This is a genomic window from Flavobacteriales bacterium TMED191, assembly GCA_002171975.2.
GTDB lineage: Bacteria > Bacteroidota > Bacteroidia > Flavobacteriales > TMED113.
Genome location: NHIO02000040.1, coordinates 1 through 57,282, shown reverse-complemented (window position 1 = coordinate 57,282; position 57,282 = coordinate 1). Strand labels below are relative to the sequence as shown.

Here is a 57,282-nt window from a genome sequence, read left to right as displayed (position 1 = left end):
ATGGACTTCATCTCCTCAACCTCCTTGGGGTGGTTATGGCCCCTCCTTTGTTAACCCTAAAACTGGACAAATTATTGGTGCAGATATTATGTTAGAATGGGTTTATATTACAAATAGGATTAAATATGATATGTTGTATAATGATTCAGACCATTTTGATGAATCTGATAATGATTTATGTTTTGTAGCTAATGAGTTACAGCATCAAAACATGTTTGGTAAAAATTATATTGAATTTAAATCTTTAGGGGATGAAATGGAAAAAGATCTTGTTGAACAATCATTATATCGTTTAGTATTACATGAAGTAGGTCATACTCTTGGATTAAGCCATAATTTTAAAGGAAGTACTTTATTGTCTAACAAGCAGTTGAACAATAAAAAAATTGTAAATGAAAAAGGTATATGCTCCTCTGTCATGGAATATCCAGCAATTAATATTACTAAGGATCCAAATAATCAGGGTCTATTTTATGATACTAAGCCTGGTCCTTATGATTGTTGGGCAATTGAATATGGTTATTCTGAGTTTTCTAAAGATTCAGAACATGCTGGTCTTCATTCAATATTGTCTAGGTCTACCCAAAGTGAATTGGCTTATGCTAATGATGCAGATGATATGAGGCGTCCTGGTAAAGGTATTGATCCAAATGCTATGATTAATGACTTAAGTAGTGACCCAGTATTACACTCTATTGAAAAAATGCAAATGATCAATGAAATGATAAAGGATATTCAACAGAAATATTCACAAGAAGGTAAGTCTTATGAAAGATTAAAAAGAACTTATTTTTCTTTAGTTAGTCAATATTTCACATGTTTAGATATCATTTCTAGACAAATAGGCGGTGTAAATGTGGATCGTTCCTATATTGAACAAAATTCAGATAAAAAGCCATTCACACCAGTCCCTCTTGAACAGCAAGTTAACGCTATGAATGCAATATCGAATTTTGGATTTAGTGATCAAGACTTTTTTAATANGAGTGATTTGTTCCCTTATTTACAATCGCAAAGACGCGGGTTTAATTTTAGATCATATGGTGAAGATCCAAAAATACTCTCGATAATTTTAAATCGTCAAAAATTATTATTAAGTCAATTATTAAACAAAAATGTACTAACCCGTATTAATAATAGTTCATTATATGGTAATCAATATAGTTTAACAAAATATATGATTGATTTAAGAAAATCTATTTTTAAAAATGATCTCTATTCTAATGTTTCTCCCATGAGGAGAAATTTGCAAATCTCATATTTGGAATACTTACTTAGTATTTTGTCGGAGAGTTCTAATTACGATAATTTATCTAAATCATCGGCATATTACAATGTTGAGTGGCTAAATAAGAATTTGGATAATTCCATAGGTAATTTATCAACACGTCAACATCGAGATTATTTATTATATATGATCGAGGAGTTTAAAAATAATTAAGTAATTTAAATTGAAAAATTATATTTTTTTTGTTCTTTAAGATTATTGGCTATTTCTCTTCGAATCTCTTTTATATTGTAGTTTAATGGGCTAGTTAGTTGATTTGTAATTGATAATAAAAATTTTCTCTTTAGTCCGGATGATGTAGTTGTAATTATTTCATGTGCAGATTTGTTAGAATTATTTAACGCATCGTATATATAATTAATTGTCATTTGTATTTGGGTACTACATTGCTTATATCCATTTATACTAATTAACTTTTCAGTTTTTAAAACTACAGATTCAGCTATATAAGACGCAATAATTATATCAGAAATCCTCATTAATAATTCTTGTTCTTTTACTAGTTTAGCCTTAAACGTAGAAAGAGCCAATCCTAACATTAAAAGAGATAGTTCTTTTAATTTCTGAACAGCTTTCTTTTCTTCTTTTAATGTTGATTGAGGAAACTTCTTATTAATTCCTAATAAAATAAGGGGAAGTCTTTTTTGTAATTTTTTTATTTCTTTAAAAATATTTAATTCTTTTTTTATAGCTTTTTTAATTATCATTTCAACAATTAGCATGCGATTTATTTCATTTGTGCCTTCATAAATTCTTGAAATTCTAGCATCTCTATATGCTGGTTCAACAAGTGTATCAGCTGAATAGCCCATTCCTCCATGAATTTGAATTGCTTCATCAGAGACATACATAATAACTTCAGAACCATAAACTTTCATGATAGCACATTCAACAGCATAACTTAATAGTGCTTTTAATTTAGCATCCGTTTTTGTGCAGCCATCTTGTGTGAGTTGATTGATTTTTAATTCTATATCATTTCCAGCTCTATAAAGTGCAGCATTTGAGGCATATATTTTAGTTGCCATGTGAGCCAATTTTTCTTTAATAGCTCCATAATTTATTATTGAATTATTAAATTGTTTTCTTTGATTTGCATAGTCAATACAAATATTTAGTACCTTTTCAGCTGCTGATGTAGTTGCTGCACAAAGTTTTATTCTTCCTACATTTAATGAATTCATAGCAATCTTGAAACCACCGTTTCTTTCTCCTAGAATTTGATTGACAGGCACTTTTGTTTTATCGTAGAAAACTTGTCTAGTTGAGGAGGAATTTAATCCCAATTTCTTTTCTTCTTCTCCTAGAGTTAATCCATTTGCCTGAGATTTTTTAATTACAAAGCCTGTGATGTTTTTATCGTCTTCTATTCTTGCAAAAACAATAAATACTTCTGAGAAGCCAGCATTACTAATCCAAATTTTTTGACCTGTTAACTCATAGTTTTTTTTATCTTCGGATAAAACAGCAACTGTTTTACCTGAATTTGCATCAGATCCAGCATTAGGTTCAGTTAAATTATAACATGCTATCCATTCTCCAGAAGCAATTTTAGGTAGATATTCTTTTTTTAACTCTTCGCTTCCATAATAAAGTATTGGATATGTACCGATTCCTGTATGAGCACCATATGCAGTTGCTACAGAACCAGAATAAGAACTCATCTCTCCACAGATTAGCATAGATAAATTAAATCCCATTCCAAATCCACCATATTCTTCAGGAATATTTAAGCCTAACAAACCAAGTTGACCAGCTTTTTTCATTATTTCTTCAACTAATTCATAATTGTGATTTTCTAGTGCATGAATATTGGGATATATTTCTTTTTGAACAAAATCCTTTGTTGCTTCAAGCATTTGTTTAGCTGTATCATCAAATTCTTCAATTGTAAAAATATCTTGAAAATTTGTTTCTTCGATTAAAAAGGATCCTCCAATTTTTTCTTTCATAAATGATTTATTTTAATAATTCTAAAATTCCAGCAGCACCTTGACCAGTTCCAACACACATTGTTACCATACCATATTTTTGTTTACGTCTTCTCATTTCATTTAATAGTTGAACAGTTAATTTTGCTCCTGTACAACCTAAAGGATGACCTAGTGCAATAGCTCCTCCATTAACATTGATAATACTTTGGTTTAATTTGGCTTCTCTAATTACTGCTAGAGATTGACATGCAAATGCTTCATTTAATTCAATTAATTCGATATTATTTAGTTGCATATTAGCTTGTTTTAAGGCTAGGGGGATTGCGTCCACAGGACCAATGCCCATATGTCTAGGTTCAACACCGCATACTGCATAACTTTTTAGTTTTGCAATGGGCTCGATATTTAATTGGGTAACCATTTTTTCAGACATTAACATAACAAATGCAGCACCATCAGAAGTTTGTGAAGAATTTCCTGCTGTAACTGTACCATCTTGTGCAAACACTGGTTTAAGTTTAGCTAATTTTTCTTTTGTTGTATCTTTTCTAGGACCTTCGTCTGTATCAAAAGAATATGTTCTAGTTATTTTCTTTTCAGAACTATCTAAATAAGTTTCAGTTACATCATATGGAATAATATCATCTTTAAATATTCCATTTTCGATTGCTTTAATTGCTTTCATATGCGAATTATATGCGAATTCATCTTGGTCTTCTCTGCTAATTTTATATTTCTCAACTATAGCTTCTGCTGTAGTTCCCATGCCCCAATACCAGTCGGGATTTGCATTTGCTACTTCTAGATTGGGAACTACTTTCCACCCGCCCATCGGTATTTTAGACATGCTTTCAACACCTCCTGAAACTATACATTCAGCCATTCCAGATTGAATTTTAGCAGCACCTAAAGCAATTGTTTCTAAGCCTGAAGAACAATATCTATTAACCGTCATGCCTGGTACTTTTACAGTATTAAGTCCTATTAATGAAATCATGCGACCAATATTCAATCCTTGTTCTGCTTCAGGTGTGGCATTACCTACAATAATATCATTAATACTTTCTTTATTGAGATTTGGTATTTTTTTTGTTATTTCTTTTATTAATGTAGCTCCAAGATCATCAGGCCTAACAAATCTTAATTTCCCTTTTTTTGCTTTAGCAACAGCTGTTCTGTATGCTTGTACTATATATACTTCCTCCATATATTTAATTTCTTAATGGTTTACCTTTTTCTAACATATGTTTAATTCGATCAAGAGTTTTTGCTTCTCCACAGAGAGATAAGAATGCTTCTCTTTCAATGTCTAATAGATATTGTTCAGACACAGTGGAAGATGAAGATAAATCACCACCACATAAAACATATGCTAATTTCTTACACATTAACTTTTCATGGTCTGTAATATAGTTACCCTCTTTAAATGTGTCTGCACCTACTAAAAACATTCCAAGAGCTTCACTGCCTAGTACTTTTATCTCTTTTCTTTGAATGGGTTTTGTATAACCAAGATTATCTAGGTACAAAACTTTATTTTTTGCGTCTTGAATTAATTTAGTTGAGTTAATAGTTATATTATCTTTTCCTTTTTGAAGATATCCTAATTCAAATGCTTCATAAGCTGATGTTGCAACTTTTGCCTGACCTATATTAATAAAGTATTCTTTTAATCGGGGTAATTCAATATCACCATTATAATATAAATCAGATGCACGTAAGGCCATTTCTTTTGTACCCCCACCACCTGGAATAAGTCCAACCCCTAATTCTACTAGTCCTATATATGTTTCTGCAGCTGCTTGAATTGCATCCGCATGTAAACTAAATTCACATCCTCCTCCTAGTGTTAGTCCATGAGAAGCAACAACGACTGGGACACTAGAGTATCTAATTTTCATTGATGTATTTTGGAATGTGCGTACAGCTTCTTCTAGTAATTTCCATTCTTGTTCTACAATCAAAGTGAAAATCATACTTATATCAGCACCGGCAGAAAAGTGTTCTCCTTGATTACCAATCACAATACCTTTAAACTTTTCTTCTCCTAATTCAATGCCTTTATTTATGCCTTCAATTACCTCTTTACCTATACTATTTAATTTAGTATGAAACTCTATGTTTAAAATTTCATCCCCAAGATCAATTAGAGACACTCCTTGGTTTTGCCAAAGAAGCGAATTTGATTTTAGGTTTTTAAGAATAATGACTTTATTTAGTCTAGGAATCTGGTCATATTTCTGTTGACTTTTTGAGTAAAAGGTTGATGAATTATTTTCTATACTGTAAAATGATTCAATAGTTATGTTTTGAATCCATTTTGGTATATCTAAATTTTCTGCTTTCATTAGATTAATACCTTTATCTATGCCGATAGCATCCCATATTTCAAATGGTCCTAATTGCCATCCAAAACCAGCACACATTGCTGAATCGATCTCATATATTTCGTCGCATATTTCGGATACTCTGTGAGATACATATGAGAACATAAATGCAAACATTTTTTTATAAAAAATAGCAGCTTTATCATTTCCTTCAATTAATACTGGAAAACGTTTAAGTAAAGAATTAATTTTTTTTGCTTTACTGATTGTTTCAAATTTTGACTTTGTTTTTTCTTTATACTCAAGTGTATTTAAATTGAGTGCTAAAATTTTTCTTTTACCATTTTCATCTCTTTCTTTTTTATAAAAACCTTGTTTTGTTTTATCACCTAGCCAGTTCTTATCTAACATTGAATTAATGAAAGTGGGTAGATTAAAAATACTTCTTTGTTCATCATTAGGGCAATTATCATATACCCCCTTAGCAACTCTGAAAAGAGTATCTAATCCTACTAGATCGGAAGTTCTAAAAGTAGCTGACTTTGGACGTCCGATAATCGGTCCTGTCAGCAAATCAATTTCTTCAACACTCATATCAAGTGTTTCACTTATTTGAAATAATGAGGCTATGCCGGCAACTCCAATTCTATTTGCAATAAATGCGGGAGTATCATGGCATAAAACCGTTGTTTTTCCTAGAAATTTTTCTCCATATTTCATTAGAAATGAAATTATGTCTTTGTTTGTTTTTGGAGTCGGTATAATTTCCAAAAGCTTTAAATATCTAGGGGGATTAAAAAAATGTGTTCCACAAAAGTGTTTGGAAAAATCCTCGCTTCTCCCTTCAAGCATACTATTAATAGGTATGCCTGATGTGTTAGAGCTAATAATTGTGCCAGGTGTTCTATAAGTGTCAATTTTTTGAAATAGTTGTTTTTTTATTTCTAAATCTTCAATAATAACTTCAATAATCCAATCTGAAGAAGCTATTTTTTTAATATCATCATCTAAATTACCCGTTTCTATTCTTTTAGAAAATTCTTTTAGATAAATGGGTGATGGTTTTGATTTTAATGTATTCTTAAGATATTCATCAACGATTTTATTTTTATTATTGCTATCATCTTTGTTTGCAATGTCTAACAATAAGACTTCTACCCCAATATTTGCAAAATGACATGCAATTCTAGAACCCATAATTCCAGAACCAATTACACTAACTTTATTTATTTTTCTATTCATGATATTTAAGATTTATAAATTTCCTCATAAAGGTTTTTGTATTTTTCTAAAATATTTTTTCTTCTTAGTTTCATAGTTGCAGTTAGCTCGCCTCCGTCTACAGACCAACTAGTCGCTATTAGTTTGAAAATTTTAATTTTCTCATAATCATTAAAAAAACTATTATAAAACTTAACTTCATGTTCAAACTTATCTATAACTCTATTGTTCTTTATTATGTCTTTTGTGTTTGTAAATGATATATTATGTTTTTTACACCAAAATTTCAAACCTTCTTGAGATGGTACAATTAATGCAGCAGGATGTTTTTCATTTTCACCAACAACAATAATTTGTTCGATTAATCGGGATTCTTTAAATTTATTTTCCATAACTTGTGGGGCAATATACTTTCCTCCTGATGTTTTAAATATTTCCTTTTTTCGGTCTGTTATTTTTAAATACCTTCCTTTTACCAAACGACCAATATCTCCTGTGTAAAACCACCCATCATCGTCAATAACTTTACTAGTTTCTTCTGGTTTATTAAAATAGCCCATCATTACATTTGGGCCTTTAATAGTTATTTCTCCTTCCCCGTCTTTCATTCCATCTTCATGAACTAGTTTTAATTCAACACCAGGGATAACAGTTCCTACAGTTCCGTAATGTGCGTCATGAGTATGCGCTAAGTTAACAGAGATTACAGGGGATGTTTCGGATAAACCATAACCTTCTAAGACAGGCATTTGAGCTGCTGTAAATATTTTTGCAATTCTTTCTTGTAGTGCAGAAGCGCCAGAAACAATATATCTTATTTTTCCACCTACGGCTTCTCTCCATTTATTAAATATGATTTTGTTGGCTATTGATAGTTGGAATTCATACCAAATTCCATTAGCGTTATTATATTCATGCTTTAGTCCTAAATTAACTGCCCAAAAAAATAAAACTTTTTTTAATCCTTTTAATTCAGCACCTTTTGATAAAATCTTATCATAAACTTTTTCTAATAGTCTGGGTACTGTTGGCATTATAGTAGGTTGAATTTTTTTTAAATCGTCACCTAGGGTGTCTAAGCTTTGTGCATAGTAAATAGAAACTCCTTTAAACATATAAAAATATTCAATCATTCTTTCAAAAACATGGCAGAGCGGTAAAAAACTAATTGCTCTGTCTTTAAAACCTATTGGAAGTCGTTCTCTTAGAGTTGTAATTTGGCTTATTACATTTGAATGACTTAGCATTACTCCTTTTGGTTTTCCAGTAGTTCCAGATGTATATATAAGAGTAAATAAATCACTTTTTTTTATTGAATTTTGTATACTTAATAATGTGTCAATTTGAGGTTCTTTAATTCCCATTTGAATTATATCTCGCCAATTTTTAATATTTTCTATTTGATCAAAAGAGTAAATTTCTTGAAGACATTCTATTTCTTCATTTAATCCATTTACTCTGTTATAAATTTCTTTTGATCCTACAAAAATGATTTTTGCACCGCAATCTTCAATAATATATTTATATTCTGATCGAGTTATATTAGGATATATAGGGGTATTAATTGCTCCAATTTTATTGATCCCCATATCTACTAGGCTCCATTCAGGTCTATTTGATGAAATGATACATATTTTATCATTTTTTTTAATACCTAAATTAATAAAACCATATGCAATATTATTTGTAATTTCTACATATTCTGATGAACTATATGTTTTCATTTCGCCATCTTCTTGAATTGCTAGCATGTCCTTTTTAGGAAACAAGTTGTGATATCTTTCTGCTAATTGAAATATTTTAATTTCTTCCATAATTAATAGGGGATTTTTTTACTTATTCAATCTAGTGAAAATATTGGAAATATCCATATTTATTACTGAAGGATTAAATTGTTAAAAAATATTTGATTATTTGTTCGCAAGAAAATACTTTAAATATCTATTTTAGAAGAAATATTTTAAATTAATAAATGTCTACAGAAACACTTACTACCGAAAAAGATGCAATATCTATGGGTCTTTTGACCGAAGAATTTGATAAAATTTGTAAAATCTTAAAAAGAACACCTAATCATACTGAGTTAAGTATATTTTCTGTAATGTGGTCTGAACATTGTTCTTATAAGAATTCTATTTTATGGTTAAAAAAATTACCTAAAACAGGAAAACAAATGTTAGTTGAAGCTGGTGAGGAAAATGCTGGACTAGTCGATATTGGAGACGGTTTAGCCTGTGCTTTTAAAATAGAATCCCATAATCATCCATCAGCACTAGAACCCTATCAAGGAGCTGCAACAGGTGTTGGAGGAATTAATAGAGATATTTTTACTATGGGTGCTCGTCCTATAGCGCAATTAAATTCTCTTCGATTTGGTGATATACACTTAAATCGAACTCAGTGGTTATTGAAAGGAGTGGTTAAAGGAATTGGTGATTATGGTAATTCTTTTGGAATTCCAATAGTTGGTGGCGAAACATTTTTTGATAAAAGTTATAATACAAATCCTTTAGTAAATGCGTTTTCTGCAGGTATAATGAAAAAAGGTGATATGATTTCTGCAATAGCAAAAGGTCCTGGTAATCCAGTTTTTATTGTAGGTTCTTCAACAGGTAAAGACGGAATTAATGGCGCAGCATTTGCTTCTAAAGATTTAACTGAGGATTCAGCCGATGACATCCCATCAGTACAGGTTGGCGACCCTTTTCAAGAAAAACTATTACTTGAAGCAACTATGGAATTATCAAAAACTAATGTTCTTATTGGTATGCAAGACATGGGGGCGGCTGGCATTATCTGCTCCACATCTGAAATGAGTAGTGCAGGTAAATGCGGTATGATTATTGATTTAGATAAAGTTCCTGTAAGGCAGAAAATGGATCCATTTGAAATTCTTTTATCTGAGTCCCAAGAACGCATGTTGTTAGTTGTTAAAAAAGGAAAGGAGTCTATTGCTAAGTCTATTTTTAAGAAATGGGATCTCAATTGTGAACAAATTGGTGTTGTTACAGATACAAAAAGGTTAGAGTTTTACTCAGATAATAAATGTATTGCTAATCTACCAGCTGATGCATTAGTCCTAGGTGGTGGAGCACCTATTTATGAGAGGGATTATTTTGAGCCAAAATATTTTTCAGAATACAAAAATTTTGATATGTCCGCTGTTTTACCTCCAGAAAATATTATTGAGGTAGCTAAAGAGATAATTAAAATGCCAAATATCGCTTCTAAAAAATGGATATTTGAACAATATGATTCCATGGTAGGTACAGTTAATATGAGCACAAATGCTCCTTCTGATGCCTCAGTTGTTAATTTAAAAGGCACAAATAAAGCTTTGGTATTAACTGTGGACTGTAATGCAAGATATGTGAAGGCTGATCCTAAAGTTGGATGTGCTATTGCGGTTAGTGAAGCAGCTAGAAATATTGTTTGCTCTGGAGGAAAACCTCTTGCTATTACAAATTGTTTGAATTTTGGAAATCCTTATGATCCTGAAGTTTATTGGCAATTTGTTAATTCAATTCTTGGTATGAAGTGGGCATGTGAATCATTAAAAACTCCAGTGACTGGAGGTAATGTTAGCTTTTATAATCAAACTGTATTAAAAGATGATGCAGAGCCTTGTTTCCCCACACCAACCATTGGTATGGTCGGTCTGATTCAAGATAAAAAAAATGTTATGACACTTGATTTTAAAAATCCAGGTGATATAATTTATTTAATTGGTGAATGTTATGATGATATTGCTTCTTCTGAGTATCTTGCAAATTATCATAATATTAGCGCAAGTCCTGCACCACATTTTGATATGGATCAAGAATTAATATTACAAAAAACAATTTTATCATTAATTGAGAATAAACACATCAAGTCTGCTCATGATATTTCAGATGGTGGTCTCTATGTTTGTCTTATTGAAAGTGGTATAGTTAGAAATTTAGGTTTTGACATTTTTACTAATCATGATTTCAGACAAGATGCATATTTATTCGGTGAATCTCAAAGCAGGGTGGTTGTTACAGTTAGTCCTAATAAAAAAGATAAGTTTGAGAAATATTTAAAAGATAAAATATCATTTACTTCTTTGGGAGAGGTCACTGAAAGTAAAATCATTATTGATGATCTTGATTTTGGCAGTATTAATTCAGTGAAGGATGATTATTTAAACGCCATAGAAAGTATTTTAAAATCATAAATTTATAGTTTGTCTATCCTAGATACAAAAATTGAATTTCTCAAAGGTGTAGGCCCAAAAAGATCAGTGTTATTAAATCAAGAATTGTCTATTTTTTCTTTTTCAGATTTATTAACTTTTTTTCCTTTTAGATATATTGACCGTACTCATTTTCTTAAAATTAATCAAATAAATAACTTCGATATTGATGTTCAAGTAATTGGTATTGTTAAAAATATAAATACAATAGGTGTAGGAAGAAAAAAGCGACTCATTGTTAAGTTTGCTGACGATACTGGTCAAGTTGATTTAGTATTCTTTAAGGGTGTCAGTTGGCTACTTAAATCATTTTTAGTTAATAAAAAGTATCTTATTTTTGGAAGGCCTTCAAAATATGGTAATATAATTTCTTTTGTGCATCCAGAAATAGATATAATTGATTCTAGAAAAGCAACGAGTTTTCACTCAATTTATCCTGTTTACCATTCTACCGAAAAATTAACATCTGTTGGATTAAATAGTAAGGGTATTTCCGAGCTAGTTAAGACATTATTACAAAAGTGTAAAAACCACATCCACGAAAACCTTTCTGATACTATTATAAAAAAATATCACTTTTTAAACAGATCATTTTCCTTTGAAGAAATTCATTTTGCTTCATCTTATCAGAAATTAAAACATGCAATAAAAAGATTTAAGTATGAGGAGTTGTTTTTTCTCCAGATTTCATTGTTAAAACAAAAAAATATTCGTCAAAAAAAACATAAATCATTTATTTTTAACAAGGTCGGCAGTAGGTTTAATGAATTCTATTTTAATTATCTTCAATTTGAGTTAACATCTGCACAGAAGAGAGTTGTGACAGAAATAAGAAATGATTTTTTAACTGGCTTTCAAATGAATAGATTGTTACAAGGAGATGTAGGTTCAGGAAAAACAATTGTTGCTATTCTAGCTATATTACTAGCAAATGATAATGGTTTTCAATCCTGTTTGATGGCACCTACAGAAATACTAGCTAATCAACATTTTAATAGTTTAAAAGAGTTTTCTGATCAATTAAATCTCAATGTAGTTTTGTTGACAGGTAGGACACCTACTAATGAAAAAAAAATTATTCTTAAAGACCTGTTAAATGAATCTATAGATATTATTGTTGGAACGCATGCATTAATCCAAGATAATGTTGTTTTTTCCCGTTTGGGTTTAGTGATTATTGATGAGCAGCATAAATTTGGTGTCGCTCAACGTGCTAAATTATGGAAGAATAAAGAAATTTTACCACATGTTTTAGTAATGACAGCTACTCCGATTCCCCGTACTTTAGCTATGACTGCATATGGTGACTTAGATCTTTCGGTTATTGATGAATTACCACCAAATCGAAAAAAAGTTCTTACTACTCATCATTATTTTAAAGATGTTAAAAAGGTTTATAGTTTTATTTATCAACAATTAAAACAAAAAAGACAAGTTTATGTAGTCTATCCACTTATAGAAGAGAGCAAAGTATTAGATTATAAAAATTTGATGGATGGATTTGAAAATATGAAAGTTATTTTCGAAAAAAAAGGATTCAATGTATCTATGTTACATGGAAAGTTAAGTAGTGAGCAAAAGGAAATGGAGATGCAAAATTTTTTACAAAAAAAGTCTCATTTAATGGTTTCTACTACAGTTATTGAGGTTGGTGTAAATGTTTCTAATGCATCTACTATGGTGATTCAAAATGCGGAAAAATTTGGTCTATCACAGTTACATCAGCTTAGAGGGCGAGTAGGAAGATCTAGTTATCAGTCATATTGTATTTTATTGACATCTAATAAATTAACTAATGATTCACGTAAAAGGATAAAGGCTATGGTTGACACAAATGATGGTTTTCAAATTGCAGAAACTGATCTAGGACTCAGAGGTCCAGGTGATATTTTAGGTACCAGACAAAGCGGTTTAATAAATTTAAAATTATCTAGTTTAGTTAAAGATTATGATTTAGTCGAACTAGCTAGAAAAGATGCGAAATTATTATTAATCTCAGATGCTAATCTTGAACATATTGATAATAGAAAAATTTTTAAATATTTTGTTAATCACTATCAGAAATTATTAAAATGGAGTACAGTTTCTTAGTATTTTCAATTTTTATCATATAAATACTAGTTTCTATATTTAAATCTTTACTACATTTACTGTAAATAATTTTAAAATGAAGATATCATATAATTGGTTAAAAGATTATCTAGATTTATCAATTGGTTCAAACGATTTAGCAGATATTTTGACTTCCACTGGTTTGGAAGTTGAAGGTGTTAGTCAGGTTTTTTCTTCATTTGAGCACTTGGTTGTGGGCAAGGTTATAGATTGTTATCAGCACCCAGATGCTGACAGATTAAAGATAACAAAAGTAGATGTTGGTCATAATATAAATCAAATTATTTGTGGTGCTCCTAACGTTAGAAAGGGCCAGTATGTAGTTGTAGTGTTGCCAGGAAATTATTTAACTAATATTAAAGGTGAATCTTTTAAAATTAAAAAAACTAAAATTAGAGGAAAGTGGTCCGAAGGAATGATTTGTGGAGAGGATGAAATTGGATTAGGATATAATCATGAAGGTATTATAGAATTGACAAAAGATTGTAAAGTGGGAGATTTGGTGTCTAATTATTTTAAGGTAAATAAAGATCAAGTTCTTGACATTGGATTAACTCCAAATAGAACGGATGCTTTTGGTCATATTGGTGTATGTAGAGATCTATATGCTTACTTTATGCATAGGTCTAAAAAAATCAATTTTACTCTTCCTGATACATCTTTTTACAAGGCTGGGGAGTCCAATCTTTCATTAACTTTAGATAATCAATCTAGTGATTTATGTTCCCAGTATTATGGTGTCTGCATTGATAATGTTAATGTGAAGCCATCTCCAATCTGGTTGCAGTCTAAGCTTATTTCAGTCGGATTAAAACCTGTTAATAATATTGTTGATATAACAAATTATGTTTTACATGAAACAGGTAGTCCCTTGCATGCATATGATTATGATAAGATTGAAGAATCTAATTTAATTATTAGAAGGGCCAAAAAGAGTGAATTATTTCGAACCTTGGACTCTAATGAGATTAGTTTATCTTCAGAAAACTTAATTATATGTGATAAAAATAAACCCTTGTGTTTAGCCGGCATTATGGGTGGAATTGATTGTAATGTTAACAGTAAAACTCAACGTATATTTTTAGAGAGTGCTTTTTTTAACTCTTCTAATGTACGAAAAACTTCAAAACAATATGGTATACAAACAGACTCTTCATATCGTTTTGAAAGAGGTGTGGATTATAATAATAGTTTATTTGCTTTACATAGGTCGGCTTTATTAATCAAGGATATTTGTGGAGCTAAAATTGGACAGGAAGTGTCCTTTACTACTTCACAAATGAATTATAATGAAATTGATTTCTCATTTAAGTATTGTTTTAATATTCTTGGACATAAAATAGACCAAAATAATATTTTATCAATTTTAAAGCATTTAGATTTTGAAATTTTAACACAAACAGATGATATTATTAAGTTAAAAGTGCCTAGTTTTAGAGTTGATGTTACTAGACCAATAGATGTGGTAGAAGAAATTTTGCGAATTTATGGTTATAATAATGTGCCTGAGTCAAAATATATAAAATTTCAGCCAACTATATCTTCAACTATTTCTAAGAATGATATTAAACTTCATATATCAAGTTTATTAGCTTCCAAAGGTTTTTGTGAAATTCAAAATAATTCTTTGACATCTGAAAAAACTACCAGGTTTGATGGTGAGTCTAAGTTAAGTCCAGTTAAGTTGTTGAATCCTTTAAGCAATGATTTAGCTATCATGAGGACCAATATGTTCTCAAGTGCTTTAAATGTGATTCACCATAATTTAAACAGACAGATATTTAATTTAAAAGTTTTTGAATTTGGAAAAGTTTATGGTTTATGTGATAAGAATAAATATCATGAAGACGAACATCTTACGATTTGTGTGACAGGTATTTTTAAAGGTGGAAGTTGGAATGATAAAGCCAAGAAGATTGATTTTTTTATAATTAAGGGGGTGTTAGATCAAATTATACAAAAAAGTAGTCTCTCAGTTAATGATTTATCGCTGCTTGATACTCCTAAGAGTTATAGTTCTTTAAATTCATCCTATTTCTTTAAAAAAGAAGTGATAGCTGAGTGCGGAATGTTTTCTAATGAATTCTTACAACTTCATGGGATAAAAAAAGATGTATATTTTATTGATATTCATGTTAATTCGTTTTTCAAGTACTTTAGTTCACATAATACGCAATACAGTCCTATTCCAAAATTTCCATCTATTAAAAGAGATTTGTCATTGTTAATCGATAAAGATATTTCTTTTTTTGAGATAAAAAATTTGATAAATAATTTAAATATTTATTTGTTAAAAAAGATTGATTTATTTGATGTTTATGTTGGTGATAAAGTTGATGAAAATAAAAAATCATACTCTTTATCATTTTTATTTCAAGACAAAAAGAGAACTCTTACAGATCTAGAGGTTGATAAAATTATGAAACGAATTTATAAGAATTTAAATTCTAAACTTAGTATTGAGTTAAGAGACGGAGAACTTTAATGAGATGTTTAACCGTGTAACTTAACATCTTTTGCTGTAATTGTATCTTCAGATAAAATGATTAGTCTTTCAATTACATTTCTTAATTCCCTAATATTTCCCGGCCAATTATATTCCTTAAGCATTGAAATTGCATCACTATCAATATGTTTTTTTACAACACCATGACTTTTACAAATTACTTCTAAAAAGTAATCTACTAATAATGGAATATCTTCACTCCTTTCTTTTAAAGAAGGCATCTGAATAGGAATTACACTTATTCTATGTAAGAGGTCTTCTCTAAAATTTTTATTTAAAATTTCATCTTGTAGGTTTTTATTTGTTGCAGCAATTACTCTTACATTAATATTGATTTCTTTTTCACCCCCGACTCGACTTATTTTATTTTCTTGTAGTGCTCTTAGAACTTTGGCTTGTGCAGACAAAGACATGTCTCCAATTTCATCAAGAAATAAAGTTCCTTGATCGGCTAATTCAAATTTGCCTTTTTTTAATTTATGGGCAGATGTAAATGATCCTTTTTCATGTCCAAATAATTCACTTTCTATTAATTCAGAGGGAATGGCTGCACAATTAACCTCAATCATTGGGATTTTTGACCTGTTACTTTGCCTGTGAATGGAATGGGCAACTAGTTCTTTACCAGTTCCATTTTCGCCTGTAATAAGTACTCGAGCTTCAGTTGGGGCAATTTTTTCAATTATATTTCTAATGGCATTCATTTTTTGTGAATCACCAATCATATTATCTTTATTACCAAATTTTTTTCTTAAAATTTTATTTTCCTTTTTGAGTGTTTGGTTATTTAAGCCATTTCGAATTGTAGTTAACAGTCTGTTTAAATCTGGTGGTTTTGATATATAATCAAAAGATCCTTTTTTAATACATTCAATAGCTGTCTCTATGTCACCATGGCCTGAGATCATTACAAATGGTGTGTCAATCCCCAAGTGTATGCTTTTCTCTAAAACCTCAATGCCATCCATTTTTGGCATTTTAATATCACAAATAATTAGATTATAATTTTTTTCAGTGATTTTTTTAAAACCTTCTTCACCATTAGATGCTTCATCAATTTGAAACTTTTTGTTTTCATCTAATAATATATTTTTTAAAACATTTCTTATGGCAATTTCATCTTCTATAATTAATATTTTCTGCATGATTTTAAAAAATAATTAATTAAACATTTCTTTGACTTTTTCAAAAAATGACTTTTGATTTTTAGGTTGGGGCTTAAATTCCTTTGCATCATTTTGTTGTATAAAAAAGTCTTTTTGATCTTTATTTATTTTTCCAGGGGTCCATATATTAATGTGGACCAATAAGTCACCTTTTGTTCTAGATTCAATATCAGTGATTCCTTTGGCCTTTAATCTTAAAATTTTTCCACTTTGTACACCATTTTGTATTGTGATTTTCGCTTTCCCTGAAATAGTTGGTATTTCAACTTCACATCCTAAAATAGCATCAGGAATACTAATATATAAATCATAATGTAGGTTTCTGCCTTCTCTTTTAAGATCGGGATGAGGTTCTTCCGTGATCAATATGTGTAAATCACCAGGAATACCCTGGTAAGGTGCATGGTTTCCTTTTTGACTGATTTTTAGTTGCATCCCTTCAGAAACTCCTGCTGGTATTGTTATTTCAGTTAATTCTTCTTTCTGGATCATTCCTTGCGCATCAGTTTGAGGAGAACGTTTTGTAATTACTTTTCCACTTCCTTGACAATTTCCACATGTTGATGTAGTTTGCATTTGACCTAAAATTGTATTAGCGATTTTTGTAACAGTTCCCCTCCCGCCACAAACAGTACATGTTTGATATTGTGTATTTGGATCAGGGACTAAACGTTTTATTTTAATTTTTTTTGTTACTCCTTCATGGATTTCTTTTAAACTTAATTTAATACGAATTCTTAAATTACTTCCTTTATTTATTCTTCGGTCTGATGTTTGGCGACCAAATGCACTTCCAAAAATATCTCCAAAAATATCTCCGTGTTGCTCAAAGATGTCACTCATGTTAGAAAATCCTCCAAAACCTCTTGAGCCAGACATTCCCTGATGCCCAAATTGATCATATCTTGATTTTTTTTCAGGATTACTTAAAACTTCATATGCTTCTGCCGCTTCTTTAAATTTCTCCTCTGCTGCTTTGTCGCCCTCATTCCTATCAGGGTGATACTTGACTGCAAGCTTTCTGTAAGCTTGTTTAATTTCTTTATTGTTAGCGTTTTTTGTTACGCCAAGCACTTCATAGTAGTCTCGTTTACTCATTTTCCAATTATTACTTTGGGGTACCTTATAATTTTTTCATCTAGTAAATAACCAGCTTCAATTTCTTCAATGACCTTGCCTTTTTTCTTTTTGTCTTTGACATCTAGGCTGCTGATAGCTTCATGTTTTTCTACGTCAAATGTTTCAAGAGTTTTAATTTCTATTCTTTTTAAATTATGTTTAAATAAGATATCTTGAAACTTTTGGCTAATCAATAAATAGCCCTTTACATCTTTTTCATTAGTTTTTTTTGCTCTATCAAAATCATCTAAAATAGTTAGTATTGGATTAACAATGCTTTCCTTGCCATATTTAATTGAGTCTTGTTTCTCCTTTCGTGTGCGTTTTTTATAGTTTTCAAATTCTGCAGCTAGTCTAAGATATTTATCTTTTAGTTCACTTATTTCATTTTCAAGAGTTTTTATTTGAGCTTTTGTTTTTTTAGCCATAGTTTTTTTAATTTAATTAAAAATGTGTCAAATATCTAGCCAAACTACAACTTGATGACATAATGACACACTTTATATTCTTTCAATTGATGCTCCAAGTGCCTGAAGTCTTTTGTCAATATCTTCATAACCTCTGTCAATCTGTTCAATGTTATGAATAACACTTGTTCCTTTTGCAGATAATGCAGCAATTAATAATGAAATCCCTGCTCTTATGTCAGGAGATGTCATGACAGTTCCTTTTAATGAATATTCTCTATTTATTCCAGTTATAGTTGCCCTGTGTGGATCACATAGAATTATTTGCGCTCCCATTTCTATCAATTTATCTACAAAAAACAATCTACTTTCAAACATTTTTTGATGAATTAAAATATTCCCATTTGCTTGAGTAGCAGTAACAAGAATAATACTTAATAAATCAGGTGTAAAGCCTGGCCATGGTGAGTCTGAAATAGTTAGAATTGAGCCATTTATAAATTTTTTAATTGTATAATTTTTTTGTTTTTTTACAATAATATCATCCTTGTTTAATTCAATTTTAATGCCCATCTTTTGAAAAACAGTAAGTATGTTTCCTAGATTTTTGATTGAAGCATTTTTAATTCTAATTTCAGACTGGGTCATAGCAGCTAGTCCAATCCAACTGCCTATTTCAATCATATCAGGAAGAATTTTGTGATTGCAGCCAGATAATTTTTTCACCCCTTTAATTTCTAATAGGTTTGATCCTATTCCTGATATTTTAGCGCCCATTGAGTTTAGCATTTTACATAATTGTTGAATGTAAGGTTCACATGCAGCATTATAAATTGTTGTTAATCCTTTTGCTAAAACTGCTGTCATTATGATATTAGCTGTTCCGGTTACTGATGCTTCTTCTAAAAGCATATAGTTTCCGGTTAGTTTATTGCAACTTAATTCATAAGATTCATTAGTGGTTTTTTTAAATACCACACCTAGTTTACTTAGTCCTGTAAAGTGAGTGTCAAGTCTACGGCGTCCTATTTTATCTCCACCTGGTGGATATAAAATTGCTTTTCCAAATCTACCAATTAGGGGTCCCATAATCATAATTGATCCTCTAATTTTTTGACTATTTTTTTTAAAATCGTCGTTTTTCAAGTAGTCAATGTTTATATTTTTAGCTTCAAAAGAATAGGTTTTTTTGTTTTTTTGTACAATATCAACACCTAATCCTTTGAGTATATCAATTAGGCACATCACATCAATAATATTTGGAATATTACTAATAGTTATTTTTTTGTTTGTTAACAAAGTTGCAGATATAATTTGAAGTGCTTCATTTTTAGCACCTTGTGGTTGGACTGAACCAGATAATTTTTTTCCACCAATAATTTTAAAGCTTCCCATTTATTTTCTTGTGTAATGTTTTTTTTGTGATTTTTTGTAAAATGTTTTTTTTCGGATTGGATTGTGAGTTTGATATACAGGAATAACTTTAGTTTTGTCTAAATTGAGTTCCTTTTGGGCAAAGTGTTCCAGATCAGACCATATTTGGAAATCTTGGACATTTGACTGATTCCAATTGAGGAAAGATCGTTTCATTTGTTGAGCTATGTGATTTAAAAGATAGCTTCTAAGTTTTTCATCACTAATTTTTACAGCTTCATGAATAAGTTCAATAATTAATTTTCCATAATGTTTAAACTTTACAGTCCCTTGAGTATTATCTATTCTAGCAGATTGACTTGCTTTTGTTTCTAATGAGGGTTTTGGGTAAGGTGAGTTTATTTCGAGTTTATTTTGACACATAATTTGTAAATGATCCCATAATTTATGTCTATATTCTTCTGCATCTCTTAAGTGAGGATTGAGGTTCCCCATAATATTAATTAACACCATGGCTTGTTGATTCCTTTTTTGTTCATTTTTAATTCCCATTAAACTATTTGCCATTGAGTGAATATGTCTTCCGTATTCAGGAATAATTAGTGGAGATAATTCAGTATTATATTTCATCTGTTAATATTTAAATAAAGTTGCAAACTTATGAAAGTTAATGAAGTTTTCTTGTAAAGATTATAATATAATCTCAAATTTAGCAAATTTAGTTAATAAAGTTTTTAATCCATGTTCATTAAACATAACTGTGATTTTTTGATTGCCATCACTGTTATCAATTTTTTGAATATTACCATATCCAAAGATATTATGCTTTATTTTCATTCCAACTTTAAGGTTTCTTTTATCTTGATATTTTTCATTTGCAATTTTTCTTAATCCGGTTGGATTAATTTTTTTTGGAATTGTTATTTTATTAATTTTTCTTTTTCCAAAGAATGAGTAGTTTTCGAATTCATTTTTTAATTCTTTATCAAGACAATGTTCGATATTGTCAATAAACATACTTCTTTCAGATTGTTGTATTGTTCCAAATTGGAATCGATTTAAAGAGTAAGATAAAGTAACTTTTTTACTTGCACGTGTAATTGCGACATAGAGTAGTCTTCTTTCTTCCTCCACACCATTTGGAACTTTAATGCTTCTTTGTGACGGAAATAGTCCGTTTTCAAGTCCAACAATGTATACATATGGAAACTCTAATCCTTTTGATTGGTGAATAGTCATAAGAGAAACTTTACTTTCATTAGTTTTATCCTCTTTAGTTTCGTCGAGTGATATTTCGTTGATAAAATCTGCAAGCGAATTGTTATTCTTTTTTAAAGAAAACAATTTTAAACTATTGAATAATTCGCTTATGTTTTCAATTCTGTTGATATTTTCGTCAGTTGGGTCATCCTTAAGTTTTCTAACTAAACCAGTCGTTTCAATTAATAGTTCAGCAGTTTCAAAAATATTATTGTCAGATTTAATTAGGTTTTTTATGATTTCTTTAAATATAACCAGCTTGTTTTTAGTTCCTGCATTAATTTGAATCTCATCAAAAGTTTCATCGTTAAGTGTGTTCCATATAGATTTTTTTTCATCAGTTGCCTTGTTTCTCACTTTATCAATAGTGGTAGAGCCAATTCCTCTAATTGGATAATTAATGATTCTTAATAAAGATTCGTTATCGTCAGGATTTAAAATCAATTTAAAATATGCCATTATATCTTTAATTTCTTTTCTCTGATAAAATGAAAGACCACCATATATTTTATATTTAATGCCTCTTCTTCTTAGTCCGTCTTCTAGGACTTTTGATTGACTGTTATTTCTATAAAGTATGGCATGTTTATGATTTGTGGCAGGCTGATTAGAAATTAATCTATGAATAATTTCAGCAGTTTTATCGCCTTCAATTCGGTCATTGTAGTATTCGATTAATTGAACTGGTTCACCTTTTTCATTTTCACTAAATATAGTTTTTTCAATTTTTTGTTTATTAAAATTTATAAGAGTATTTGCCGCATGAACTATATTTTTTGTAGATCTATAATTTTGTTCTAGTTTAAATTCTCTTACGTTGCTATAGTTTAATTTGAAGTTAAATATATTATTGATGTTTGCACCTCTAAATGAGTATATACTTTGAGAGTCATCTCCTACAATACATATGTTTTGATATTTTTGACCTAGAAGTTGTATTATTGCATCTTGTACTTTGTTGGTGTCTTGGTATTCATCGATCAAAATGTATTTAAATAATTCCTGATACTCTTTTAGTATTTCTTTATTGCTAGAAAATAAATTATAAGTATTGATTAGTAGGTCATCAAAGTCCATTGAGTTTGATTGAGCACATAATTCACAATATTCTTGGTATATTTCAAAAAACTTTTCTCGTTTATTAATTTTATCATTTTGCATTAACTCATAATTGAGTTTATATTTTTTGCTGTCAATTAGTTGGTTTTTCATAATTGATATTTTAGAAAAAATATATTTTGCATTGTAATGCTCTTTATCTAGGTTACGATCTTTTATTATTCTTCGAATTATTTTTACAGAGTCTTCATTGTCATATATCGTAAAGTTGAACTCGTAGCCTAAAGAATGTGACTCATTTCTAAGAATTTTTGCAAAAACAGAATGAAATGTTCCCATCCAAACTGAGTAGGCTTCCTGCGTATTCGTAATGTTGTATACACGCTGTTTCATTTCATTTGCAGCTTTGTTAGTAAATGTTAAAGCAAGGATGTTTTTAGGTTTTATACCTTGATTAATTAAATGGGCTATTCTCTCAGTAATTACACGTGTTTTACCCGATCCAGGACCAGCAATAATTATAACTGGCCCTTCTATTTGCTGTACTGCACTTTCTTGTTGTGGGTTGAGTTGGATAGCAGAATTGTCTTTATTCATTGAGTACTTTTTTAAACAGTGAAATTTTTGATAAAATTATTATTATTTACAATATTATCACTCAAATTCAATTTATTTATTTTAATCAATTAATTTTTCATGTTGCACATTTTGTATTTTCCATAACACACTTGCTATCAGAGTTTTACAAAAAAAATAATATTTTAATTTTTTAAAAAAATATCTTCAAGGGTAAAAAAAAGAAAAATTAGGTTTGATATAAGGATTAAAATTTATAGATTTGCAAACCATTTTTGAAAATGGATTTTTAATATGATTTATAACAGATTTAATTTAAAATAATATGCCCACTATACAACAATTAGTTCGAAAAGGTAGAAAGTCATCGGTTAAAAAGAGTAAGTCCTTGGCATTAAGTGCGTGTCCTCAAAGACGAGGGGTCTGTACTAGGGTTTATACTACTACACCTAAAAAACCAAATTCTGCAATGAGAAAGGTTGCAAGAGTTAGATTAACAAATGGATATGAGGTAAATGCATATATCCCTGGTGAAGGACACAATTTACAAGAACACTCTATTGTATTAGTAAGAGGTGGGAGAGTGAAAGATTTACCAGGTGTGAGGTATCACATAGTTAGAGGGGCATTAGATACTGCTGGGGTAGAGGGAAGAAATCAAAGAAGATCCAAATATGGAACAAAAAGAGCTAAGAAAAAATAATTAATTAAGTAAAATTTATTAAGTGAGAAAATCTAGAGCAAAAAAAAGAATTTTATTACCAGATCCAAAATTTGGAGATAAGTTAGTAACGCGATTTGTGAACACGATGATGATGAGTGGTAAAAAGAACTTAGCATTTAAAATCTTTTATGATGCTATGGAAATTGTTGAAAAAAATAATCCATCTGATGAGGAGTCGTCTGTTGATGTCTGGAAAAAAGCATTATCAAATGTAATGCCACAAGTTGAAGTTAGGAGTAGAAGAATTGGTGGAGCAACATTTCAAATCCCAATGGAAATTAGACCTGAAAGAAAAGTCTCTATGGGTATGACCTGGATGATAAAATTTGCGAGAAAAAGAAATGAGAAATCTATGGCTCAAAAATTGGCCGCAGAAATATTAGCAGCATATAAGGAAGAAGGAGCCTCTATTAAGAAGAGATCAGAAGTTCACAAAATGGCTGAAGCAAATAAAGCATTTTCACATTTTAGATTTTAAATAAATATATTATGGCGCAAAGAGATTTAAAATATACAAGGAATATAGGTATTATGGCCCACATAGATGCTGGTAAGACAACAACAACGGAAAGAGTTTTGTATTATACTGGTTTAAGTCATAAAATTGGTGAGGTTCATGACGGTGCTGCTACTATGGATTGGATGGAACAAGAACAAGAGAGAGGTATAACAATTACTTCTGCTGCAACGACAACAAACTGGAAGTTCCGAAATGAGGAATTTAAAATGAATATCATCGATACTCCTGGTCACGTTGATTTCACAGTAGAAGTTGAAAGGTCCTTAAGAGTTTTGGATGGAGCTGTAGCTTTGTTTTGCGCATCTGGTGGTGTTGAGCCACAATCTGAAACTGTTTGGCGTCAAGCTGATAGATATAACGTTCCACGAATAGGCTTTGTAAATAAAATGGATCGAATCGGAGCAGACTTTTTTAGATGTGTTGATCAGGTTAAGGAAAGACTCAATGGTAATCCAATTCCTTTACAAATTCCAATTGGAGCAGAAGATGATTTTAAGGGCGTAGTTGACTTAGTTACTATGAAAGGAATTATTTGGAATGAGGAGGATTTAGGGATGACCTATAAAGAAATTGAAATTCCTGAAGAACTTAAATCTATTGCTACTGAATGGAGGGAAAAGATGTTAGAAGCTGTAGCAGAATCAGACGAACAATTAATGGAAAAATATTTTGATGATCCATCATCAATCACTTCTGATGAAATTGAAGGTGCAATTAGAAAAGCTACATTGAATATGAGTATTACTCCTATGCTGTGCGGTTCGGCCTTTAAGAATAAGGGAGTTCAAACTCTATTGGATAACGTAATGTTATATTTGCCTAGTCCATTAGATGTTCCATCAATTACAGGTGTTAACCCCAAAACAGACGAAGAAGTAGAAAGAAAACCTGAAAATTCAGAACCTTTCGCAGCACTAGCATTTAAGATTGCTACTGACCCATTTGTTGGTAGGTTATGTTTCTTTAGAGTATATTCTGGTGTTTTGCCTGCAGGTTCGTATATATATAATACTAGGTCTGGATCTAAGGAAAGGATCTCTCGTATATTTCAAATGCATTCAAATTCTAGGAACGCTTTGGATAAAATCGAAGCTGGGGATATTGGCGCAGCTGTTGGTTTTAAAGATATTAGAACAGGTGATACTCTTTGTGTAGAAAATGAACAAGTTGTTTTAGAGTCCATGGATTTTCCTGATCCAGTAATTGGAATTGCTGTTGAACCAAAAACACAAAATGATGTAGATAAATTAGGTGTTGCATTAGGTAAACTTTCAGAAGAAGATCCGACCTTTCAAGTTAAAACAGATCACGACACAGGTCAAACAATCATATCAGGGATGGGAGAATTGCATTTAGAAGTACTTGTTGATAGACTTAAAAGAGAATTTAATGTTGAATGTAATCAAGGAGCACCACAGGTAAATTATAAAGAAGCTATTAAAGGTTCAGTTGAACATAGGGAGGTTTATAAAAAACAAACGGGTGGTAGAGGAAAGTTTGCAGATATTATATTTTCAATTGAGCCTAATGATGATAAAGAAAATCCAGGTCTGATTTTTATTGATAAGGTTAAGGGAGGTAACATTCCAAAAGAATTCATCCCTTCTGTTAAAAAAGGATTTGAAGATTCCATGAAAAATGGTGTTTTGGCTGGTTACGAAGTTGATTCAATGAAAGTAACTTTAAAGGATGGTTCGTTTCATGCAGTTGATTCGGATCAGTTGTCTTTTGAAATTTGTGCAAAGTCTGCTTTCAGAGAAGCATTGCCAAAATGTCAGCCAGTATTGCTGGAGCCATTTATGAAGCTTGAAGTTGTTACTCCTGAGGCAAACATGGGTGATGTAATAGGTGATTTAAATAAACGAAGAGGTTTAATTGAAGGGACAAGTGAAAGAAGTGGTGCAACAATTGTAAATGCAAAAATTCCATTATCAGAAATGTTTGGGTATGTTACAGATCTTAGAACAATAACTTCTGGTCGTGCTACATCAACTATGGAGTTTAGTCATTATGATCAGGTTCCTAAAAATATTGCGGATGAAGTAATAGCTAAAAATAAAAAAGTAGAAGCATAAGATATGAGTCAGAGAATAAGAATAAAATTAAAATCATATGACTATAATTTAGTCGATAAATCTGCAGAGAAGATAGTTAAAACTGTAAAATCTACAGGAGCAGTGGTTAGTGGACCTATTCCACTTCCAACCAATAAAAAGATATTTACTGTTTTAAGGTCACCTCATGTTAATAAAAAATCAAGAGAACAATTTGAATTGAACTCTTATAAAAGATTATTAGATATATATAGTACTTCAACTAGTACGGTAGATGCACTAATGAAATTAGAGTTACCAAGTGGTGTTGAAGTAGAAATAAAAGCTTAGTTATGGCAGGTATTATAGGAAGAAAAATTGGAATGAGTAGTTTTTATGATGTAAAAGGAAAAAATATTCCTTGCACTATGGTAGAAGCTGGACCATGTATTGTTACACAGGTCAAAGATATTGACACTGACGGTTATGCATCTGTGCAATTAGGTTTTGATGATAAAAAGTCTATCAAAACTACAAAGTCAGAGCTAGGACATGCAAAAAAAGCTAACACTTCTGCAAAAAAGATGTATTTAGAATTTGAAAATAATTTTACAGAAACTAGTGATGATGGCAAGGTTAACAAAAGAGATATTAAGTTAGGTGATATTGTAAACGTCGATTTATTTAAGGAAGGTGAATATGTCGATGTTACTAGCACTAGTAAAGGAAAGGGGTTTCAGGGCGTTGTGAAAAGACACGGTTTTGCTGGAGTTGGTGATGCTACACATGGTCAACACAATAGAATGAGAGCACCTGGGTCTATTGGTGCTGCATCTTATCCAGCTAGAGTATTTAAAGGCATGCGTATGGGTGGACGTATGGGCGGCAAGAAGGTAACAGTTAAAAATCTACAAGTATTAAAGATTTTGAAAGAAAAAAATGTAATCATATTAAAAGGTGCTGTTCCAGGACCTAATAATGGATATTTAAATATTACAAACTAATGAAATTACCAGTATTAAATATTAAAGGAAAAGACACAGGAAGACAAGTTACTCTTGATAAGTCCATATTTGGTGTTGAAGCTCACAATCATTCTGTATATCTAGCAGTTAAGCAATTCAGAGCAAATAATAGACAAGGAACTAGTAAGTCAAAGGAAAGAGGTGAAATAACTGGTAGTACACGAAAAATTAAGAAACAGAAGGGGACAGGAACCGCTCGTGCAGGAAGTATTAAAAATCCGTTGTTTAGAGGTGGAGGTCGTGTTTTTGGACCTATTCCTAGAGATTATAATTCTAAGTTAAATAAGAAGGTAAAGAATTTAGCACGTTTTTCGGCTCTAAGTGATAAAGCGAATTCTAAAAACCTACTAGTTGTAGAAGATTTTGATTTCAAAACTCCAAAAACTAAGGAATATATTGCCCTTTTAAATAACTTAGGTGTAGTAAATGAAAAGACTATGCTGGTTTTATCTGAGAATAATAAGTCTATTATATTATCAGCGCGAAATTTATCAAAAACTAATGTCGTGTCTGCAAGTGAAATAAATGTTTATAATATTTTAGATGCCTCTAAATTAATTATAGTTGAAAGTGCATTGAAAAATTTAAAAAAATAATTTAAATGGATTTAATAATAAAACCTTTAGTAACTGAAAAAATAACAAATCAAACAGAACTCTTTAACAGATATGCATTTGTTGTATCTAAATCTGCTAACAAAATTGATATTAAAAAATCAATAGAGGGTCTTTATGATGTTAAAGTTAAATCCGTGAGAACTATGAATTATTATGGTAAAAGTAAAAGTAAATTTACTAAAGCAGGTGTTGTTCGGGGTAAAAAAAGTGCTTTTAAAAAAGCTATTGTTGAATTAATTGATGGAAATAGTATAGATTTTTATAATAACGTGTAATTATGGCAATAAAAAAAATAAATCCTTTAACACCTGGTCAGCGTTTTAAAGTTGTTACAACATTTGATGATGTAACCGCTTCAAAACCTGCAAAGGCTTTAACAAAAGTAAAGACTCGAAGCGGAGGAAGAAATAATGATGGTAGAATGACAATGAGGTACCTAGGAGGTGGTCACAAGAAGAAATATCGAATTATTGATTTCAAACGAGATAAGTTTGGAATTCCTGCAACTGTAAAGACTATAGAGTACGATCCCAATAGAACAGCTAGAATTGCACTTTTGTTTTATGCTGATGGAGAAAAAAGATATATAATCGCTCCTAAAGACTTAGAGGTTGGTAGTCAATTAATTTCAGGCAAAGGTATAGCGCCAAATATTGGTAATACGCTATTTCTTTCGGATATTCCATTAGGTACTACTGTACATAATGTAGAGCTTTCTCCTGGAAAGGGTGCTTCTTTTGCAAGAAGTGCAGGAGCAGGAGTGCAGTTAGTTGCCAGAGAGGGAAAATATGCAACATTAAAGTTACCAAGTGGTGAAACAAGATTAGTTTTGGTTACTTGTTTAGCTACTATAGGTGTCGTATCCAACTCAGAACACGGTTTGCAAAAATCAGGAAAAGCGGGGCGAAACAGATGGTTTGGTAGAAGACCAAGGACAAGAGGTGTAGCTATGAACCCTGTTGATCATCCTATGGGTGGAGGTGAAGGAAAAGCATCAGGTGGACATCCTCGATCTAGAAACGGAGTTCCAGCCAAGGGATTTAAAACAAGAGCTAAGAAAAAGTTATCAAATAAATATATTGTAAAACGCAGAAAATAAAGTATGGGAAGATCGTTAAAAAAAGGACCTTATGTACATTATAAACTACTAAAAAAGGTAGAAGCTAATGTGGCTAGTAATAAAAAGACTGTTATTAAAACGTGGAGTAGATCTTCAATGATTATTCCAGATTTTGTTGGTCAAACTTTTGCTGTGCACAATGGCAAACAATTTGTTCCAGTGTTTATAACAGAAAATATGGTAGGACATAAACTAGGAGAATTTTCACCAACTAGGTCATTTAGAGGTCACGGAGGTAAGAAAAGATAATATTAAGTATAGTTAAATGGTAGATAAAAAAACAAATAATACAATTGAAAAAACAAGCTCATTTGACAGAAAAGAGGTAGTTGCAAAATTAAAAAATTGTCCTACTTCACCTAGAAAAATGAGACTAGTTGCAGATCAGATTAGAGGTGTCAATATTGATAAGGCATTGATTTTATTAAAACATAGTACAAAGGAAGCTTCAATTAGATTAGAGAAGCTATTACTTTCAGCAATATCTAATTGGCAAATGAAACATGGATCTGAAAGTAGTGAGTTAATTATTACAAAAATATTTGTTGACTCTGGTAGAATGCTAAAAAGAATGCAGCCTGCTCCACAAGGTAGAGCACATAGAATTAGAAAACGTTCAAATCATGTAACAATAATGGTCGGTTTAAAAGATATAAATTAATTATGGGACAAAAAACAAATCCAATAGGCAATAGACTAGGTTTTATAAGAGGTTGGGATTCAGCTTGGTATGGTGGTAAAGATTTTGGTGATAGAATTTTAGAAGATTATGAAATACGTAAATACCTTCACGCGAGATTAAAAAAAGCTAGTGTTTCAAAGATTGTTATTGAAAGAACATTGAAAATTATCACAGTTACAATTAGTACATCTAGGCCAGGTCTTATTATTGGAAAGGGAGGACAAGAAGTTGATAAATTAAAAGAGGAATTAAAAAAAATCACCTCCAAAGAAGTTCAGGTTAATATTTATGAAATTAAACGTCCTGAACTTGATGCTAAGTTAGTTGCTAGAAATATTGCCAATCAAATTGAAGGTAGATTTCCATATAGAAGGGCAACAAAGATGGCAATTGCAGCCGCAATGAGAATGGGAGCTGAAGGTATAAAAGTACAAGTTTCAGGAAGGTTAAATGGAGTCGAGATGGCTAGGTCTGAAATGTATAAAGAAGGCAGAACCCCTCTCCATACATTTCGTGCGGATATTGATTATGCCATTGAAGAAGCACTAACAACATATGGTTTAATTGGAGTTAAAGTTTGGATATGCAAAGGCGAGGTTTATGGTAAGCGGAGTTTGACACCCATTGAAACAATTGTTGTAGGTACTAAGAGAGGTTCAAATCGTGGTTCAAATCGTGGTTCAAGTCGTGGTTCAAATAGAAGTTCGAATCAAAGAAAAAAAAATAGATAATAAATAAGTATTATGCTACAACCAAAGAAAACAAAATATAGAAAAAGTCAAAAGGGGAAAATGAAAGGTAATGCTCAACGAGGAGCAACCTTAAATTTTGGTTCTTATGGCATCAAGTCCTTGGATGAATGTTTTGTTACAGCTAGGCAGATAGAGGCAGCACGTATTGCTGCCACCAGATATATGAAAAGAGAAGGGCAACTTTGGATCCGTATCTTTCCAGATAAAGTACTTACTAAAAAACCTGCTGAAGTTAGAATGGGTAAGGGAAAAGGAGCCCCAGAATATTGGGTTGCTGTAGTAAAGCCTGGAAGGATGTTGTTTGAATGTGATGGAGTGAGTGAAGAGATTGCTTCAGAAGCTCTTAGGTTAGCTGCACAAAAATTACCAGTTAAAACAAAATTTATTAAAAGACGGGATTTAATTAATTAATTATGGCTAATAAAAACTTAATAAGTGAGATGACTNATTTGGAACTTCTAAAGAAATTAGAAGACGATAGAGCTTCATTTAAAAAAATGAAATTATATCATAAAACTGCCACTTTGGATAATCCAATATCATTAAGATCAAGAAGGCGAGAAATTGCAAAATTGTTAACAGAGATTAATAAAAGAAAAATAAAATGAGTGATAGAAAACTAAGAAAAGAAAGAGTTGGTGTTGTTTCAAGTATTTCCATGGATAAGTCAATTATGGTTGCAGTAGAAAGACGTGTTAAACACCCTAGATATGAAAAGTTTGTTAAAACAACATCAAAATTTATGGCTCATGATGAAAAAAATATATGTAATGTAGGAGACACCGTTTCTATTATGGAAACACGTCCTATGAGTAAACGTAAATGTTGGAGATTAGTTGAGATTTTAGAAAAAGCAAAATAATATGTTACAACAAGAATCATTATTAAACGTCGCAGATAACACAGGTGCAAAAAAAGTACTTTGCATTAGAGTGCTCGGAGGAACAAAACGAAGATATGCATCTTTAGGAGATAAAATAGTTGTGTCTGTTAAGTCTGTTTCTCCCAATGGGACAGTTAAAAAGAAACAAGTTACAACTGCTGTTGTGGTTAGAACAAGAAAAGAAGTTAAGAGATTTGATGGCTCTTATATTCGATTTGATGATAATGCATGTGTTTTACTAGATACTAATGGTGAAATGCGTGGAACTAGGGTGTTTGGTCCAGTCGCTAGAGAATTAAGAGACTCCAATAACATGAAGATCATTTCTTTGGCCCCCGAAGTATTATAATATATATATGATGAAAAATATGTTAAAAAGTAGAATAANAAAAGGAGATTCCGTAAAGGTTATGACTGGAAAGTCAAAAGGCCATGTAGGTAGGGTTATTGCAATGGTTCCTAATAAATCTGTTGCATATGTTGAGGGTGCCAGTATTGTTAGCAGACATACTAAGCCTAATGCACAATATCCAGATGGGGGAATTATAAAAAAAGAATCACCAATTCATNTATCTAATTTAATGTTAGTAGATGAAAAAGGTAATCCATCTAAAGTAGGCGTTAAATTTGATAAAAAAACGGGAAAGAAAAATCGATTTTTTAAAACAACAGGAGAACTTTTAAAATGAAAAAATATACACCTAGATTAAAGGAAAAATATAACAAAGATATTATTCCAAAGTTAAAAAAAGACCTTGATTATGCAAATGTCATGCAAGTTCCAAAACTTAATAAGATTTGTATTAATCAGGGAGTTGGACAAGCAGTTAATGATAAAAAATTAATTGAGATTGCAAGCGAAGAAATGACTAAAATTACTGGTCAAAAGTCTGTTGTTGCATTGTCTAAAAAAGATATATCTAATTTTAAACTACGAAAAGGAATGCCAATTGGGGTAAAAGTGACTCTTAGACGTGAACGTATGTATGAGTTTTTAGATAGATTTATTTCTGTTTCTTTGCCTGGTGTAAGAGATTTTCAAGGAATTAGTCCAAAAGGATTTGATGGTAGAGGTAATTATACNCTAGGTATCAANGAACAGATAATATTTCCTGAAATAAAAGTAGATGAAATAAAAAAAATAACAGGACTAGACATCACTTTTGTTACTTCTGCAAAATCTGATAAAGAAGGTTTGGCGTTGTTAACAGAACTAGGTTTACCATTTAAAAAAACAAATTGATATGGCAAAAGAATCCATGAAAGCAAGAGAGGTTAAGCGACAAAAATTAGTTGCGAGGTACTCAAAAAAAAGAGAAGAACTTAAGGCAGCTGGTGATAATATTGGTTTACAAAAGCTACCTAAGAATTCTTCCCCAGTTAGGTTACATAATAGATGTAAAATTACAGGAAGACCAAAAGGTTACATGAGAATATTTGGTATCTCTCGTGTTATGTTTAGAGAAATGGCAAATAAAGGGTTAATACCTGGTATTAAAAAATCAAGTTGGTAAAATAAATAGATTATGATAACAGATTCAATAGGAAATTATTTAACATCAATTAGAAATGCTATACTTGCCCAACATAAAGTGGTTAGTGTACCTTCTTCTAATATTAAAAATGCAATAACAAAGGTTTTGATGGATCAAGGATATATTTTGAATTATAAATTCAATAAAGAAGGTTCAAAAGAAATGATACAGATTGCGCTGAAATATAATTCAATTACTAGTGTTTCGGCAATTAAAGGTATTGATAGAATTAGCACACCTGGTTTAAGAAAGTATAGTAGTGCTGATCAATTACCAAGAGTTTTAAATGGTTTAGGTGTNGCGGTTATTTCTACATCGCAAGGCATNATGACTGATAAAAAAGCAAGAAAATTAAATATTGGTGGCGAAGTAATTTGCCATGTGTATTAATATGATAAAAATAAAGATATGTCAAGAGTTGGTTTAAATCCTATTACAATACCTGATGGTGTTGAATTTAATTTTTCAGAACAACTATTTTCTGCAAAAAGTCAGAAAGGTAGCTTATCTATAAAGCTAACCGCTGGTTTCAATGTTGTAAAAGATGATTCAGGTACACTAAATATAAAGAGACCTGATGACACAAAAGGAAGTAGAGCTAAACATGGATTGTACCGCGCTTTGATTGCAAATATATTCGAGGGATTATCTTTAGGTTTTAAAAAAGAGCTTGAGTTGCATGGTGTTGGATACAGGGCTTCAAATAAAGGACAAATGTTAGANTTATCTTTGGGGTATTCTCACAATATCATATTAGAAGTTTGTAAAGAAGTTATTCTAAAAACTGAATCTGAAAAAGGGAAAAGCCCTAAAATTATATTAGAATCGTTTGATAAAGAATTAATAGGCTCTGTAGCAGCAAAAATTCGTTCGTTTAGAAAACATGATCCTTATAAAGGTAAGGGAATTCGTTTTGTTGGTGAAAGAGTAAGAAGAAAAGCTGGTAAGACAGCAAGTTAATTATGTAAATAATTGTTAGTAATGATAGATAAACAAAAAAGAAGAGCAAAGATAAAAAAAAGAATACGTGGTGTAATTAATGGAACAAATGATTTTCCACGGTTAACTGTTTTTAGAAGCAATAAGGAGATATATGCTAGTTTAGTCGATGATGCAGGTGGAACTACTCTATGTTCTGCATCTTCCTTAGAAAAGGATATAGCAAGTAAAAAAATGACAAAAATTGAACAAGCCAATTTAGTTGGTAGTGTAATTGCAAAAAGAGCTGTTTCTGTCGGTATAAAAAAATGTGCTTTTGATAGAAATGGTTATTTATATCATGGTCGTGTGAAATCATTAGCAGATGGTGTAAGGAAAGGAGGATTAAATTTTTAATAGTATGAAGACAAAAATAAATATACAACATGTAAGACCGGGTGGTTTAGAGTTAATCGAAAAGGTAGTTAGTATTCAACGTGTTACTAAGGTTACAAAAGGAGGAAGAACATTTAGTTTTTCAGCAATTGTAGTTGTTGGAGACGAAAACGGTGTTGTTGGTTATGGCCTTGGAAAAGGTAAAGAGGTGACATTGGCTATCACAAAGGCAACTGATAATGCCAAGAAAGAACTAGTTCGTATTCCTATTTTGAATGGCACTATTCCACACGAACAATATGGCAAGTATGGTGGAGCAAAGGTTTTTATTCGCCCTGCATCTAGTGGTACTGGTGTTATTGCTGGAGGTGCAATGAGGTCAATAATTGAAGCTGTAGGGATTAAAGATATTTTAGCAAAGTCTAAGGGGTCTACAAATCCTCATAATTTAGTAAAAGCAACTGTAGAAGCATTAGTTAATCTAAGAGATGTTAATGAGATAGCAAGTATTAGAGGAATTTCAGTAAATAAAGTATTTAATGGCTAATATTATGAAAATAAAAATCAAACAAATAAGAAGTGGAATAAATAGGCCTTCTAATCAGAAAAAAACTCTTAAAGCTCTTGGTTTAAAGAGAATTAATCATGTAGTTGAACATGAGTCTAGTCCACAAATTTTAGGTATGGTTAATGTTGTGAATCATTTAGTAAGAGTAGAAAAATAAATTAAATATTAAAATATGGATTTATCAAATTTAAAACCTGCAGAAGGATCTATTAAAAAGGCTAAACGTATAGGAAGAGGTCAAGGGTCAGGTAGAGGTGGAACATCAACAAGAGGTCATAAAGGACAAAAGTCTAGATCAGGATACTCCAGAAAAAAAGGTTTCGAAGGAGGACAAATGCCACTACAACGACGGGTTCCTAAGTTTGGATTTACAAATCCAAATAGAGTTGAGTATCAAGCTGTCAACTTAGGTGATATACAAAAATTATCTGATGCTAAAAAAATAAAAGATAGTTTAGATTTATCTATGATGATTGACTTGGGTTTAGCTAAGAAAAAGGAATGCGTTAAGATTTTATCTAAAGGAGAGTATAAAATAAAATTAAATATCATTGCTCATAAATTTTCGGCATCTGCCAAAAAAATAATTGAAGATAATGGTGGAAGTGTTACTATTGTAGAATAAAAATTATGAAAGCTTTACTGAGTACATTAAGAAATATATGGAAAATAGAAGATTTAAGATTACGAATCTTTACCACCTTAGGCTTTGTCTTAATTTATAGATTAGGTTCTTTTGTTACCTTACCAGGTATTGATCCCAATCAATTGCAATTATTAGAAAGTCAGACCTCAGATGGTCTTCTTGGTTTATTAAATTTATTTACTGGTGGAGCGTTTTCTCAGGCCTCTATTATGGCTCTTGGAATCATGCCTTATATTTCTGCCTCAATTGTTATCCAATTATTAGGTGTAGCAGTTCCATATATTCAAAAATTACAACGAGAAGGTGAAAGTGGAAGAACCAAGATAAGTCAGTTAACTCGTTATCTAACTATAGTAATAACTGGTGTTCAGGGTCCTGGTTATATTGCAAATATACAAGCAACACTTCCTGAAAGTGCATTTTTTTACAATATGACTGATCAATTATCTCAAACTGGTTTTTTTGTGTCAAGCATGCTAATTTTAGTTACAGGTACCTTGTTTGCTATGTGGCTTGGCGAGAAAATTACAGATCGAGGAATAGGTAATGGTATTTCATTATTAATAATGATTGGTATTATTGCAGCATTACCACAAGCATTTGCATTTGAATTTGTTACTAAAATAAATAGTTCAGGTGGAGGACTAGTGATGCTTGTTATTGAATTAGTCTTAATTTTAGCAGTTATTTTATTATGTATTTTATTAGTACAAGGGACAAGAAGAATCCCAATTGCCTATCCGAAACAGATGATGGGGCAGAGATTTGCTGGTGCTAGACAATATATTCCATTAAAAATAAATGCAGCTGGAGTTATGCCTATAATTTTTGCCCAAGCAATAATGTTTATTCCTATTACTTTTGCAGGATTTTCGACATCAACTGCTGCTAGTGGCTTTGTGCAAGAATTTTCAGATTTTGCTGGTTTTTGGTATAATTTTGTTTTCGCAATATTAGTTATCGTATTTACATATTTCTATACAGCTATAACTGTTAATCCTGATCAAATGGCAGCAGATATGAAAAGAAGCGGTGCAACAATTTACAATTTGAAGCAAGGAAAACCAACTGCTAAATTTTTGAATGAAACAATGACAAGGATTGTGTTACCAGGCTCATTTTTTCTTGCATTTGTAGCAATTTTACCTGCTTTTGCTATGAGAGCTGGCGTTAATCCACAATTTGCACAATTTTATGGTGGTACATCTTTATTAATTATGGTTGGTGTAGTTTTAGATACAGTACAACAAATTAATGCACATTTATTAAATCGACATTATGACGGTTTAATGAAAAAAGGAAGACGAACAAGATCAGGAATGTAGTATGATATTTTTAAAAACATATAAGGAAATTGATATAATGAGAGAAAGTTCATTGTTAGTTGCACGAACTCATGCCGAATTAGCTAAGGTGATAAGACCGGGTATCACTTCTTTATATTTAGATAATTTAGCAGAGGAATTTATTAGAGATAACGGAGGGCTTCCAGGATTTAAAGGTTACAATGATTTTCCTTATACTTTATGTGTATCACAGAATGAAGAAGTTGTACACGGAATGCCATCAAATAAAGAAATTAAAAACGGTACAATTTTATCTATTGACTGTGGTGTCTTGATGAATGGTTACTATGGTGATTCAGCATATAGTTTTTCAGTAGGCGAGTTAACTCTAGAAAAAAAGAGACTTTTAGATGTGACAAAAGAGGCATTGGATAGAGGTGTTATTGCTGCAAAATTTGGTAATACTATTGGAGATATAGGCTTTACAATTCAAAATTTTGCAGAGTCACATGGTTATTCAGTTGTAAGAGATTTAGTTGGTCATGGAATAGGGAAACAATTACACGAGTCTCCAGAAGTGCCAAATTATGGTAAAAAAGGTATGGGTAGTATTTTGGAAGATGGAATGGTATTAGCAATTGAGCCTATGATTAATTTAGGCTTACCTGATATTATTCATAAAAATGATGGTTGGACAATTGTTACTAAAGATGGTCTTCCATCTGCACATTTTGAGTATACTGTTGCAATAAAAAAAGACAAAACAGAAGTTTTATCTCCTTTTAATTTAATTGAGAATGTTTTAAACTAGTATTTATGGTAAAGCAAATGTCAATAGAACAGGATGGAATTATTAAAGAATCATTGTCTAATGCAATGTTTAGGGTAGAGTTAGAAAATGGGCATATTATAACCGCTCATATTTCTGGGAAAATGAGAATGCATTATATTAATTTACTTCCCGGAGATAAAGTTAAAATAGAAATGTCACCCTATGATTTGTCAAAAGGTAGAATAACATTTAGATATTAAAATTAATATATATGAAAACAAGAGCATCAATAAAGAAAAGAACTTCTGACTGCAAGTTGGTTAGGCGTAAAGGCAAATTATATATAATAAATAAAAAGAACCCAAAGTTTAAACAAAGACAAGGTTAATAACTAATTAAAATTATTATTATGGCTAGAATAGCAGGTGTTGATATACCAAAAGATAAACGAGGAGAAATCAGCTTAACTTATATTTATGGGATTGGAAGAAATAGATCCCGTGAAATCTTAGACAAAGCTGGTGTCGATTTTAATACTAAGGTAAGTGATTGGAAAGATAATCAATTACAAAAAATTAGAGAAATTATCTCTGATCAATATACTATAGAGGGAGAATTAAGATCTGAGGTCCAATTAAATATAAAACGTTTAACTGATATTGGTTGTTTTAGAGGAATAAGACACAGGATAGGGTTGCCTTTAAGAGGACAAAAAACTAAAAATAATTCACGAACTCGTAAAGGAAAAAGAAAAACAGTCGCTAATAAGAAAATGGCAACCAAGTAATACAAATTAATTATGGCAAAAAATACAAATAAAAGAAAAGTAAAAGTGGATGCAGATGGCGAAGTTCATATTCATTCTAGTTTCAATAATATTATAATTTCTATTACTAACAAAAGTGGACAAGTTATTAGTTGGTCCTCTGCTGGTAAACAAGGTTTTAGAGGGTCAAAGAAAAATACTCCATATGCAGCCCAAACTGCTGCGGAAGATTGTGGTAAGGTTGCTTTTGATGCCGGTGTTAGAAAAGTTAATGTGTATGTTAAGGGACCTGGGAATGGTCGAGAAGCGGCTATTCGTGCAATATATAATGTGGGAATTTCTGTTTCAGAGATTGTAGATGTTACTCCACTACCTCACAATGGATGTAGACCACCTAAAAGAAGACGAGTATAAATTAATAAATTAAAGTAATATGGCAAGATATATAGGCCCTAAAACAAAAATAGCTAGAAAATTTTCTGACCCAATTTTTGGACCAGATAAATATTTTGAGAAGAGAAAATTTCCTCCTGGGCAACATGGACCTAATGCTAGACGTGGTAAAAAATCTGATTATGCATACCAGTTAGCAGAAAAACAAAAAGCAAAATATACTTATGGAATATTAGAAAGACAATTTTCTAATATTTTTAAAAAAGCATCGAAAAGTAAAATGGTTACTGGTGTTGCTTTGCTACAGTTTTGTGAATTACGTTTAGATAATTTGGTATATCGTTTAGGTCTAGCAAATACTAGAAACGGAGCTCGACAATTAGTTTCGCATAAGCACATTACTGTAAATAATGAGGTTGTAAATATTCCCTCTTATTTAATCAGGATTGGTGATGTTATCTCTGTTAGGCAAAAATCTAAATCTTTAGAAACAATTACTTCATCATTATCAAAAAACACTAATATTATTGAGTGGTTAGATTGGGACACTCAATCTATGAAAGGAAAATTAATTAATATTCCTAATAGAGATCAAATTCCAGAAAATATAAAAGAACAATTAATAGTAGAATTATATTCTAAATAATAATTTAATTATCAAGTATTATGGCAATTTTAAATTTTATAAAACCAGATAAAGTATTTATGATTGAATCGACTGAGACTAATGGTCGTTTTGAATTTAGACCTTTGGAACCGGGTTATGGGTTAACTGTTGGAAATGCATTAAGAAGAGTGCTTTTGTCTTCATTAGAGGGTTTTGCAATTTCCTCCATTAAAATAGATGGTGTTGATCACGAATTTTCCGCTATCGAAGGAGTAATGGAAGATGTTGTTGAGATTATATTAAATCTTAAACAGATTAGATTTAAAAAACAAATTGAAGATGCTGAAAATGAGGAGGTTACTATCTCGATTAATAATCAAACTGTTGTTAAAGCAGGTGATTTAGGTAAGTTTATTTCTAATTTTCAAGTTTTAAATCCAGATTTAGTTATATGTAATTTAACTAAATCAACTAAATTTAACTTTACTATATGTATTAAAAAGGGAAGAGGCTTTGTTATCTCTGAGGATAATAAAACTGAGGATTCTCCATTAGGTACAATTTTTACAGACTCTGTGTTTACTCCTATCAAGAATGTTAGATATTTTATTGAAGATTTTAGAGTAGAACAAAAAACTGATTATGAGAAATTAGTACTAGATTTAGAGACAGATGGTTCAATTCATCCAAAAGATGCTTTAACTGAAGCAGCAAAAATTCTTATTCATCATTTCATGTTATTTTCAAATGAAAGAATATCTATACAAGATGAATATGCTTCTTCTATTGATGAATATGATGAACAGTCTTTACATATGAGACAATTATTAAAAATGAAATTAGTTGACCTAGATCTCTCTGTACGAGCTTTAAATTGTTTAAAAGCAGCTGAGGTTGATACTTTAGGTGATTTGGTCACGTATAACAGAAGTGATTTAATGAAATTTAGGAATTTTGGAAAAAAATCCCTAACTGAGCTAGACGAGCTTGTTGAAGCAAAAGGTGTTAATTTTGGTATGGATTTAAGTAAATATAAATTAGATAAAGAATAATAAATATGAGACATCGAAAAGGTAATAATAATTTAAAACGAAAGTCAGCTCATAGAAAAGCTATGCTTGCTAATATGTCTTGTTCTTTAATCATGCATAAGCGCATTAAAACTACTTTAGCTAAAGCAAAGGTACTCAAGAGTTTTATTGAGCCTATCATTACTAGATCTAAACTTGATTCCACCCATAACAGAAGAATTTCCTTTAGTTATTTAAGACAAAAGGAAGCAGTTACTGAATTATTTTCAAATATTTCAGATAAAGTTGCGGATAGACCGGGAGGATATACTCGAATTATTAAATTAGGTAACCGACTTGGAGATGCAGCTGAAATGTGTTTTATTGAATTAGTTGATTTTAATGACATATATAATGCAGATAAAACAAAGAAGAAAAGAACTAGAAGATCTAAACGTTCGGAAAATAGTTCATCAGAAGAAATTGTTGAAAAGCAAGTTTTGTCAAAAAAACCAAGTTCAAAGTCAGTATCTGAGGAGGCAGTAACTGAGGAGCCAGTATCTGAGGAAGCAGTAACTGAGGAGCCAACATCTGAGGAGCCAACATCTGAGGAGCCAACATCTGAGGAGCCAGTATCTGAGGAAGCAGTAACTGAGGAGCAAGTAACTGAGGAGCAAGTAACTGAGGAGCCAGTAACTGAGGAGCCAGTATCTGAGGAAGCAGTAACTGAGGAGCCAGCATCTGAAGAGCCAGTATCTGAGGAAGCATTAACTGAGGAAGCATTAACTGAGGAGCCAGCATCTGAGGAGCCAGCATCTGAGGAGCCAGCATCTGAGGAGCCAGCATCTGAGGAGCCAGCATCTGAGGATACAAATAATAAGAATTAAGTAGAATTATTACTTCTTATTTTTACTCATTATTATTAGTAGTAATAAATTGTTTAAATTTTTCATGTGAAAGAGGACGCAGTATTAATTTTAGAAGACGGAACCACGCTTTTTGGTAAAAGTGCTGGTTATATAGGTTATGCTGTTGGTGAAATTTGTTTTAATACAGGGATGACTGGTTATCAAGAAATATTTACAGACCCTTCTTATTATGGACAAATAATGGTAACTACCAATGCTCATATTGGGAATTATGGTTACTCTAATAATGATGTTGAATCTGATTCTGTGAAAATTTCTGGCTTAGTATGTAAAGATCTAAATTTACATAATTCGCGAGATGCTTCTGATGGAGATTTGCAAGAATATTTTGAAAAACAAAAAATAGTATGTATTCATGATATTGATACACGTGCTTTGGTTCGTCACATTCGTAACAAAGGAGCTATGAATGCAATAATATCAACTAATATTTCTTCCATTGATTCACTAAAATCTAAACTTGCTAAAGTACCTTCTATGGAAGGTTTGGAATTGTCTTCATTTGTGTCTACAAAAAAAGCCTACACTATAGGAAATATTAACTCATCTTATAAAGTTGCTGTTATAGACTTTGGTGTTAAAAAGAACATCTTAGATTGCCTTGAAAAACGTGGGTGTTTTTTAAAAGTTTTTCCTATGCAAACACCATTTGATGAAGTTATGGAATTTGATCCTTCCGGACTTTTTTTGTCTAATGGACCAGGTGATCCATCAATCATGCATGATTCTATTTCAAAAATTAAACAAATGCTTAATGGTGTTGTGCCTGTTTTTGGAATTTGTTTAGGACATCAATTAATCGCATTAGCTGGTGGTCTTAAAACATATAAAATGCATACAGGTCATAGAGGGATTAATCACCCTATTATAAATTTATCAACCAATAAATGTGAGGTGACATCTCAAAACCATGGTTTTACCATAGATGAAAAAAGTTTAAATAATAATAATAATATTGAGGTCACGCATCGTAATCTAAATGATAATACGATTGAAGGAATAAAATTTAAAAATAAATCTATTTTTTCTGTTCAACATCATCCAGAATCTTCACCAGGTCCACATGATTCTCGATATCTATTTGATAATTTTATTAATAATATGCAACATTTTCTAAACAATAAAAATGTCTAAAATTAAAAATATTACTGCACGACAAATTTTAGACTCAAGAGGAAACCCGACTGTTGAAGTAGATGTAGAAACTCAATTAGGTTTTTTCGGAAGAGCTGCTGCCCCTTCTGGAGCTTCAACTGGAGTCTATGAAGCATTAGAATTAAGAGATAGTAAATCATATTTTCATGGAAAAAGTGTTTTGAATGCAGTCAAAAATGTAAATACCATCTTAAGAAATACTTTAGTTGGCTATTCTGTTGAATTGCAAGAAGAAATAGATATGAAAATGATTGATATAGATGGAACAGAAAATAAATCTTTGCTTGGTGCAAATGCAATTTTACCAGTTTCTTTAGCTGTTGCTAAGGCAGCTGCGCACGAGAAAAAAATGTATTTATATGAGTATTTGTCAAATGGTGAATATGTTTTACCTGTTCCTATGATGAATATTCTAAATGGAGGAGTGCATGCTGATAATCAAATAGATATTCAGGAATTTATGATTGTCCCAGTATCTGCTAGTTCCTTTTCTGATGCGCTAAGAATTGGAGTTGAAATCTTTCATTCTTTAAGGGATATTTTGAAAGCTAATAATTTATCAACAAATGTTGGTGATGAAGGAGGTTTTGCACCTAATTTAATGTCTAATGAGCATGCAATAGAGATTGTATTAAACTCAATTGAAAAAGCTGGTTACAAAGTTGGTTCTGATGTTTCAATTGCACTTGATGCTGCTGCATCAGAATTCTACAATAAAACTAAACAAAAGTATTGTTTAAATAAATCTTCAAAATTTTCTCAAGAGTTAACATCCTTAGAAATGGTTGATTTTTGGGTTGATTTAGTTGATAAATATCCAATTATTTCTATAGAAGATGCTTTACACGAAGATGATTGGAGTGGTTGGTCTAAACTGACAAAAAAAATTGGGAGTAAAATTCAATTAGTTGGTGATGATTTATTTGTTACTAATTCAAATAGATTAGATATTGGTATTCAAAATAAAGCAGCAAATTCTATTCTAATAAAACTTAATCAAATAGGAACTTTAACAGAAACTTTATCTACAATAAATATGGCTAGATTAAATAATTTTAATACTATTATTAGCCATAGGTCAGGTGAAACAGAAGATGTTACAATTGCTGATTTAGCAGTTGCATGTTGTGCAGGACAAATTAAAACAGGTTCTTTATGTAGATCTGATAGAGTTGCAAAGTATAATCAATTATTGCGTATAGAAGAAAAATTAGGCCGCAAGGCTACATATAACGGATTCCCAAGTATAAAAAATTAGATATGAAAAGTTTAAAAGAAAAATTCGAAGAACAAATTAATCAATCAAGAAGTAGAGTTAAAAATTTAGTTGCTGAATATGGTGATAAAATTGTCGGTGAAATTAGTTTAAGACAAATTTATTCAGGTATGCGTGGTATGTTAAGTATGGTCACAGAAACATCTAAATTAGATCCTAACGAAGGAATAAGATTTAGAGGTTATTCCTTGCCTGAAATTCAAGATGTTTTACCTAGAGCAAAAGGTTCTAATCAACCATTGCCTGAGGGTATGTTCTATTTAATGCTTATAGGGTCTTTACCAGACGATAACGATGTTAAAAATATAAGTGCTGAACTAGAAAGTAGGTCTAATGTTCCGGATTATGTTTTTAATGTGATTAATGATTTACCAAAAGACATGCATCCTATGACTCAATTTTCTATTGCAATTTTAAGCCTTAAAAATGAGAGTCAGTTTACAGTTGCATATAAAAAAGGCATCTCAAAGCAAAGATATTGGGAGCCTACATTTGAAGATGCATTGAATTTAATAGCCAAATTACCTAGGATTGCAGCACATATTTATAGAAGAAACTATCACAATGAAGAATATATAGAACCTTTAAAAGGTGCAGACTGGTCACAAAATTTCGCCCACATGCTTGGGTTTTCAGATGCAGAATTCACTGACTTAATTAGACTTTATATGACTATTCATTCCGATCATGAAGGTGGAAATGTTTCTGCACATACTGCTCATCTTGTTGGTTCTGCTTTAAGTGATGCATATCTATCTTTTTCGGCTGGAATGAATGGCTTGGCAGGACCTTTGCATGGCTTAGCCAATCAGGAAGTTGTACGTTGGTTGTTAACTATGCAAGAATCTCTTGGAGGTGGTTTGCCTTCTAGGGATGAAATTGCTAACTATGTACAAGATTCATTAAATAATGGTAAAGTAATTCCAGGCTTTGGACATGCTGTTTTAAGAAAGACAGACCCAAGATATACTGCACAAAGAGAATTTGCACTTAAATATTTAGCTGATGATGAATTATTTCTTTTAGTAAGTAGAGTTTATGAAGTTGTTCCACCAATTTTAGAAGCTACTGGTAAAGTAAAAAATCCATGGCCAAATGTAGATGCTCACTCTGGTATATTGTTGTTAAAATATGGTATGAAAGAATATGATTTTTTCACTGTCTTATTTGGTGTCTCTAGATCTCTGGGTATAATGTCTCAGTTAATTTGGAGTAGAGCCTTAGGTATGCCAATTGAAAGACCTGGTTCAACCACTACAGATATAATGATTAAGAAGTTTTCAAATTAATTAATGTTTGTCTATTTTGTTCATATAAAATAATACCTGCTGCAACTGATGCATTAAGAGACGTTGTTTTACCAAAAACAGGTATTTTTCCTATTTCATCGCAAAGAGATATTATTTTGGTAGATATTCCATTTTTTTCAGATCCAATAACTATGATTGATGGTTTTTGAAAATTAATATCATATATATTTTTTTCACTTTTTTCAGTACACGCAATTACTGATAGTCCACTATTCTTAGCAAGAATAATTGTTTTTTCTAGATTATTAGATCTACATATATTAATATTATTAATTGCACCAGAAGATGCTTTTATAGCGATTTCATTAATTTGTGCAGATTCTTTATTTGGAATTATAATTCCATGTGCTCCCATAGTTTCAGCACTTCTGCAAATTGACCCAAAATTTCTTACATCTGTTATCCGATCTAGTAATAAGAATAGTGGGAATTCTCCTTTTTCAAATGTTGCATTTAAAAGGTTTTCAAAGTGTTGATATTTTATATGAGATGTTATTGCGATTACCCCTTGATGTATTTTTTTTGTTAGCCTATTTAATTTATGTTTTGGCACTCTTTTTAGAGCAATTCCATGTTCTTTAGAGTGTTTTGTAATCTCGTCACACCAATTTGATTTAATATCTTTCTGTAAAAAGATTGTATCAATCTCTTTATCTGAATTCAATAATTCTAGTACTGGTCTAATCCCGTAGACATTTAATTGTTTCAACATAGTTATTTAATTATTATTTAAATATAATCATATATCTTTATATTAAAATTATTACATTTGAGAATTAAATGTTTTGTATTATGTTTCAAAAAATAACACTTTTGTTTTTATTATTTATTTGTTTTTTAACTCAATCATGTTACACAATTGGTTATCCCACCCCCTGTCCTGGTTTGGTAGAAAATGTGAATGATGTTAGCGATGAATTGTCTTTAGATATAACAGATTAGTCTAGTTGTTATTATAATAGGTTATATAAATAGTGGACAAAAATATTATTCATAATTCAAAGGNGTGGACNAAAATTGATATCGATTTATCTAAAAANCCNCTTGGTANTAATNTATCCAAATCTAAAAAAAATAAGAAGCCAGATTGGNTAAGAGTNAAGCTTCCNTCAGGNAAAGAATTTNCTAATTTAAGAAAGATCGTAGACAAACATAAACTTCATACTATATGTGAAAGTGGTAATTGTCCGAATATGGGTGAATGTTGGGGTGCAGGAACAGCTACCTTTATGATTTTAGGTAATATATGTACTCGCTCTTGTGGCTTTTGTGCTGTTGCCACTGGCAGACCTAAAATAGTGGATTGGTCAGAAGCAGAAAAGGTAGCAAGATCAGTTCAATTAATGAATGTCAAACATTGTGTTATAACTTCTGTCGATAGAGATGATTTAGAAGATGGNGGGGTGTCTATGTGGGTTTCAACAATAAATGCTGTNAGAAGGTTGTCTCCTCAAACAACTTTAGAAACATTAATCCCNGATTTTAAAGGTGAATCTGATTTAATTAAAAAGCTTGCAGTCTCTCAACCAGAGATTGTTTCGCATAATATGGAAACTGTAGAGCGGTTAACTCCTAAAGTCCGCATTCAAGCAAAATATATTCGTAGTTTATTTGTTTTAGAACGTTTAAAATATTTTGGTGTTTTAAGAACAAAATCTGGTATTATGTTGGGACTATCAGAAACATATGATGAGGTTTTAAAAACTATGAAAGACTTAAGAAGTGTTGGAGTTGATATTTTAACTTTAGGTCAGTATTTACAACCCACAAATAAGCATCTACCTGTGTATCGTTTTATAAGTCCAGACGAATTTGATGATTATAAGAAAAAGGGATTGGAAATGGGTTTTAGGTATGTTGAGTCTGGACCATTAGTTAGGTCCTCATATCACGCCGAAAAACATTTATTTTAAAAAACATGAAAAAAATTGCCATAAATGGTTTTGGAAGGATTGGAAGGGTTCTTTGTAGAATACTATCTGAATATTCAGATTATCAAGTTGTTGCTATTAATGATTTAGCTGGGCCTAAAGTATTAAGTCATTTGTTAAAATATGATTCGATTCATGGAAGATTTCAAGGTAGTATTACTTATAGTAATAATTCTATTTTTATTAATAATCATGAGATTATAGTGCTAAATCAATCTCAAATCAATCATTTGCCTTGGAAAAATNTGGAAATAGATGTNGTTTTTGAGTGTACTGGTAGGTTTAAAACTTTAGAAGAAAATATGCTTCATATTAATGCAGGTGCAAAAAAAGTACTGATGTCTTGCCCCTCATTAAATACAGATATTCCTATGGTAGTATTGGGTGTTAATGATGAAGTGATTAATCTAAATGATAGTGTTATTTCTAATGCATCTTGTACTACAAACTGTGCGGCACCAATGATTAAAATCTTGGATGACGCTTTAAGCTTAGAAAGTGGCTATATAACAACTGTACACTCTTATACTTCTGATCAAAATTTACATGATGGTATTCACAATGATTTAAGAAGGGCTAGATCTGCATCCTCCTCAATTATACCAACAACTACAGGAGCAGCAAAGGCATTGTCAAGAATTTTTCCTGATTTAGAACTAAGTGGGTGTGGTATTCGTGTACCTGTTTCAAATTGTTCTTTGACTGATATTACTTGTCTTGTCAAAAAAAAAACAGATATAAATCAGGTAAATAACCTTTTTAAATCATTAGGACAATCTTCCTTTAAAGATATCATTTTTTATAATGAAGATCCTATAGTTTCTATTGATGTTAAGTCTAGTTCTTATTCATGTATATTTGATTCTAAATTAACTTATGTGACTGGTAATATGGTTAAGGTNGTAGGCTGGTATGATAATGAATTTGGATATTGTTCTAGATTAGTTGATTTNTTAAAAAAGGTTATTTAGTTANATNATCGATTAAATAAAAACNTTCTTTCCCTTTGCTTTGGTATANNGGCATTAATAAATANCCTGATTTCGGAGATGTAACAATCCCTCTTTTGTCATGTCCTATTGTTTCACCTTTTTTTATATATTGAAAATTCAACATATGAGGGTTCATGAAAAATTCATCTTCATATTGAATTTTATGAATATATTTAACGGCATAATCTCCTTTAATCTTTTGCGCAAATTCCGCCATTTTATCCGCATTTTTTTAATGCATTTTTTTTTAATTCGAGGGGCTCTATATTTAGTTCCATATTAAATTTTGCAATTTCAGTTACAAAACCACTTTTATATAATTTTTTTACTATTTTTTCATTAATAGGATTTGCACGAAAATTTTCGTCAATTAAACAAAATTCTTGTTCTGCTCCAATTCTTTCATGATCTTCAAGAATGTTTTTAGCAATTAATTGTTCTAATAAATTAATATCTTCTGTTAGTTGGTTTATGAAGTTAGATGAATCTTGATTCTTATTAGAAATTGCCATAGTTTAAATTTATAAAAACTTTATTTATTGCTAAGAGTATTTATTAGACTATAATTGATCATTTCTTGAATTTTTTTATCTTCAAATGAGCAATTAAGATAGTTATAGCTATTTTCTTTTAAATGTAGAATATACAAACCTCTAACTTTAGTATTATAAAAATTTTCAAGAATATATCTATACATTGATAGTTGAAGTTGATATTTGTTAAAGCTACAGTCTTCAATCATTAAGGTTGGGTTTTTGATACCATTTTTAAAACCACTTTGTTTAATTTTTTGATTTGTCTTCCAGTCTATTAATGAGATCTCATTTTTTGGTTTATTGTAAATCATTAAGTCAATTGTTCCTGCTAATTTTAATTGCTTTGAAAATACCCGAACTTCAGGAAATATAAGGTTGTTTTTATAAATATTACAATTTTTCAAGAATTTAATAGCTTGTTGAGATTTTAAATCTAACTTGTTTGAAGTTGATGTGTCAATTATTTTTTTATGATTATTTGCTTCATGTATAAATGTTTCAATTTCTTTATGAACTACTGTTCCTCTGTTTCTTCTTTTTTCCCACTCCCTAAGTATGTCATTGACACTTTTGCCCTTATATTTGTGATGTTTGGTCAATTTAAGTGCAATTTTATTTTCATCGAATGGTTGAAAAAAACTACCTATAAACTCAGTTACACTGGAGAAACTTATATCAGAGTTTTCAAGTGTATATGTATGAGTTTCTTCATTCAAGGAAATAAGTTTGTGCTGATCTATAATTGAGTCATACATTATTTTTAACTTTTGATTTGCATATTATATGTTTGACAATATAAAAAATATATACATAATAATCCTTTGGCTTTTTAATTGTTTTATTCTGTTAGGTCAAGTTGACTCTATACAATATAACAGCATGAAATATCCTAATAGTATTTTGTTAGATGAAATTAAATTAAATGAAAAAATAAAAAAAAATTTTTCGTTAATGGATTATAAAAGATTAGAATATAGAGTTTTAAAGGTTTACCCTTATGTCGATTCTATTTCTCATATATTAAGTAATATAGATGTAGGATTAAACCATTTGACCAGAAAAAGATTGTATAAACGCTACACTAGAAAATATCAAAAAAAAATAATGAATCAATTTAGTGCTAAGATTTCTAATTTAACACGTAAAGAAGGTGTAATACTTACAAAATTAATTTTTAGAGAGTTTGATGTCACTGCATATGAGATGATAGTTTCTTATAGAGGGGGGGTCAATGCTTTTTTTTGGAATAAGTTAGCAAGACTATATGAAGGTAATTTAAAGTTAAAATATAATCCCAGTTTAGACTTAGAAGATTTTTTTATTGAGCAAATAATTGAAAAAAATTTTAAAGAATAATTTTAATTATTTAAATCGATCAGAAACTGTTTTATTCTTTATGCCTTGAGAATAATCATAAAATCCTTTTTTGCTTTTTACACCTAATTCGTTGTTTTTAACTAATGTTTTTAATAAAGAAGTAGGGCTATATTTTCGATCTTTAAGGCCTTCATGAAGTACTTCTAGGATTGATAAACAGACATCTAGTCCAATAAAATCAGCCAGTTGAAGAGGTCCCATAGGGTGAGACATACCTAAAATCATTACTGTATCAATTTCTTTCACTCCTGAAACTCCTTCTTGTAGAGTTTGAATCGCTTCATTAATCATAGGTAATAGTATTCTATTTGCAACAAAACCAGGAGAATCATTAACTAGCACGGGTTTTTTATTTAATTGTCTGGATAGTTCCATAATTTGTGATACAGTCTGTTGGCTTGTGTTGTTGCTTTTAATTACTTCTACTAATTTCATAATAGGTACGGGATTCATAAAGTGCATGCCAATTACTTTTTCTTCTCGATTTGTTGACCTACCTATTTCACCAATTGAGATAGATGATGTATTACTTGCCAGAATTGTTTTAGAATCACATATCTCATCCAATTTTTGAAAAATATCTAGTTTAATTTTTTTTGATTCTGTAGCAGCTTCGATGACCAGGTCGCTATTTTTTACTGCTTGATCTAATTTCGTATTGAACTCAATTCGTTTTAGAATGTCGTTTTTATCTGTATTTGTTATTTTGTTTTTTTGAATCATTCTATCCAGATTTTTTTGAATAGTGTTTTTTGCTTTATTTAGATTTTCCAGAGAAATGTCTACTAAATTGACATCAAAGCCATATTGAGCAAAACAATGTGCTATACCATTACCCATTGTTCCTGAACCAATTACAGATACTTTTTTCATAATTAATTTATTGATTTGTAAAAATAGTATTTTATTTCCCTCTACCTTGTATAATAATAAATATTGTTAGGATGAATACTTTAAAGTCACTTATAAGTGACAGATTTTCTAAATAAATGATGTCAAATTTCAGTCTCTCTATCATCTCATCGACGTTTTCTGCATAACCAAATTTCACCATTCCCCAAGATGTTATTCCAGGTCTTACTTTGTATATTAGTTGATAATGAGGTGCTTTTTCTAAAATTTGTTTTGCAAAAAATAGTCTTTCAGGCCTTGGTCCAATAATTGACATTTCTCCTATAAACACATTATAAAATTGAGGTAATTCATCAAGTCTATATTTTCTCATAATTTTACCCCAATTTGTTATTCTTGAATCATTTTTACTTGCTAATAATGGTGTGTTTTTTTCTGCATTCATTTTCATTGAACGAAATTTAATAATATTAAATGTCTTTGATTTTATGCCCAATCTTTCTTGATGATAAAATACAGGTCCTTTAGATGATAATTTAACCCCAGCTGCAATTAATAATAATAATGGAGAGAGACTTATTAAGGCAATTAGGGATATTAGAATATCCATAGTTCTCTTAATAAATGATTCTATAAATAACATTTTAATTTGTTTTATTTCAATAAATGGTAGGTCAAAAAATGATTGCATTTTCACTCTTCCAGCTACAAGATCACTAATGTCACTAGGTATTTTGGTGATAATATTATTAAATATTAGCATGTTGACAATATTGATATATGTTTTTACTTGGTGTTTTTGAAAACTAATAATTGCCTCTTCAATATTATTTTGCTTAATTATAGTTTCTAACTGATTAATTATTCCTAAATTTTTAAGATTGATATTTTCTATTTTTTTATTATTATAGTGTACATATCCTATTAATTCATTTCCAGTTGTCCTAGTCATTTTTTGGAAAGAATGATATGTGTCAATAATAGATTGTGTGTCTCCAATTAAAATAGTTCTAAATGAAATTTTTTTATTTTGAATTTTTTTAACCATGGCATTTGTTACAAAGTACCTTGCAAGAAATGTAATTAAAAAGTGTATGGCTGTTAGGGCAAACAATGCCTTGTAGTAGTGAGTATATGTTTTGTAGTTTTCAATATCATCAATTATTAAGCAGAAAAAAATTATTAAGCAACCGATGATTGAGTGTATAAATGTTCTAAATAATTCATTAAGTCTAGATACACGTCTTACATCTATATATATACCAGAAATAATATATAGCCCAGCCCAAAAAAATGTTACTCCAATTGTTCCATATAGTAGCGTAGAAGATAAAATGAATTCAGAGTGTTCTATCTCTACTTTTCTGTAATAAAAAAAAGACAACCATGATAGTGATGCGGTTATTAAATCAATAATTAATCTTTTAATTCTTTCTTTAGTCATAGTTATTGTGAACTAATTTTAAATTGTCTATATATATTGCATTTTTAATTACTAAATCATTATACTGTCCGTCAATATATATTTTATATTTTGAGTTATTATTTCCTAAATTAATTAAAGGATATAAATCTAAATATATTTTTTTCCAACTTTCGGTTGGGTATAATTGAATTAGTTCTTCTTTAATTGGGATATTCCCAGAGTTAATTATAATCAAACCTATATTAAATGAAATATTTGATTTAAAATCTAACTCCATAAAAGAGTTTAGTGGTAATTCTAATTCATCTATATTTCTAATTTCAAATTTATTTTTCACACTATCTAGATATATAGCAGTACTATATTGCCCCTGAAATACTTCGTAATTTTGTCGAATTGGAACAGTATCATTATCATTAACTCTTTCAAACATAGTTCCTGGTTGTTCAAATGTTCCTTGTGTTTCAAATATTTTGGTTACGTTTTTATGATATGATGTTGTCGGGTAAATTGGAATTACTTGGTCTTTAATTAGTTCTACATCAATTTCAAATTTGTTGTAGAAAGGGTATTTAGCTCGATTTCCTGCGATTCCATTTACTTTTATGCCTGGATATATGTCAAAAGAATGTAGTCCTTCGGATAAAATTGGTACTTGGCAAGGCATTTCGAATACCCCAATAACTTCTCCATTCATAGATATCCAACCATCTGTTATATTAGTTGATTGATACTGTAGTGGGTGAGGTTTATTTGTGTTTGTGTTGCCATCATATTTAAAATGATTAATTTCTATATAGGAGGGTGTATGTGCTGAGTATTTGTTGTCTTCACAAGAATGAAATATAATTGTTATTAATAATATGATGATTTTTGAGCATTTCATTTTTTTAACTCTTTAATTTTTGATAATTCTTCAATTTGTAGCGCAATGCTAACAGCATGACAAGCTGCTTGCAATCCCACAGTGGGTAGTTGTTTGTTAATAATATTATTATAGAATTCTATGAATTCGTTTTGTAATGGGTTTACATTATTGTCTAATTTAAAAACTTTTTCTTTTATTCCTTTCCTCCAATGTTCATGTGTTTTATTTAGGAAATCTATTTTTATTCTTTTGTCATTAAGCAGTATAGACATTTTTCGATAATTTTTTATATTAACTCCTCTTTCGGAAATTAATTGTGCTTTTTTTGAGTTTTTAAAAATGATATTTACTTCAACTGATTCAAATGAATTCGATTGATATTTTTTAGTTTTGATGCTTTTAATTGGAGAGTCGATCAGTTTAGTTATTAAATCAATGTCATGAATCATTAGGTCAAGAACAATAGAATTGTTTTTATTTCTTTTATTAATAATTCCAGTTCTTTTTGCATGTATTTCGGTTATTTTGTTTGTGTCAATTAAGTTAAATTCCATTGCTGGGTTATATCTTTCGATATGTCCTACTTGGATAACTTGTTTTACAGTTTTATTATGTATTAATAGCTCAGCAACCTCATATTTATTACAACATATTGGCTTTTCAACAAATATGTGTTTTTTATATTTTATACCTAATTTAATGAGTTTACAGTGGGTTTCTGTACTACTTACTATATCAATTGCATCACAATTATGAATTAAATCTAATTCAGATTGAAAAGCTTTGATACCGTATTTTTTTTCAACTGATAAGCATTTTTCCCGATTAGGGTCATAAAAACCAACAATTTTAAATTCTTTAATCTTGTTAATTATATTTAAATGTTTTTCACCAAAACTTCCTGCTCCAAAAATCCCTATATTCATTGTATATTGTACTTTACAAATGTTGTTCAAAAGTACTTTATTTTTATATTTAACAAAGTACTTTTTAAAACTTTCATTATGATTGACGATTTTAGACATAAAGGGCTAAGAAGAAAAATGGTAGAATTTTTACGTGAACAAAAAGATATATCAGATGCAAATGTTTTAAATGCTATGATGGTGGTTCCTAGGCATTTATTTTTAGATTCTTCTTTTTTGGATTTTGCATATCAAGATCAAGCTTTTCCTATCGGCAGTAATCAGACAATTTCAAGCGTATATACTGTGGCTTTTCAGACAGAACTTTTAAATGTGCAAAAAAAAGATAAAATTTTGGAAATAGGAACAGGATCAGGATATCAAACCGCAGTTTTATGTGAAATGGGAGCCAAAGTGTACTCAGTAGAAAGATATCTCGATTTATATAAAAAAGCTAAGAGATTATTAAAAGTATTAAATTACCATCCCTCATTAGTACATGGAGATGGTTATTTGGGTTTAGAAAAAGAAGCTTTGTTTGATAAAATAATTGTCACTTGTGGAGTTTCAGAGGTACCTCCATTATTATTACAGCAGTTGAAAATAGGTGGTATATTGGTTATTCCATTGGGCTTGAATGATCAAATGATGACAACTATTATTAAATTAGAGAATGGTGAAATTAAAAAAATTGAATATGAAAACTTCAGATTTGTACCATTCTTAAGAAACAAGAGTTAACAGATTTAAATAGGTTGTTTCTTATAACCTTTTTAACAGTCTATTGTGTATAAAACAGCAGTTGACTCTAACTAGCACTATCAAAAACACTTTTATATTTGTGGCATTAATAATTTAAAATTATTTAATTATGAAAAATTTAATTATTGCTTTTGCACTTATGTTTAGTGCTTTAACATTTGGTCAAATGTCGTTTAATGTAAGCGATCTTGATTTACAAAATCCTATGAATTCTGAAGCTAACATCGGTTGGTTTATGACTGACGACATTATGGTGTCTGTTGGTATGGACAACTGGGACAACTTTACAGTTGGTGCTAGATATTATACAGGTTTCTGTGATAATATGTTTGTACAAGCTAATACTCAATCTATGGAAACTGATGGTGGAGATAGAGAGTATTCTGTAAGTGCTGCTGCTGGTTGGACTAAGGCTTTAGGAATATGGAAGCTACAGTTTGAGCCTATGGTAGTTGTAGATGATATTGAAGATTTTAATCCAAGATTAGCTTGGGGTTTAAGATTTAATCTATAATCGACCATAACTTATTTTATTTAAAAAGGGAGCTTTTGCTCCCTTTTTTTTTGTCTGAACCCAATTTTTCTCCTCTATTAACAACAAATTGTTTGTATGTATTTATTAATTGGGTAAATAATAATCCTATTATATCGAATTTTAGGATATAATTAATTAAAATATATTTATACTATGAAAAAGTTAACTTTAATTGCTGTTTCTTTTATGTTTACAGCATTTTCTTTTGCCCAGAATCAAGGGCAGTGGTCATTTGGAGCTGGTGGAGATTTTACAGCACCTGATGCAAATGCGAATATTGGTTATTTTGTAATGGACGGAGTTATGGTGAGTTTTGATTTTGAAATGGGAATGGATTATGAAGTTGAAACAGATCATGGATCTTCTGATGTAGATCATTCTCATGAACATTTAGATGTTGAAGGTGAATTTGCTTGGGGAGGAGCAATTCGTTATTATGCGGTTGATAACATGTTTGTTGAAGCAGGTATGAGAATGGGTGATGGAGATGACCCTGATACTCATCTTGCTGGTGGTGTTTCATTAGAGCTTGGTTTTGATGGTAAACTTTGGTTTGAGCCTATGTTAAAATATAATATGCCTGGCTTAGAAGTTAGTCCTTTGAATTCTAATGCTTCACAGTCGACTTTAGGTCTTGCATGGTCTTTTAGATATACTTTCTAATAATCTAAATTTATATATTATTAAGGGGGAGGTTACTTCCCCTTTTTTTTTAAATTATTTTTAGACATATCAACATTTCTTTGTTTGTATTAATCTAAGAAAAAAAAATAAACAAAAATATATTTCTTCAAATTTGTAGTAATCATAATTTAATATGAAAAGATATTTATTTCTCCCCCTATTTTTAATTTTCAGTGTTTCTATTTCACAAATCACTAAAAATGAATTTGGTACAAATATTTTACCTGAAAAAGATGACTGGTCCATTGGTATGTCTGCCGACCCTTTTTTTAATTTTTTATCTGATGTGTTAACGGGTAATAACTCATCTTTGAATGCTCCATCATTTGGAGATGATTTATTTTTTTATATTAAAAAATTTAACTCAAATAAAAGGGCTGTGAGATATACTTTTGGAGCAAATTTTGACACCCATTTAGAAACTTGGAGTATGGGTTTGGGATATGGTATTGAAAATAGACGTGGATCAACTAGACTGCAAGGAATGTGGGGTTATAATGGGTTTATTGGTATTGGTGAGAAATTTGATTCAAGTGATTGGCTTTCTATTCCTACTCTTACATACGAGGATGGCTACAATATGCATATTATGACTTCTTTTTTTATTGGTTGTGAATATTTTTTTCTACCTAAAATAGCAATTGGCGCTGAATATCATTACGGTGCTACAATGCACGTTACTGATAATAAAACATCATTTATAATAGGAAACAATTCTAATAATACAGTTATAAAAATAAATTATTATTTCTAATCGCTACTCAATTTATTTGGAATTAGGGAGAATTTATTTCTCCCTTTTTTTTCTCTCCATTTCCATATTTGCATCTCTTTTTTTCAAGGTTTCTCTTTTGTCATATAGTTTTTTTCCTTTTCCTAATGCAATTTCAATTTTTGCAAACCCCTTTTCATTAATTACTAATTTTACAGGTATCAGTGACATACCTTTTTCGTTTAGTTGTTTTTGTATTTTGTTTATTTCTATTCTTTTAAGAAGTAATTTTCTTTGTCTTAAAGGGTTATAGTCATTGTTTTGGCAAAATTGATATTTTTTAATATCCATATTTTTAATCCACAATTCATTGTCAGATACATAACAGAATGCTTCAGATATATTTACTTGTCCAGATCTTATAGATTTAATTTCAGATCCTTTGAGTTGTATACCAGATAAAAATTTTGTAGATATGCTATATGAATAAAAGGCTTTCTTATTATTACTTATAATTCTATCTTTTGTAGTCATTATATTTATCCTAATGAAACATCTAATATCATCATAACAATAAAACCAGCAATTAAACCCATTGTTGCTAGGTCGGCATTTCCGCCACTTTGACTTTCAGGAATTACTTCTTCAACAACAATAAAGATCATTGCACCTGCCGCAAACGCCAATGCATATGGTAATATAGGGTATATTAATATTACTACAGCTGCTCAAATTACCGCAAATATAGGTTCAACAATAGCAGATAGTTGTCCCCATTGCCATGATTTAAGCTTGCTTAATCCTTGTCTTCTTAGAGGCATCGAAACAGCAAAACCCTCTGGAGCATTTTGTAGTCCCATGCCAATTGCTAGTGCAATTGCTCCACCTAACTCAATTCCAATATCCATTCCATGGGCTAGAGCTCCAAATGCTACTCCCACTGCTAGTCCTTCCGGTATATTATGTAATGCAATTGCAAGTACAAGTAGTTCAGTTTTTTTAAGATTGGTTTTTGGTCCTTCCGCTTTATTTATAGGGTTAAATAAATGAAGATGAGGAATTTTTTTGTCAAGAAAGTATAAAAAAAGTGCACCTAGAAGAAATCCTACTGCTGGTGCAAACCAAATAGGCATACTTGTAATGCCTAATTCTTGTTGAATTTCAACAGAGTGAATTGCAGGAGAAAGTAAAGACCAAAAACTCGCTGCAATCAT

General features: G+C 30.5%; 65 protein-coding genes and 1 pseudogene. 47 read left to right on the top strand and 19 right to left on the bottom strand.

The window, feature by feature from the left end; genetic code table 11:
- Nucleotides 1-1,441: hypothetical protein (locus CBD51_004845; protein RPG58681.1), on the top strand; the 1,441-nt coding region annotated here is incomplete at its 5' end.
- 5 nt (nt 1,442-1,446) lie between these two features.
- Here CBD51_004845 and CBD51_004840 read toward each other — a convergent pair.
- From CBD51_004840 to CBD51_004825, 4 genes are read right to left on the bottom strand one after another with little or no spacing between them, the layout of a single operon-like run.
- Nucleotides 1,447-3,240 (bottom strand): acyl-CoA dehydrogenase, encoded by a 1,794-nt coding sequence (locus CBD51_004840; GenBank protein ID RPG58680.1) that lies wholly within the window; start codon nt 3,238-3,240, stop codon nt 1,447-1,449.
- Nucleotides 3,241-3,247: 7 nt separating this feature from the next.
- Nucleotides 3,248-4,429 (bottom strand): acetyl-CoA C-acyltransferase, encoded by a 1,182-nt coding sequence (locus CBD51_004835; protein ID RPG58679.1) that lies wholly within the window; start codon nt 4,427-4,429, stop codon nt 3,248-3,250.
- A gap of 4 nt (nt 4,430-4,433) precedes the next feature.
- Nucleotides 4,434-6,791: a 3-hydroxyacyl-CoA dehydrogenase/enoyl-CoA hydratase family protein gene (locus tag CBD51_004830; GenBank protein RPG58678.1), complete on the bottom strand. Its 2,358-nt coding sequence runs from the start codon at nt 6,789-6,791 to the stop codon at nt 4,434-4,436.
- Between the two features lie 5 nt (nt 6,792-6,796).
- Nucleotides 6,797-8,584, bottom strand: coding sequence for a long-chain fatty acid--CoA ligase (locus CBD51_004825; protein RPG58677.1), 1,788 nt, complete (start codon nt 8,582-8,584; stop codon nt 6,797-6,799).
- Between the two features lie 158 nt (nt 8,585-8,742).
- Between CBD51_004825 and purL the strand changes: the two genes are divergently transcribed.
- The 3 genes from purL (at nt 8,743) to CBD51_004810 (ending at nt 15,583) form a co-directional block, all read left to right on the top strand.
- Complete coding sequence (gene purL, locus CBD51_004820) at nt 8,743-10,968, top strand: phosphoribosylformylglycinamidine synthase subunit PurL (protein ID RPG58676.1); 2,226 nt, start codon at nt 8,743-8,745, stop codon at nt 10,966-10,968.
- The gene (gene recG, locus CBD51_004815; GenBank protein RPG58675.1) at nt 10,969-13,077 is read left to right on the top strand and encodes an ATP-dependent DNA helicase RecG; all 2,109 of its coding nucleotides are present in this window, start codon (nt 10,969-10,971) and stop codon (nt 13,075-13,077) included.
- A 76-nt stretch (nt 13,078-13,153) separates the two neighbouring features.
- Complete coding sequence (locus CBD51_004810; protein RPG58674.1) at nt 13,154-15,583, top strand: phenylalanine--tRNA ligase subunit beta; 2,430 nt, start codon at nt 13,154-13,156, stop codon at nt 15,581-15,583.
- 8 nt (nt 15,584-15,591) lie between these two features.
- On the opposite strand, the gene CBD51_004805 is transcribed toward CBD51_004810, so the two are convergent.
- The 6 genes from CBD51_004805 to CBD51_004780 form a co-directional block, all read right to left on the bottom strand.
- Nucleotides 15,592-16,749 (bottom strand): sigma-54-dependent Fis family transcriptional regulator, encoded by a 1,158-nt coding sequence (locus CBD51_004805; GenBank protein RPG58673.1) that lies wholly within the window; start codon nt 16,747-16,749, stop codon nt 15,592-15,594.
- A 15-nt stretch (nt 16,750-16,764) separates the two neighbouring features.
- On the bottom strand, nt 16,765-17,868 hold the full coding sequence (gene dnaJ / locus CBD51_004800) for a molecular chaperone DnaJ (protein ID RPG58672.1): 1,104 nt from the start codon (nt 17,866-17,868) through the stop codon (nt 16,765-16,767).
- A complete protein-coding gene (locus CBD51_004795) occupies nt 17,865-18,317 on the bottom strand; it encodes a nucleotide exchange factor GrpE (protein RPG58671.1) in 453 nt (150 codons plus the stop codon). Before CBD51_004795 ends, dnaJ begins: the two co-directional genes overlap by 4 nt.
- A gap of 72 nt (nt 18,318-18,389) precedes the next feature.
- A complete protein-coding gene (gene murA, locus CBD51_004790; GenBank protein RPG58670.1) occupies nt 18,390-19,691 on the bottom strand; it encodes a UDP-N-acetylglucosamine 1-carboxyvinyltransferase in 1,302 nt (433 codons plus the stop codon).
- Nucleotides 19,692-20,300, bottom strand: coding sequence for a DUF4290 domain-containing protein (locus CBD51_004785; GenBank protein RPG58669.1), 609 nt, complete (start codon nt 20,298-20,300; stop codon nt 19,692-19,694).
- 60 nt (nt 20,301-20,360) lie between these two features.
- Nucleotides 20,361-22,586, bottom strand: coding sequence for an ATP-dependent DNA helicase (locus CBD51_004780; GenBank protein ID RPG58668.1), 2,226 nt, complete (start codon nt 22,584-22,586; stop codon nt 20,361-20,363).
- 304 nt (nt 22,587-22,890) lie between these two features.
- Here CBD51_004780 and CBD51_004775 point away from each other — a divergent pair, with 304 nt between their 5' ends.
- The 36 genes from CBD51_004775 (at nt 22,891) to CBD51_004600 (ending at nt 44,467) form a co-directional block, all read left to right on the top strand.
- Nucleotides 22,891-23,268, top strand: a complete 378-nt coding sequence (locus CBD51_004775; GenBank protein ID RPG58667.1) for a 30S ribosomal protein S12 — start codon at nt 22,891-22,893, stop codon at nt 23,266-23,268.
- Nucleotides 23,269-23,290: 22 nt separating this feature from the next.
- Complete coding sequence (locus CBD51_004770) at nt 23,291-23,767, top strand: 30S ribosomal protein S7 (protein ID RPG58666.1); 477 nt, start codon at nt 23,291-23,293, stop codon at nt 23,765-23,767.
- An 11-nt stretch (nt 23,768-23,778) separates the two neighbouring features.
- The gene (fusA, locus tag CBD51_004765) at nt 23,779-25,884 is read left to right on the top strand and encodes an elongation factor G (protein RPG58665.1); all 2,106 of its coding nucleotides are present in this window, start codon (nt 23,779-23,781) and stop codon (nt 25,882-25,884) included.
- Nucleotides 25,885-25,887: 3 nt separating this feature from the next.
- On the top strand, nt 25,888-26,193 hold the full coding sequence (locus CBD51_004760) for a 30S ribosomal protein S10 (GenBank protein ID RPG58664.1): 306 nt from the start codon (nt 25,888-25,890) through the stop codon (nt 26,191-26,193).
- A gap of 2 nt (nt 26,194-26,195) precedes the next feature.
- A complete protein-coding gene (locus tag CBD51_004755; protein ID RPG58663.1) occupies nt 26,196-26,846 on the top strand; it encodes a 50S ribosomal protein L3 in 651 nt (216 codons plus the stop codon).
- Entirely contained in the window at nt 26,846-27,463 is a 618-nt protein-coding gene (locus CBD51_004750) for a 50S ribosomal protein L4 (GenBank protein ID RPG58662.1), read from the top strand. The genes CBD51_004755 and CBD51_004750 overlap by 1 nt, the downstream gene beginning before the upstream one ends.
- A gap of 5 nt (nt 27,464-27,468) precedes the next feature.
- On the top strand, nt 27,469-27,759 hold the full coding sequence (locus CBD51_004745; protein RPG58661.1) for a 50S ribosomal protein L23: 291 nt from the start codon (nt 27,469-27,471) through the stop codon (nt 27,757-27,759).
- Between the two features lie 2 nt (nt 27,760-27,761).
- A complete protein-coding gene (locus CBD51_004740; protein RPG58660.1) occupies nt 27,762-28,583 on the top strand; it encodes a 50S ribosomal protein L2 in 822 nt (273 codons plus the stop codon).
- A 3-nt stretch (nt 28,584-28,586) separates the two neighbouring features.
- A complete protein-coding gene (locus tag CBD51_004735; protein RPG58659.1) occupies nt 28,587-28,853 on the top strand; it encodes a 30S ribosomal protein S19 in 267 nt (88 codons plus the stop codon).
- Between the two features lie 16 nt (nt 28,854-28,869).
- The gene (locus CBD51_004730; GenBank protein RPG58658.1) at nt 28,870-29,265 is read left to right on the top strand and encodes a 50S ribosomal protein L22; all 396 of its coding nucleotides are present in this window, start codon (nt 28,870-28,872) and stop codon (nt 29,263-29,265) included.
- Between the two features lie 2 nt (nt 29,266-29,267).
- On the top strand, nt 29,268-30,017 hold the full coding sequence (locus CBD51_004725) for a 30S ribosomal protein S3 (GenBank protein RPG58657.1): 750 nt from the start codon (nt 29,268-29,270) through the stop codon (nt 30,015-30,017).
- A 12-nt stretch (nt 30,018-30,029) separates the two neighbouring features.
- Nucleotides 30,030-30,449 carry a 50S ribosomal protein L16 gene (locus CBD51_004720; GenBank protein ID RPG58656.1) on the top strand — a complete coding sequence of 140 codons (420 nt, stop codon included), beginning with the start codon at nt 30,030-30,032 and terminating at the stop codon, nt 30,447-30,449.
- A 2-nt stretch (nt 30,450-30,451) separates the two neighbouring features.
- Complete coding sequence (rpmC, locus tag CBD51_004715; GenBank protein ID RPG58655.1) at nt 30,452-30,646, top strand: 50S ribosomal protein L29; 195 nt, start codon at nt 30,452-30,454, stop codon at nt 30,644-30,646.
- On the top strand, nt 30,643-30,900 hold the full coding sequence (locus CBD51_004710) for a 30S ribosomal protein S17 (protein RPG58654.1): 258 nt from the start codon (nt 30,643-30,645) through the stop codon (nt 30,898-30,900). Before rpmC ends, CBD51_004710 begins: the two co-directional genes overlap by 4 nt.
- Nucleotide 30,901: 1 nt before the next feature.
- Nucleotides 30,902-31,270: a 50S ribosomal protein L14 gene (locus tag CBD51_004705; GenBank protein ID RPG58653.1), complete on the top strand. Its 369-nt coding sequence runs from the start codon at nt 30,902-30,904 to the stop codon at nt 31,268-31,270.
- A 19-nt stretch (nt 31,271-31,289) separates the two neighbouring features.
- Entirely contained in the window at nt 31,290-31,610 is a 321-nt protein-coding gene (locus tag CBD51_004700) for a 50S ribosomal protein L24 (GenBank protein ID RPG58652.1), read from the top strand.
- The gene (locus CBD51_004695) at nt 31,607-32,164 is read left to right on the top strand and encodes a 50S ribosomal protein L5 (protein RPG58651.1); all 558 of its coding nucleotides are present in this window, start codon (nt 31,607-31,609) and stop codon (nt 32,162-32,164) included. The genes CBD51_004700 and CBD51_004695 overlap by 4 nt, the downstream gene beginning before the upstream one ends.
- Nucleotide 32,165: 1 nt before the next feature.
- A complete protein-coding gene (locus CBD51_004690; protein ID RPG58650.1) occupies nt 32,166-32,435 on the top strand; it encodes a 30S ribosomal protein S14 in 270 nt (89 codons plus the stop codon).
- 12 nt (nt 32,436-32,447) lie between these two features.
- Nucleotides 32,448-32,846 (top strand): 30S ribosomal protein S8, encoded by a 399-nt coding sequence (locus CBD51_004685; GenBank protein ID RPG58649.1) that lies wholly within the window; start codon nt 32,448-32,450, stop codon nt 32,844-32,846.
- Nucleotides 32,847-32,864: 18 nt separating this feature from the next.
- Entirely contained in the window at nt 32,865-33,416 is a 552-nt protein-coding gene (locus CBD51_004680) for a 50S ribosomal protein L6 (protein RPG58648.1), read from the top strand.
- Nucleotides 33,417-33,437: 21 nt separating this feature from the next.
- Nucleotides 33,438-33,791 (top strand): 50S ribosomal protein L18, encoded by a 354-nt coding sequence (locus tag CBD51_004675; GenBank protein RPG58647.1) that lies wholly within the window; start codon nt 33,438-33,440, stop codon nt 33,789-33,791.
- A gap of 4 nt (nt 33,792-33,795) precedes the next feature.
- Nucleotides 33,796-34,317, top strand: a complete 522-nt coding sequence (locus CBD51_004670) for a 30S ribosomal protein S5 (protein RPG58646.1) — start codon at nt 33,796-33,798, stop codon at nt 34,315-34,317.
- Complete coding sequence (locus CBD51_004665) at nt 34,310-34,495, top strand: 50S ribosomal protein L30 (protein RPG58645.1); 186 nt, start codon at nt 34,310-34,312, stop codon at nt 34,493-34,495. Before CBD51_004670 ends, CBD51_004665 begins: the two co-directional genes overlap by 8 nt.
- A 15-nt stretch (nt 34,496-34,510) precedes the next feature.
- Complete coding sequence (locus CBD51_004660; protein ID RPG58644.1) at nt 34,511-34,963, top strand: 50S ribosomal protein L15; 453 nt, start codon at nt 34,511-34,513, stop codon at nt 34,961-34,963.
- Nucleotides 34,964-34,968: 5 nt separating this feature from the next.
- Nucleotides 34,969-36,309: a preprotein translocase subunit SecY gene (secY, locus tag CBD51_004655; GenBank protein RPG58643.1), complete on the top strand. Its 1,341-nt coding sequence runs from the start codon at nt 34,969-34,971 to the stop codon at nt 36,307-36,309.
- Nucleotide 36,310: 1 nt separating this feature from the next.
- Nucleotides 36,311-37,081 (top strand): type I methionyl aminopeptidase, encoded by a 771-nt coding sequence (gene map, locus CBD51_004650; GenBank protein RPG58642.1) that lies wholly within the window; start codon nt 36,311-36,313, stop codon nt 37,079-37,081.
- A gap of 5 nt (nt 37,082-37,086) precedes the next feature.
- A complete protein-coding gene (locus CBD51_004645) occupies nt 37,087-37,302 on the top strand; it encodes a translation initiation factor IF-1 (protein ID RPG58641.1) in 216 nt (71 codons plus the stop codon).
- Between the two features lie 11 nt (nt 37,303-37,313).
- Complete coding sequence (locus CBD51_004640; protein ID RPG58640.1) at nt 37,314-37,430, top strand: 50S ribosomal protein L36; 117 nt, start codon at nt 37,314-37,316, stop codon at nt 37,428-37,430.
- A gap of 21 nt (nt 37,431-37,451) precedes the next feature.
- The gene (locus CBD51_004635) at nt 37,452-37,829 is read left to right on the top strand and encodes a 30S ribosomal protein S13 (GenBank protein ID RPG58639.1); all 378 of its coding nucleotides are present in this window, start codon (nt 37,452-37,454) and stop codon (nt 37,827-37,829) included.
- Nucleotides 37,830-37,841: 12 nt separating this feature from the next.
- The gene (locus CBD51_004630) at nt 37,842-38,222 is read left to right on the top strand and encodes a 30S ribosomal protein S11 (protein RPG58638.1); all 381 of its coding nucleotides are present in this window, start codon (nt 37,842-37,844) and stop codon (nt 38,220-38,222) included.
- A 19-nt stretch (nt 38,223-38,241) separates the two neighbouring features.
- Nucleotides 38,242-38,847, top strand: a complete 606-nt coding sequence (locus CBD51_004625) for a 30S ribosomal protein S4 (protein ID RPG58637.1) — start codon at nt 38,242-38,244, stop codon at nt 38,845-38,847.
- A 20-nt stretch (nt 38,848-38,867) separates the two neighbouring features.
- Complete coding sequence (locus CBD51_004620; protein ID RPG58636.1) at nt 38,868-39,860, top strand: DNA-directed RNA polymerase subunit alpha; 993 nt, start codon at nt 38,868-38,870, stop codon at nt 39,858-39,860.
- 5 nt (nt 39,861-39,865) lie between these two features.
- Nucleotides 39,866-40,705, top strand: a complete 840-nt coding sequence (locus tag CBD51_004615) for a 50S ribosomal protein L17 (GenBank protein RPG58635.1) — start codon at nt 39,866-39,868, stop codon at nt 40,703-40,705.
- Between the two features lie 57 nt (nt 40,706-40,762).
- On the top strand, nt 40,763-41,881 hold the full coding sequence (locus CBD51_004610) for a carbamoyl-phosphate synthase small subunit (GenBank protein ID RPG58634.1): 1,119 nt from the start codon (nt 40,763-40,765) through the stop codon (nt 41,879-41,881).
- Nucleotides 41,874-43,160: a phosphopyruvate hydratase gene (locus CBD51_004605; GenBank protein ID RPG58633.1), complete on the top strand. Its 1,287-nt coding sequence runs from the start codon at nt 41,874-41,876 to the stop codon at nt 43,158-43,160. The genes CBD51_004610 and CBD51_004605 overlap by 8 nt, the downstream gene beginning before the upstream one ends.
- Before the next feature lie 2 nt (nt 43,161-43,162).
- Nucleotides 43,163-44,467: a citrate (Si)-synthase, eukaryotic gene (locus CBD51_004600; GenBank protein ID RPG58632.1), complete on the top strand. Its 1,305-nt coding sequence runs from the start codon at nt 43,163-43,165 to the stop codon at nt 44,465-44,467.
- Here the strand turns inward: CBD51_004600 and rlmB are convergent.
- Nucleotides 44,448-45,200 carry a 23S rRNA (guanosine(2251)-2'-O)-methyltransferase RlmB gene (gene rlmB / locus CBD51_004595; protein ID RPG58631.1) on the bottom strand — a complete coding sequence of 251 codons (753 nt, stop codon included), beginning with the start codon at nt 45,198-45,200 and terminating at the stop codon, nt 44,448-44,450. The genes CBD51_004600 and rlmB overlap by 20 nt on opposite strands.
- A 310-nt stretch (nt 45,201-45,510) precedes the next feature.
- Between rlmB and lipA the strand changes: the two genes are divergently transcribed.
- Both lipA and gap read left to right on the top strand, forming a co-directional pair.
- Nucleotides 45,511-46,401, top strand: coding sequence for a lipoyl synthase (gene lipA, locus CBD51_004590; GenBank protein RPG58682.1), 891 nt, complete (start codon nt 45,511-45,513; stop codon nt 46,399-46,401).
- Between the two features lie 5 nt (nt 46,402-46,406).
- The gene (gene gap, locus CBD51_004585) at nt 46,407-47,390 is read left to right on the top strand and encodes a type I glyceraldehyde-3-phosphate dehydrogenase (GenBank protein RPG58630.1); all 984 of its coding nucleotides are present in this window, start codon (nt 46,407-46,409) and stop codon (nt 47,388-47,390) included.
- 239 nt (nt 47,391-47,629) lie between these two features.
- Here the strand turns inward: gap and CBD51_004580 are convergent, their stop codons facing one another.
- Nucleotides 47,630-47,923, bottom strand: coding sequence for a hypothetical protein (locus CBD51_004580; protein ID RPG58629.1), 294 nt, complete (start codon nt 47,921-47,923; stop codon nt 47,630-47,632).
- Between the two features lie 20 nt (nt 47,924-47,943).
- A complete protein-coding gene (locus tag CBD51_004575) occupies nt 47,944-48,702 on the bottom strand; it encodes a hypothetical protein (protein RPG58628.1) in 759 nt (252 codons plus the stop codon).
- A gap of 28 nt (nt 48,703-48,730) precedes the next feature.
- Between CBD51_004575 and CBD51_004570 the strand changes: the two genes are divergently transcribed.
- On the top strand, nt 48,731-49,303 hold the full coding sequence (locus CBD51_004570) for a DUF4294 domain-containing protein (GenBank protein ID RPG58627.1): 573 nt from the start codon (nt 48,731-48,733) through the stop codon (nt 49,301-49,303).
- A 6-nt stretch (nt 49,304-49,309) separates the two neighbouring features.
- Here the strand turns inward: CBD51_004570 and CBD51_004565 are convergent, their stop codons facing one another.
- From CBD51_004565 to CBD51_004550, 4 genes are read right to left on the bottom strand one after another with little or no spacing between them, the layout of a single operon-like run.
- Complete coding sequence (locus CBD51_004565) at nt 49,310-50,197, bottom strand: 3-hydroxybutyryl-CoA dehydrogenase (protein ID RPG58626.1); 888 nt, start codon at nt 50,195-50,197, stop codon at nt 49,310-49,312.
- Between the two features lie 31 nt (nt 50,198-50,228).
- Nucleotides 50,229-51,620: an exopolysaccharide biosynthesis polyprenyl glycosylphosphotransferase gene (locus CBD51_004560; GenBank protein RPG58625.1), complete on the bottom strand. Its 1,392-nt coding sequence runs from the start codon at nt 51,618-51,620 to the stop codon at nt 50,229-50,231.
- Nucleotides 51,613-52,488, bottom strand: a complete 876-nt coding sequence (locus CBD51_004555; GenBank protein RPG58624.1) for a hypothetical protein — start codon at nt 52,486-52,488, stop codon at nt 51,613-51,615. Before CBD51_004555 ends, CBD51_004560 begins: the two co-directional genes overlap by 8 nt.
- On the bottom strand, nt 52,485-53,495 hold the full coding sequence (locus CBD51_004550; GenBank protein ID RPG58623.1) for a gfo/Idh/MocA family oxidoreductase: 1,011 nt from the start codon (nt 53,493-53,495) through the stop codon (nt 52,485-52,487). The genes CBD51_004555 and CBD51_004550 overlap by 4 nt, the downstream gene beginning before the upstream one ends.
- Between CBD51_004550 and CBD51_004545 the strand changes: the two genes are divergently transcribed.
- The 4 genes from CBD51_004545 to CBD51_004530 all read left to right on the top strand — a co-directional run bounded on the left by CBD51_004545 (nt 53,475) and on the right by CBD51_004530 (nt 56,110).
- Nucleotides 53,475-54,116: a protein-L-isoaspartate(D-aspartate) O-methyltransferase gene (locus CBD51_004545; GenBank protein ID RPG58622.1), complete on the top strand. Its 642-nt coding sequence runs from the start codon at nt 53,475-53,477 to the stop codon at nt 54,114-54,116. The two genes, CBD51_004550 and CBD51_004545, sit on opposite strands and share 21 nt — an antisense overlap.
- A gap of 130 nt (nt 54,117-54,246) precedes the next feature.
- Entirely contained in the window at nt 54,247-54,651 is a 405-nt protein-coding gene (locus CBD51_004540; GenBank protein RPG58621.1) for a hypothetical protein, read from the top strand.
- A 174-nt stretch (nt 54,652-54,825) separates the two neighbouring features.
- Complete coding sequence (locus tag CBD51_004535; protein ID RPG58620.1) at nt 54,826-55,335, top strand: hypothetical protein; 510 nt, start codon at nt 54,826-54,828, stop codon at nt 55,333-55,335.
- Nucleotides 55,336-55,489: 154 nt separating this feature from the next.
- On the top strand, nt 55,490-56,110 hold the full coding sequence (locus CBD51_004530; protein RPG58619.1) for a hypothetical protein: 621 nt from the start codon (nt 55,490-55,492) through the stop codon (nt 56,108-56,110).
- Between the two features lie 33 nt (nt 56,111-56,143).
- Here the strand turns inward: CBD51_004530 and smpB are convergent, their stop codons facing one another.
- Entirely contained in the window at nt 56,144-56,602 is a 459-nt protein-coding gene (gene smpB, locus CBD51_004525) for an SsrA-binding protein SmpB (GenBank protein RPG58618.1), read from the bottom strand.
- Between the two features lie 5 nt (nt 56,603-56,607).
- Nucleotides 56,608-57,282 (bottom strand): annotated as a pseudogene (locus tag CBD51_004520) (ZIP family metal transporter).

Bases quoted from the DNA above. Each gene is read 5' to 3' on its own strand.
- CBD51_004840 (RPG58680.1), bottom strand. From the start codon at position 3,240: ATGAAAGAAAAAATTGGAGGATCCTTTTTAATCGAAGAAACAAATTTT.
- CBD51_004835 (RPG58679.1), bottom strand. From the start codon at position 4,429: ATGGAGGAAGTATATATAGTACAAGCATACAGAACAGCTGTTGCTAAA.
- CBD51_004830 (RPG58678.1), bottom strand. From the start codon at position 6,791: ATGAATAGAAAAATAAATAAAGTTAGTGTAATTGGTTCTGGAATTATG.
- CBD51_004825 (RPG58677.1), bottom strand. From the start codon at position 8,584: ATGGAAGAAATTAAAATATTTCAATTAGCAGAAAGATATCACAACTTG.
- purL (RPG58676.1), top strand. From the start codon at position 8,743: ATGTCTACAGAAACACTTACTACCGAAAAAGATGCAATATCTATGGGT.
- CBD51_004810 (RPG58674.1), top strand. From the start codon at position 13,154: ATGAAGATATCATATAATTGGTTAAAAGATTATCTAGATTTATCAATT.
- CBD51_004805 (RPG58673.1), bottom strand. From the start codon at position 16,749: ATGCAGAAAATATTAATTATAGAAGATGAAATTGCCATAAGAAATGTT.
- dnaJ (RPG58672.1), bottom strand. From the start codon at position 17,868: ATGAGTAAACGAGACTACTATGAAGTGCTTGGCGTAACAAAAAACGCT.
- CBD51_004795 (RPG58671.1), bottom strand. From the start codon at position 18,317: ATGGCTAAAAAAACAAAAGCTCAAATAAAAACTCTTGAAAATGAAATA.
- murA (RPG58670.1), bottom strand. From the start codon at position 19,691: ATGGGAAGCTTTAAAATTATTGGTGGAAAAAAATTATCTGGTTCAGTC.
- CBD51_004785 (RPG58669.1), bottom strand. From the start codon at position 20,300: ATGAAATATAATACTGAATTATCTCCACTAATTATTCCTGAATACGGA.
- CBD51_004780 (RPG58668.1), bottom strand. From the start codon at position 22,586: ATGAATAAAGACAATTCTGCTATCCAACTCAACCCACAACAAGAAAGT.
- CBD51_004775 (RPG58667.1), top strand. From the start codon at position 22,891: ATGCCCACTATACAACAATTAGTTCGAAAAGGTAGAAAGTCATCGGTT.
- fusA (RPG58665.1), top strand. From the start codon at position 23,779: ATGGCGCAAAGAGATTTAAAATATACAAGGAATATAGGTATTATGGCC.
- CBD51_004760 (RPG58664.1), top strand. From the start codon at position 25,888: ATGAGTCAGAGAATAAGAATAAAATTAAAATCATATGACTATAATTTA.
- CBD51_004755 (RPG58663.1), top strand. From the start codon at position 26,196: ATGGCAGGTATTATAGGAAGAAAAATTGGAATGAGTAGTTTTTATGAT.
- CBD51_004750 (RPG58662.1), top strand. From the start codon at position 26,846: ATGAAATTACCAGTATTAAATATTAAAGGAAAAGACACAGGAAGACAA.
- CBD51_004745 (RPG58661.1), top strand. From the start codon at position 27,469: ATGGATTTAATAATAAAACCTTTAGTAACTGAAAAAATAACAAATCAA.
- CBD51_004740 (RPG58660.1), top strand. From the start codon at position 27,762: ATGGCAATAAAAAAAATAAATCCTTTAACACCTGGTCAGCGTTTTAAA.
- CBD51_004735 (RPG58659.1), top strand. From the start codon at position 28,587: ATGGGAAGATCGTTAAAAAAAGGACCTTATGTACATTATAAACTACTA.
- CBD51_004730 (RPG58658.1), top strand. From the start codon at position 28,870: ATGGTAGATAAAAAAACAAATAATACAATTGAAAAAACAAGCTCATTT.
- CBD51_004725 (RPG58657.1), top strand. From the start codon at position 29,268: ATGGGACAAAAAACAAATCCAATAGGCAATAGACTAGGTTTTATAAGA.
- CBD51_004720 (RPG58656.1), top strand. From the start codon at position 30,030: ATGCTACAACCAAAGAAAACAAAATATAGAAAAAGTCAAAAGGGGAAA.
- CBD51_004710 (RPG58654.1), top strand. From the start codon at position 30,643: ATGAGTGATAGAAAACTAAGAAAAGAAAGAGTTGGTGTTGTTTCAAGT.
- CBD51_004705 (RPG58653.1), top strand. From the start codon at position 30,902: ATGTTACAACAAGAATCATTATTAAACGTCGCAGATAACACAGGTGCA.
- CBD51_004690 (RPG58650.1), top strand. From the start codon at position 32,166: ATGGCAAAAGAATCCATGAAAGCAAGAGAGGTTAAGCGACAAAAATTA.
- CBD51_004675 (RPG58647.1), top strand. From the start codon at position 33,438: ATGATAGATAAACAAAAAAGAAGAGCAAAGATAAAAAAAAGAATACGT.
- CBD51_004670 (RPG58646.1), top strand. From the start codon at position 33,796: ATGAAGACAAAAATAAATATACAACATGTAAGACCGGGTGGTTTAGAG.
- CBD51_004665 (RPG58645.1), top strand. From the start codon at position 34,310: ATGGCTAATATTATGAAAATAAAAATCAAACAAATAAGAAGTGGAATA.
- CBD51_004660 (RPG58644.1), top strand. From the start codon at position 34,511: ATGGATTTATCAAATTTAAAACCTGCAGAAGGATCTATTAAAAAGGCT.
- secY (RPG58643.1), top strand. From the start codon at position 34,969: ATGAAAGCTTTACTGAGTACATTAAGAAATATATGGAAAATAGAAGAT.
- map (RPG58642.1), top strand. From the start codon at position 36,311: ATGATATTTTTAAAAACATATAAGGAAATTGATATAATGAGAGAAAGT.
- CBD51_004645 (RPG58641.1), top strand. From the start codon at position 37,087: ATGGTAAAGCAAATGTCAATAGAACAGGATGGAATTATTAAAGAATCA.
- CBD51_004640 (RPG58640.1), top strand. From the start codon at position 37,314: ATGAAAACAAGAGCATCAATAAAGAAAAGAACTTCTGACTGCAAGTTG.
- CBD51_004635 (RPG58639.1), top strand. From the start codon at position 37,452: ATGGCTAGAATAGCAGGTGTTGATATACCAAAAGATAAACGAGGAGAA.
- CBD51_004630 (RPG58638.1), top strand. From the start codon at position 37,842: ATGGCAAAAAATACAAATAAAAGAAAAGTAAAAGTGGATGCAGATGGC.
- CBD51_004625 (RPG58637.1), top strand. From the start codon at position 38,242: ATGGCAAGATATATAGGCCCTAAAACAAAAATAGCTAGAAAATTTTCT.
- CBD51_004620 (RPG58636.1), top strand. From the start codon at position 38,868: ATGGCAATTTTAAATTTTATAAAACCAGATAAAGTATTTATGATTGAA.
- CBD51_004615 (RPG58635.1), top strand. From the start codon at position 39,866: ATGAGACATCGAAAAGGTAATAATAATTTAAAACGAAAGTCAGCTCAT.
- CBD51_004605 (RPG58633.1), top strand. From the start codon at position 41,874: ATGTCTAAAATTAAAAATATTACTGCACGACAAATTTTAGACTCAAGA.
- CBD51_004600 (RPG58632.1), top strand. From the start codon at position 43,163: ATGAAAAGTTTAAAAGAAAAATTCGAAGAACAAATTAATCAATCAAGA.
- rlmB (RPG58631.1), bottom strand. From the start codon at position 45,200: ATGTTGAAACAATTAAATGTCTACGGGATTAGACCAGTACTAGAATTA.
- CBD51_004580 (RPG58629.1), bottom strand. From the start codon at position 47,923: ATGGCAATTTCTAATAAGAATCAAGATTCATCTAACTTCATAAACCAA.
- CBD51_004575 (RPG58628.1), bottom strand. From the start codon at position 48,702: ATGTATGACTCAATTATAGATCAGCACAAACTTATTTCCTTGAATGAA.
- CBD51_004570 (RPG58627.1), top strand. From the start codon at position 48,731: ATGTTTGACAATATAAAAAATATATACATAATAATCCTTTGGCTTTTT.
- CBD51_004565 (RPG58626.1), bottom strand. From the start codon at position 50,197: ATGAAAAAAGTATCTGTAATTGGTTCAGGAACAATGGGTAATGGTATA.
- CBD51_004560 (RPG58625.1), bottom strand. From the start codon at position 51,620: ATGACTAAAGAAAGAATTAAAAGATTAATTATTGATTTAATAACCGCA.
- CBD51_004555 (RPG58624.1), bottom strand. From the start codon at position 52,488: ATGAAATGCTCAAAAATCATCATATTATTAATAACAATTATATTTCAT.
- CBD51_004545 (RPG58622.1), top strand. From the start codon at position 53,475: ATGATTGACGATTTTAGACATAAAGGGCTAAGAAGAAAAATGGTAGAA.
- CBD51_004550 (RPG58623.1), bottom strand. From the start codon at position 53,495: ATGTCTAAAATCGTCAATCATAATGAAAGTTTTAAAAAGTACTTTGTT.
- CBD51_004540 (RPG58621.1), top strand. From the start codon at position 54,247: ATGAAAAATTTAATTATTGCTTTTGCACTTATGTTTAGTGCTTTAACA.
- CBD51_004535 (RPG58620.1), top strand. From the start codon at position 54,826: ATGAAAAAGTTAACTTTAATTGCTGTTTCTTTTATGTTTACAGCATTT.
- CBD51_004530 (RPG58619.1), top strand. From the start codon at position 55,490: ATGAAAAGATATTTATTTCTCCCCCTATTTTTAATTTTCAGTGTTTCT.
- smpB (RPG58618.1), bottom strand. From the start codon at position 56,602: ATGACTACAAAAGATAGAATTATAAGTAATAATAAGAAAGCCTTTTAT.